Source organism: Streptomyces sp. NPDC056479 (genome assembly GCF_042795335.1).
Taxonomy (GTDB): domain Bacteria; phylum Actinomycetota; class Actinomycetes; order Streptomycetales; family Streptomycetaceae; genus Streptomyces.
The window spans coordinates 342,474-397,121 of record NZ_JBHTRZ010000011.1 but is presented as its reverse complement, the minus strand read 5'-3'; the positions used below and the strand labels follow the sequence as shown (position 1 = coordinate 397,121).

Below are 54,648 nucleotides of genomic sequence, written 5' to 3'. Positions count from 1 at the left end.
GGTGTACGGCTGCCAGGTCCGTCTCCAGTGGGGACGGGGGTATCGCCAGCACCGGGCAGCCGGCGTGGGTGAGGCAGTAGCGGGTCACCGAGCGGTGGCAGGCTCGGTGCCAGGGGCTGCGGCGGCCGGCGCCGACGACCAGGATGTCGTCGGCGCGGTCGGCGACCTCGACCAGGGCCAGTCCGGGGGTGCCGTGCGCCACCAGGGCGTACATCCACACCCCGGGGCCGGTCTCGCCGAACACGTCCTGCAGGACACCGACGAGCCGCTCACGCGCCATGCGCTGCCACTCGTCGGCCGGCAGGCCCGCCGCCGGACCCCGCCGCACGGCGAGGTCCCCGCCCGGCGGCTGCCAGGCCAGTACCGGCCACAGCTCGGCGTTGCGGCGCCGGGCCTCTTCAGCGGCTCGGGACAGGGCGGTGAGGCTGCCGAGGGAGCCGCTCACGCCCACCACGACCCGTGCGGTCGCATGGCCGTCGGAACCAGACATGAGTCCACCGTTCGTCGTGCTGTGCGGTCCGTGACGCGCAGCGCCCACCGCGCGCGGTTCTCGCGGGAAGCCCTCGAAGGGCCGCTTCCATGACACCCCCGCCACAGGCCCGGGGCCAGCCTCAACGGCTCTTCTTGGCGCACCTCTGACGGCGTCTTCGGGGAGCTGCCGGGCCCTGTGTCAGCATCCCGTCAGCGTCCGGCCGATCGCCGTCAGCATCGCGTCATGAGCTGTCCGGAAACAGGGGTCACCGGGCATAGCGTCAGTTGCAAGCCCCGGTCCGCCTCCCCGCGTCCGGGGCGTCGAGCAACCCGTCCGACGCAACGTCGGATCCACCGGAGGCACCCCATGGCAGACATCCTGTACGACGAAGACCCGGAGCCCTCTGAACGGTTCCCGGCCGGTCCTCTGTACGTTCCGGTCCGGTCGGGACACGCCGCCTGTGCGGCCCGGCTCTTTCGTACACCGATCGGTGACCGTACGGCCGTAGGGTTCACCTCCCAGCGGAAACTGACCGCGACCCTCGGTTCCGACCAGCCCTGGATCCGGCTCGCCGAGCCCGCCCTGCGCTCGCTGACCGCACCGCTCGGCGTCACCACCGTCACGGTGGACCCCCAGTTCTGTGCCCCGGCGCCGACCGCCACCACCGCGTCCGCCCGGGAGAACGTCCGGCACTCCGGTCCCCGATTCCGTGAGAGTGCCTGGGATCCCCAGGCCGTCGGAGCCCTGCGCGTGACCGGCGCCGCCGCGCTGATCTCCGCGCTCACCATGTGGATCGGCTGAGGGGGAAGACACGATGACCACCATTCACGAACCCGCTGTCACCACCGCGTCCGACGCCCTCTCGGTGTGGCCGGCCTCGGCCGTCGAGCCCCGTGAAGGCGAGATCACCGTCGCTGGAGTGCCGCTCGCCGAGGTCGCCGACCGTTTCGGCACACCCGTCTACGTCATCGACGAGGACGAGGTACGCGAGCGCTGCCGCACCTACAAGCACGCCTTCCCCGAGGCCGAAGTCCTGTACGCGGCCAAGGCGTTCCTGTGCCGGGCGATGGTCCACTGGGTGGACGAGGAGGGCCTGGGCCTGGACGTCTGCTCGGCAGGCGAGCTGGAGCTCGCGGTCATCACCGGCTTCCCGCCGGAGAAGATCGTGCTGCACGGCAACGCCAAGTCGCCGCGTGACCTGGAGACCGCGCTGCGCCTCGGGGTCGGCCGTATCGTCATCGACAGCCCCTCCGAGATCGCCCGGCTGGCCGCGGCGGTCGGGCCGGACGGTCACCAGAAGGTGATGGTCCGCGTCGTGCCCGGCATCAGCGCCGGCGGCCACGAGAAGATCCGCACCGGCACCGAGGACCAGAAGTTCGGCCTGTCCATCTCCAACGGCTACGCCCAGCACGCCATCGCCCGGATACTGGACCAGCCGCAGCTCGAACTGACCGGCCTGCACTGCCACTTGGGTTCGCAGATCACCAGCGTCAAGCCCTACCTGGCCGCCGTACGCCGTATGGTCGGCCTCATGGCCCGGCTGCACGAGCAGCACGGCCTGGTCCTGCGCGAGCTCGACCTGGGCGGCGGCCACGGGATCGCCTACCGCCCGGGTGAACCCGCCCTGGACCTGACCACGCTGGCCCGCAAGGTGCGTACCGAACTGGTCGAGGCGTGCACGGCCGCCGGGCTCACCGTGCCCCGGCTCATCATCGAGCCGGGACGGGCCATCGCGGGCCCGGCCGGGATCGCGCTCTATCACGTCCTCGCGGTCAAGCACACCGGCGCGCACACCTACGTCGCGGTGGACGGCGGCATGAGCGACAACCCGCGGCCCGCGCTGTACGGAGTGCGCTACGCACCCCGTCTGGTGGGGCGGCACAGCACCGCCGCCCCGGCCCCGGTGACCGTCGTGGGCCGGCACTGCGAGGCGGGCGACATCCTCGCCGCCGACGTCGAACTCCCCGACGACATCCGTCCCGGAGACGTCCTCGCCATTCCGGCGGCCGGCGCCTACCACCTGTCCATGGCCTCCGGCTACAACATGGTCGGCCGCCCGCCGGTGGTCGCCCTGGACGACGGCCAGGCCCGGCTCCTGATCCGCCGCGAGTCCCTCGAGGACATCCGCAGCCGCGACGTGGGCCTGTAGCCGACCTCCTAGGCTGCTTTCGTAAAGTTCGCCGCTCAGTCCGAATGTTTCGCTCAATCCAACCCTCGGGAACCATGCAGGCTGTGATGCCTGACGGCACATTCACCGCGTTCAAGGGGTTGCCACCGTTTAGTAGCTGTCTCTAGGGTGCGGCAGCAACGCAGCTTTCTGGATCTGTTCCGAAACTTTCGATCCAGCGGACGGTGGCCGTGGGTGCGCCGTCCCGTACCCAAGGAGCGCATGATGGGCGACCCGGGACTGTCCCGCCGCGGATTCCTGGCGGCCTCCGCCGCGGCCGGTGTGGGCATGACGGCACTGAGCGGATGCGGCGGCGACTCGGACGGAGGGTCGTCGGACGGTACGACCACCATCGAGTGGTGGAACATCTCCACCACCGAGCCGACCAAGGGCGTCTGGGCGGCGCTGGCCAAGAAGTTCGAGGCCCAGAACCCCAAGGTCAAGGTGAAGATCGTCCAGTTGGAGAACGACGCCTACAAGTCGAAGATGACGGCGCTCATCGCCTCCGGGAAGCTTCCCGACATCTTCCACACCTGGGGCGGCGGCGTCCTCAAGCAGCAGGTCGACGCCGGACTCGTCGAGGACCTCACCGACCGCACCAAGGACTTCGCCGACGGCCTGCTGCCGGTCGCGAAGGAGCCGTATCTCCTCGACGAGAAAGTGTACGGCATCCCGTTCGACATCGGCATGATCGGCTTCTGGTACAACAAGGCGCTCTTCAAGGACGCGGGTGTCACCGAGCCGCCGGTCACCTGGAGCGGTTTCCTCGACGCCGTACGGAAGTTGAAGGCGAAGGGCACCACCCCGCTCGCCCTCGCGGGCAAGGAGAAGTGGCCCGGCATGTACTACTGGGCCTACCTCGCCATGCGCACCGCGGGTGCCTCCGCACTGCAGAAGGCCTACGACGACAAGGACTTCACCGGCGACGCCTTCGTCCAGGCCGGTCAGCACCTCCAGGAGCTGGTCGACCTCCAGCCGTTCCAGAAGGGCTACCTCGGCGCCGCCTACTCCAGCCCGACCGGCCAGGCCGCGGCCGTCGGCAACGGCAAGGCGGCGATGGAACTCATGGGGCAGTGGGCCCCGGTCGTCCAGGCCGACGCAGGCAAGGGCCTCGGCGACGACCTCGGCTTCTTCCCGTTCCCCGCGGTCGAGGGCGGCAAGGGCACGATCACCGAGGTGTTCGGCGGGGGCGGCGGACACGCCCTGCGCAGCGGGGCTCCACAGGCCGCCGTCGACTTCCTGAAGTTCTTCGCCTCCGAGGCCACAGACCTGGAGCTGGTCAAGAAGACCAGCGCCCTCCCGGTGGTCCCGGCGGCCGAGAGCGCCATCACGGACCCCAACATCAAGGCCGTGCAGGCACAGTTGAAGGCCGCGACCGGCTTCCAGCTCTATCTCGACCAGGCCTACGCGCCCGCCGTCGGCCAGGAGGTCAACGACAGCGTCGGCGCGCTCATCGCCGGGTCCAAGTCCCCGCAACAGGTCGCCGAGTCGATCACGAAGACCGCGAAGGAAGAGCAGTAGCCGGCGATGACCTCCACGTTCCTGCCGGACAAGCGGACCGGCCCCGGCGTCGAACTCCCGCCCCCGCCCGCCGGCACGGCCCGGGGGCGGGCCCGGCGGCGCGTGCTGAACTGGCTCACCGCGGTCGGCTTCCAGGTGCCCGCCCTGGTGCTCTTCCTCGTACTGGTGCTGCTGCCGATGCTGTTCGCGCTGTACGCGGCCTTCTTCCGCTGGGGCGGCTTCGGCATGCCGTCCGACTACATCGGCGCCGACAACTTCACCCGGCTCTTCGACGACCCCGTCTTCCTCGGGGACCTGTGGCGGTGCCTGGTCCTCGTCGTGCTGTCGCTCGCGGTCCAGCTGCCGTTCGCCCTCGCCATGGCCGTACTGCTCAACCAGAAGGTTCGCGGCCGGGCCTTCTACCGGATGCTGTTCTTCGGGCCGTACGTCCTGTCCGAGGCCATCACCGGTGTCCTGTTCGGCATGATCTTCGCCCCCGACGACGGCCTCGCCGACCAGATCCTCGGCGGCATCGGCCTCGACGGGCTCGGCGGCGAGTGGTTCGCCGACCCGTCCACCGTGATGGCCACCCTGTTCCTGGTCATGACATGGAAGTACTTCGGCTTCCACATGATGCTCTACCTGGCCGGACTCCAGTCCATTCCCCGGGAGTTGACCGAGGCCGCGCTGATCGACGGCGCGAACGCCTGGCAGCGCTTCCGCAGTGTCACCCTGCCGCTGCTCGCGCCCACCCTCAGGATCAGTGTGTTCCTGTCCGTCATCGGGGCCATCCAGCTCTTCGACCTGGTCTGGGTGACCACGGCGGGCGGCCCCGACCATCACTCCGAGACCATGGCCGTGACCATGTTCCAGTACGGCTTCAAGCGCTACCAGGTCGGCTACGCCAGCGCGATCAGCGTGGTCATGTTCGGCATCAGTCTCGTCTTCGCCCTCGCCTACCAGCGGTTCGTGCTCCGCCGCGACCTCGAAGGAGCCGCCACGACGATGCGGGGAGGCGCCAAGTGACGGCCAGGTCCGGCACGAAGACCGGCGGGAAGACCAACAGGAAGAGTCTGCCGCTGCATGTGATCCTCCTGGTGGTCGGCGCGGTCATGGTCGTGCCGCTGCTCTACGCCGTGCTGTCCGGCTTCAAGTCCACCGACGAGCTCTCCCGCAACCCGGTCGGGCTGCCGGAGTCATGGGTGACCGGCAACTACACGGACATCCTCGGCTCGGAGGACTTCTGGCGCCTGATCGGCAACAGCACACTGATCGCGGTGGGTACGACCGTGCTCGTCGTGGCGGTCTCCGCGCTCTCGGCATTCTCCTTCGCGCGGTTCGCCTTCCGGGGGCGGGAAGCGCTGTTCACCCTCTTCACGATGGGCCTGATGTTCCCCTTCGCGGTGGCGGCGCTGCCCCTGTTCCTGCTGCTGCGCTCCATGGGCCTGCTGGACAACCCGCTCGGCGTGATCCTTCCGCAGGCCGCCTTCGGACTGCCGATGACCATCATCATCCTGCGCGGCTTCTTCCGGGAGATCCCGGGCGAGTTGGAGGAGGCGGCCACGCTCGACGGATGCAGCTCCTTCGGGTTCTTCTGGCGGGTGCTGCTGCCCATGGCGCGGCCCGCGCTGGGCACGGTCGCGGTCCTCGCCGTCGTCACCAGCTGGAACAACTTCTTCCTGCCGCTGCTGGTGTTCACCGACTCCACCTGGTGGACCATCCCCATCGGCGTCCAGCAGTTCCAGGGCCAGTACTCCGCGGACTACGCCCGCGTCTTCGCCTACCTGGTGCTGGCCATGGTCCCCGCGCTCGCCTTCTACTCGGTCGCCGAGCGCCAGCTCGTCGGCGGCCTCACCGCCGGCGCCACCAAGGGATGACGCGCGCGGGCGGACGTACGGCTACCCACACATCCGCAACGTGAGGAGTCGCACCATGCGCAAGAACCGTCTCAGACTCGTCGGCGCCGTCGCCGTCGCCGCCGCCCTGGTCGCGGTCACCGTCCCGGCCGCTCAGGTCCAGGCCCAGGGCAAGCAGCCCACCCTCGCCGACCTCGCCCAGCGCCACGGGCGCTACTTCGGCAGCGCGACGGACAATCCCGAACTCGTCGACGAGCCGTACAAGAAGCTCCTCGGCAGCGAGTTCGACCAGATCACGCCCGGCAACGGCATGAAGTGGTACGCCACCGAACCCCAGCAGGGCGTCTTCGACTTCTCCAAGGGCGACGAGATCGTGGACCTCGCGCGCGCCCACCACCAGAAGGTGCGCGGCCACACGCTCGTCTGGCACAGCCAGTTGCCCGGCTGGCTCACCGCCCGCGAGTGGACGGCGACCGAACTGCGGGCCGTCCTGAAGAAGCACATCCAGACCGAGGTACGGCACTACCGCGGCAAGATCTACGCCTGGGACGTCGTCAACGAGGCGTTCAACGAGGACGGCACGTACCGCGAGACGGTCTTCTACAGGACGCTCGGCCCCGGCTACATCGCCGACGCCCTGCGCTGGGCCCACCAGGCCGACCCGCGCGCCAAGCTGTACCTCAACGACTACAACGTCGAGGCGACCGGCCCGAAGAGCGACGCCTACTACCAGCTGGCCAAGGAGCTGAAGGCTCAGGGCGTCCCGCTGCACGGCTTCGGCCTCCAGACCCATCTGGCGCTCCAGTACGGCTATCCGACCACGCTCGAGGACAACCTCCGCCGCTTCGCCCGCCTCGGCCTCGACACGGCGCTCACCGAGGTCGACGTACGGATGCAACTGCCCGCGACCGAGGAGAAGCTGGCCCTGCAGGCGGACTGGTACCGGGACATGACCGAGGCGTGCCTGGCGGTGCGCCGATGTGTGGGGATCACGGTCTGGGACTACACGGACAAGTACAGCTGGATCCCGGCGTTCTTCCCGGGGGAGGGCGCGGCACTGCCGTGGGACGAGGAACTGCGGCCCAAGCCGGCGTACTTCGCGCTGCGGGAGGCGCTGAGGTAGGCCGCCGTCGGCCGTGTGTCCCGGGCGTCGGTACGAGGGTCGCCCGGGACGCACGGCGCATTACGGTGCGTGAGCGACCCCGGACACACGTCGGGGCCGGCTCGCAGTGAGAGTCTGCGACCGGCCCCTGGAGTACTCCGGGCGTCCGTCGTGCCGCCCGGTGGTGCAGGGCCTTCCGGCGTGGTCCGCCGGCCGGCACTACGCGGCGGTCATCACCTTGCCGGTGCCCACCGGTCGGTGCGGGGCGATGATCTGGCCGTCGGGCAGGAGCTCACCGGTGTCCTCGAACAGCAGAACGCCGTTGCACAGCAGGCTCCATCCCTGCTCCGGGTGGTGCGCCACGAGACGGGCGGATTCCCGGTCGGCGGAGTCGGCTGACGGGCACGGTGACTGGTGCTGGCACATGGATGGGATCTTTCGCTCTGTTGTGATCTGTGAGATGGCTGTTTTGTCTGTCTCGCGGCGTGAAGCCTCGTTCATGGCCGCTCCCCCGTTGTGATAAGTCGGTCGGAACCCAGTGTTGCCCCACAGGCGTCAATCCGCAGGGATTTCGACGCACCGCTTTCTCACAGGTTGATGACGCATCGCCCGCGCGGACGGTTCATCCCAACTCCACTGTCACTTTGGATGGTTCGCGGTGGTCGGATGGGGCTAGTCCTTGCGGGTCAAGGGCTCCTGAGGGCTCGTTCGAGCGCATTGTCGCTCGGGCGAGCGATATTTCTATTCGGCCCGTTCGAGCGGCCTTCTTGTTGTCCGGTTCGAGCCTAATCCCATTCCCCGAACACGGACGTACCCCGCCACCCGGAATTGGGCGGCGGGGTACGTGGGTACTCGCGTGGGTCGTGCCGTCAGGCGTGTGCTGTCAGGCGTGTGCTGTCAGGCGGGGGAGCCGAGAAGCGGGGGCATCGGTGGCAGCGGGGCAGGGGTCGCCCGATGGGTGAGCACCGGGAGCAGATCGGCGACCCGGTGCGGCACATGGGGTGCGATGCCGGGCGGGGCCGGGGCCAGCGGCACGAGAATGTCGGCCGGCTCCGGGTGTCCGGTGGCGCCGTCCGCGGTGGGGTCGCCGTGCAGCCAGAGGGCGAGCATGTAGAGGCCGGGGAACGACAGCAGGCGCGGCTGGCAGGGCTGCGGGAGTGTCTCCGCCTGGCGCAGCGCGCGCTCGGTGGAGGCGATGTAGGGACCCTCGAAGAAGTGCGAGAAGGTCCAGCCGTCGGGGGTCAGCCGGGTCTCGGCCGCCGCCACCGCGCGGTCGCCGCACCGGATCAGAAAGCGCCAGCCTGCCAGGCGGGTCGCGGACACACCCGCCGGGGTGAACTCGTCCAGGACGTGGACGGGCAGCGGGAGTTCGGGAGTGGCGGGCCCCTGGGCGGCGCGCAGGGAAGGCGTTCGGGCCTCGCTGACCGCGGTGGGTGAGCCGAGTGCGGTCAGGACGGAGCGAAGTGCGGGCGCGGGAGCCGGGGGGACATGCAGCGGCATGGTGGGTCGCCTCTCATTCGACAGGCACGGTGGCGCGAGGGCGGGGCGGGGGCGGACGGCGCTGTCAGCTCACGGAGGTCAGAGAGGCGGGAGGCCGGGTCCGGGTGCAAGGGGGATGAGTGAGCCTGCCGCACGTCACCTGGACGGCAGGTCTGGGACCGCGGGTGCCAACCCTCTGCCTTGATTGCGAAGTTTATACGACGAGTGTTCAGACGATGTTTCGTCTAACCGATTTCGGTGCACTCGGCAAGGAGTCAATCGGCCGCGGAAATGCGGGAATCATCCCGATTCCCGGCCGGTGTGGTGGCGATGACCTCGAAAAACACCTCGCGTGCGGTCGGCCAATTCTCGTCGGCGTTTTTCACGAGAGCCTCTGAGCCGCCCGAAACTGCAGACTGCCTCATGCCCGCTGAATGTGCCACCGGTCACATCCGACAGAGTAGCGGGCCCCGGCTTCGCGCGGGACGTTATCGATCGCTTCGGCTGGGCATCATCCAACCTGACCCGGGAGACCGGGCGGCCGGAGCTCCGGCCGCCCACCCATCCGAGGAGGGAAGCTTCGATGGGGGAGAAGGTCGTGGCAGGTCGCTTCGATCTGTCCGATCGGCAGCGCTACCGCGAGAAGCTGCGGCAGTGCCTGACGGGCCTGGAGCGACTACTGGCGGAGAAGCGGTTCGATCGTCCCAAGAACCTCATGGGGCTGGAGATCGAATTGAATCTCACCGGCTCCGACGGCATGCCGAAAATGTTGAACGGACAGGTGCTGGAGCGCATCGCGAGCCGCGATTTCCAAACAGAACTCGCCATGTTCAATCTGGAAGTAAACATCGCCCCACATCGATTGCAGGGGCGGGTATTCGACCGGCTGGCCGAGGAACTCCGTACGTCGCTGGCATATGCCGACCGAAAAGCCGGCGAGCTCGACGCGGGAATCGTGATGATCGGTATTCTGCCGACGCTCGACCGCGACGACCTGGTCTCCTCCAACCTCTCCGACGTGGATCGCTACGTCCTCCTCAACGACCAGATCGTGGCCGCCCGGGGCGAGGACTTCACGCTCGACATCGACGGCGTGGAGCGCCTGACCTGTACGTCGAAGTCCATCGCCCCCGAAGCCGCCTGCACCTCCGTGCAGCTGCACCTCCAGGTCACGCCGGGCCGTTTCGCCGACGTGTGGAACGCGGCCCAGGCGGTCGCCGCGGTGCAGGTTGCCATCGGCGCCAACTCGCCCTTCCTCTTCGGGCGTGAGCTGTGGCGCGAGTCCCGCCCGCCGCTGTTCCAGCAGTCCACCGACACCCGCCCGCCCGAGCTCCAGGCGCAGGGCGTGCGGCCGCGCACCTGGTTCGGGGAGCGGTGGGTCTCCTCGGCGTACGACCTCTTCGAGGAGAACCTGCGGTACTTCCCGGCCCTGCTGCCGATCTGCGACGACGAGAACCCGCTCGAGGTCCTCGACGCCGGCGGCGTACCGACGCTCGCCGAACTCGTCCTGCACAACGGCACCGTGTACCGCTGGAACCGTCCCGTCTACGGCATCGCCGACGGCGTCCCGCACCTGCGGGTGGAGAACCGTGTCCTGCCCGCCGGGCCGACCATCACGGACGTCATCGCCAACGCGGCCTTCTACTACGGTGTCGTCCGTGCCCTCGCCGAGGAGTCGCGGCCCGTGTGGACCCGGATGCCCTTCGAAGCGGCGGCCGCCAACTTCGACGCGGCGTGCAGGCACGGCATCGACGCCCGGCTGAGCTGGCCCCGGCGCGGGCGGTACGGCGGGACCGCCGAGGTCGACGCGGTGAGCCTGGTCCGCGACGAACTGCTGCCGCTGGCCGAGGCCGGCCTCGACGCGTGGGGCGTGGAGCCGGCCGACCGGGACCTGTATCTCGGTGTCATCGAGGAGCGTTGCCGCAGGCGGATGAACGGCGCGTCCTGGCAGGCGGCCACCTTCCACCGGGCACTGGAGTCGGGGCTGTCCCGTGAAGCCGCGCTGGCGGCCACGACGCGGCGGTACCGCGAGCTGATGCATCGGGGCGATCCGGTGCACATGTGGCCGGTGGGGCTGCTGGAGCCGGTGCCGCTGGGGTGACGCCGGGAGGCGGACCGCGAACCCTCGTCAGCCCCGTACGCCGGGTGAGGCGGCCGCCACGATCGCCTTCAGGATCACCGATTGGATCTGGGCCGGATCCGTCACCTCATGGCCCGAGCCGCCCGTGGCCTCGGCGATGCGGTTCGCCTCCTCGCGGTCGGCGTCGGGGCCGACGGCGATCATGATGAGCGGGACCGGGCGTTCGGGGTCGGTGAGGCGCTCGAGTCGGGTGATGAGGCCGGCGCGCGAGACGCTGCCGGGGTCCTCGTTCACCCCGTCGGTGAGGACGACCAGCGCGTTGAACCTGCCCTCGGCGTAGCCGCCGGTCGCCGCCCGGTACGCGGCCAGCGTGGTGTCGTACAGGCCCGTCGCGCCGTTCGGCACCGGCGCCAGATCGGTGAACGCCGCCGACAGCCGGTCGCGCTGTGTGCCCGTGCCCTTCCGGTCGCCGAGCCGCTCGGTCGGCACCAGGACGCGGTAGTCCTTGTCGCCGTCCAGCTTGGTGGAGAAGTCCCAGAGACCGACCTCGTCCTCGGCCGTGAACGTGGCGAGCGCCTGCGACAGCGACGCCTTCGTCACGTCCATACGTGACCGGCCGCTGCCCGGCACCGGTTCGGACATGGAGGCGGACGCGTCGACGACCGTGGTGATCCGCGCGCTCTGCACGGTGATCGTCCACACCCCGAGGGTCTCCTGGAGCGCGACCGCCGAGGCCGGCCGGCCCGCGGGCTCCGCGTACGGCTGCGGACCGCTGCCGCCGGCCCGGGTCACCAGCGCGTCCGGCACCTCGTCGTCGGAGGTGCGGAAGCCGTACCGCTCCAGCAGCCGCAGCTGCCGGGGATCACGCAGGTAGCTCATGAAGCGGATCGCGGCCCGGCTCTCGTCGGTGGTCAGACCGGTCTGGTCGAGCAGGGCGTACGGGTAGTCGAGCCGGGGCGAACCGTCCTTCGGATAGAAGAAGTCCAGGCTGCCCCCGCCGTCCGCACCGGAGTTGTACGTGTACGCCGCCTGCTCGCTGACCATCAGCGCCTGGTTGCGCTTCGGATTGCCCTGCTCGGTGCCCGAGGAATCGCGAGGCAGCGATTCCAGGACCTGGCCGTCGCTGTCGGAGACCCGCTGCGACAGCGCCTTCATCATCGCCGCGGCCTGTGTACCGCCGCTCTCGACCCCGCCGGCGGCCGTGCTCAGCCGGGCGAGGGCGAGCAGCCCGGTCGCGCTGCGCGCCGGATCGGCCGCGCCGAGCCGGACGGAGTCGTCACGCAGTGCGGCACCGGCCAGCCCCAGCCAGTCGTACGTCTTCTTCGGCCACCCGAGCGCCTTCGCGGCCGTCGGCACCATCGCCACCCCGACCGGTGAGGAGGCGACATGTCCCACCGTGGAGACGTCGGCCGTGCCGCCGTCCGCGGTCGGCCGCTGGAGCCACAGTTCCGAGTCGGGCACCCACACCTCGGCGCCGGGGTCCTGGCCCGCCTGGAGTGTGTCGGCGACCTCGTACGACTCGCGCGCGCTCACCGTCACGGCGACGCACCGCCCGTCGGAGGTGAGGTCGGCCTGCCGTGCCCGCTTCGCGGCGGTTTCGAGGGCGGGGGCCAGGTCGGGCGAGGCGGCCAAGGTCAGTCGTACCGCGTCGTCCTGGCAGGAGGAGCCGAAGGAGAGCAGCCCGCCGCGGACCGCGGCCGCGGTGCCGCCGGCGACGGTCAGGACGAGGACGGTCGCGATGGCCATCGGACGGCGGCGTGCGCGGCGACGGGGATCGCGGCGACGGGGGCCGCTGCCGCCCGCCGCATACTGATCGGGCAAGCTGTGACGTCCCATGTCGGTCGTGCCCCTCCCTGTTGCCTGCTGAACCACGTGCCGGAATCCGGCCGTATGGCAGGCAGAGGGGGCGGTACGCCCCGTACGGCGCCCGTCCCCCCAACGGCCTGTCGCGCACGGTCTTCGTCAATGCTTTCGAGACCCTAGCGGGGCGACGATGAGGATGAGACGGGATTACTCAACTGGAGGCAGGAGTGCAGGGCGAGGCAGGGGCCGTGGCCGATTCTTTTCCGCATGAGCGGCCCTCACGACGGATCTTCCGGGATGAGACGCTGCTCGTTCTGGGGCTTTCACTCGGTGCGAGTGGTGTGTCCGCCCTGATCAGTTTTGTCGGGTCCGTCACCAAACCGGGAGGTCTGAAGGACCAGGCGGCGACCCTCAACGCCTCGGCCGCACCGGGCCGTCCCTGGCTGGATCTCGCCTGGCAGCTGTTCGGGATCACCACCGCGCTGGTGCCCGTGGCGCTGGTCGCGCACTTCCTCATGCGCGAGGGCTCCAGCCTGCGCACGCTCGGCTTCGACCGGACCCGGCCCTGGCCGGACCTCGGCCGCGGGGCCGCGATCGCGGCGGTGATCGGCAGCACCGGAATCGCCTTCTACCTGGCCGCCCGCGGCCTCGGCTTCAACCTCACGGTGGTGCCCGAGGCGTTGCCCGACGTGTGGTGGAAGTACCCGGTGCTGATCCTGTCGGCGATCCAGAACGCGGTCCTCGAAGAGGTCATCGTCGTCGGCTATCTGCTGCGCCGGCTGGGTCAGTTGGGCTGGACGCCCGGCACCGCGCTGGTGGCCAGTTCCGTACTGCGCGGCTCGTACCACCTCTACCAGGGCATCGGCGGCTTCCTCGGCAACATGGCGATGGGCGTGGTGTTCGTCTACCTGTACCGGCGGTGGGGCCGGGTGGGGCCGCTGGTCGTGGCGCATTCCCTGCTCGACATAGGGGCGTTCGTGGGCTATGCGCTGCTGGCCGGGAAAGTGGACTGGCTGCCGACGGCGTGACGTGAATCGAAGGGGGCGTACGACGATCTCGTACGCCCCCTTCGTCATGCTCGGGCCCGATGCGCGCTACGCGATCAACTCGCCCTCGATGACGGTCACCGCGCGGCCGGTCAGCAGGGTGCGGTCGCCGCGGAGCTCCGTGCGGACGTGGCCGGAGCGGGGGGAGGCCTGGAGGCCGGTGAGCTCGGCCCGGCCGAGGCGCTCGGACCAGAAGGGGGCGAGGGCCGTGTGGGCGCTGCCGGTGACCGGGTCCTCGTCGATGCCGACGTTCGGGAAGAAGCAGCGGGAGACGAAGTCGTAGCCGCGGGTGGGGTCCTCGGCGCGGGCCGTGGCGATGATGCCCCGCTCGGAATGGGCGCCGAGGGCCTTGAGGTCCGGGGCCAGGGCGTGGACCGTCTTCTCGTCGGCGAGTTCGAGGAGCAGGTCGCCGATGTTCGGGCCGGTGTCGAAGGCGACGAGCGGCTCTGCGCCCAGCGCCTGACCGACCCCGTCAGGGACCTCGACCGGGGTGAGCGGGGCGGTCGGGAAGTCGAGCGTGATCGACCCGTCCTCGCGGGGCGTGGCGACGAGCACACCACTGCGGGTGGCGAAGCGTACCGGCCCTTCGTGGGCGCCGGTGCTGTGCAGCACATGGGCCGTGGCGAGCGTGGCGTGCCCGCACATCGCCACCTCGGTGACCGGCGTGAACCACCGCAACGCCCAGTCGGCCTCCCCGCCCTCGCCCAGCGGGTGCGCGAACGCCGTCTCGGCGTGGTTGACCTCCAGGGCCACGTTCTGCAGCCAGTCGTCCTCGGGGAAGCCGTCGAGGAGCAGCACCCCGGCAGGGTTGCCGCCGAAGGGGCGATCGGAGAAGGCATCGACGATTCGAATCCGCATGCCGCCGACGGTAGGGGGCGCGGGGAGGGGGTGGCCAAGGCCAATTCGGGGGTGCTGGACCGATTTCGGGGCGCCGGGGCTGTGGGTCGATGACTGAGCGCCAGGTCGTTTCGGCAGGTCAGTCGCGACGAGCGAGCTTCATCGCGGAGACCAGCAGAATCATGGCCAGCAGGGGGATGAGGATCCGGTCGGGAAACACGCCGAGCAGCAGTCCGCCCAGCAGCGCGCCGGCGATCGAGCCCGCGGCCATGGTCGCGGTGAAGCGGAGATTCGCGTCGAGGACGGCGAAGCTGCCGTCGCGGCTGTAGCGGGCGAAGGCCACGAGCATGGTGGGCAGGGAGATGAGCAGGGAGAGGCTTCCCGCGGTTTTGATGTCCTCTCCGAACAGCAGCACGATCGTCGGGATCAACAGCTCGCCTCCCGCCACGCCCATGATCGCCGCGACCACACCGATGCCGAATCCGGCCACGACGCCGCACGGCACCTGGGCCCACAGCGGCAGCGCGAGCGTGCCAACGGTGGTGATGTGCGTGACCACCAGGGCGGCGGCCATGAGAACCATCAAGGCGGCCAGCACCTTGTAGAGGGTGGCGCTGCGCATGCGCACCGCCCAGGACGCCCCGGCCCACGCTCCGAGCAGGCTGCCGGCCAGCAGATTGACCGCGACCGGCCAGCGGGGGGCCACTTCGGCCGCCGGGACTGCTGCCAGCCGAGCGGGCAGCGCCGTCACGACCACGACCAGGCTCATGGCCTTGTTCAGGATGACCGCGGAGAGCGCGGCGAACCCGAACAGACCGATCAGCAGCGGCAGGCGGAACTCCGCACCGCCCAGCCCGATCATCCCGCCCAGCAGGCCGATGGACGCTCCCGCGCCGAACACCATGGGGATGGAGCGCGTGGAGCGGAGAGGAACGAGGGGCTCGGCGGTCATGACGGGCATCCTCGCTGCCGGCCACCCGTGTCTGCCACCGCGTGACCCCATCTTCGGCCAAAGGCACCTACGCCCTGCTCAGGATTCGTCCAGTCCTCCGAGCGCGGCAGAACGACATCTCGGTCTCGGAAGACTCTTGCCTAGCGAACTGTTCCGATATATCGTTGAGGCATCGCGACAGATCAACGATGGAATGGAGTGATTGCGATGCGTTCCCATGGATACGAGCGTGGGCATGGTGGACACGGTCAGCACGGCCGAGGTGGCTTCGAGGGGCTTCGCGGCGCCTTCGGGCCGTTCGGGCCCGGTGGTGGCCCCGGTTTCGGCGGACCTGGATTCGGGCCCGGACCTTGGGGGTCCAGGGGCCGAGGGGGGCCTCGAGGGAGGGCGCGGCGCGGAGACGTACGCGCGTCGATCCTCGCGCTGCTGAAGGACCGCCCCATGCACGGCTACGAGATGATCCAGGAGATCGCCGAGCGCAGCGGCGGGGCGTGGAAGCCCAGCCCCGGCTCGGTGTACCCCACCCTCCAGCTGCTGGAGGACGAGGGCCTGATCGCCAGCGAGAGCGAGGGCGGCAAGAAGCTCTTCTCGCTCACCGACGCGGGCCGCGAGGCCGCCGAGGCCGGCCCCGAGGCGCCCTGGGAGGAAGCCTCCCGTGGTGTCGACTGGGAAGCCCTCGGCGAGATCCGCCAGGCCGGCTTCGGTCTGATGGAGGCCTTCGGCCAGGTCTGGAAGACGGGCAGCAAGGAACAGCGCGAGAAGGCGCTGACCGTCATCAACGACGCCCGCAAGAGGCTGTACCTGATCCTCGCCGACGAGGACTGAACGGCACCGGCGGCCTCCCCGCCGTAAGTGAAGGCGCCCCGTGGAGCATTCCGCGGGGCGCCTTCGTCCGTGCCGCGAGGCCGGTCAGGTCACCAGGCCCGCCAGCTTGCGCAGCGACACGTTCAGCGCCGCCGTCGCCGAGTCCTTGAGCTTGCCCGCCATCAGCGACACCGCCGCGCCGGTGAACTCCCCGTCGATGCGCACGGTCGTGGAGGCGCCGTCGCCATCGGGGGTGAGCGTGTAGCGCGTGGCCACGGTCACGGCCATCGGGCCCTTGCCGCGGATCGCCAGCACCCGCGTCGGCTCCAGTTCCTCGATGGTCCACTCGACCTCGGCCGGGAACCCCATCAGCTTCATGTTCTCCTGGAAGGTCCCGTCCACTTCGAGGGCCGTGGGGCCGCCGCCGGGGAAGCTGGTGTGGGTCGCGTTCCACTGGCCGTACGCCGACCAGTCCGTCAGCTGTGCCCAGATCTTCTCGGCCGGTGCCTCGATGCGTTCCTCCGCGCTGACTTCGGCCATGCGACCACCCCTTCGACTCGCGCTACGGTGTCGCGGAACGTAGCTGCGGGGCCCGAAACATTCAATACTGATGAACCGTCAGAATATGTGGAGACGCGAGCCTTCAACCCGCTGGCTCGGTCCACCGGCCGGGACGCACCCGCAAGTCGGCGCGCGCCCCTCCGGGTGGTTCGGCGTGATCTCATCCGTAAGGAGGAGATTTCGGCCGACGGAGTCCACTCACCGTGGGACGCGAAAATGCTTCCCCTTGGCGATGCCTCGCCTTGACGGGACTGATGGGGTAGGGGATGTGCAACCCCGTATCCCCCGGCAGTCGGATCAGGACGAGGACTGCCGGCGCCCGGACGCCCCGGCGGACGATGCCAGGCTCAGCGACGAACTGGCAGCGGTGGTCTCCGGTGCCCGCCGTCGAGCGGTCAGAGACGGGGACCGGCAGATCGACACGGCCCATCTGCTGCACTCGCTCCTGGAACACGACCCGGGCGTCTACGCCGTCTTCGGTGAGGGACCGCAGATCGCCCGCCTGCTCGGCTACCTCGTGCAGCGCAGCATCGGCTACGGCCTGCGCTGGCAGGGCACCGTCGAGGACTCCGGCGCGGTCCCCGTGGTGATGCACGGCGAGGGCTTCTCCCCGCTGGCCGCGAGCGCGATGCAGCACGCCTGCCGACGCGCCGCCCAGCGCGGCGACGCCCAGGCCCGCGGCATCGACCTGCTCGCGGCGATCGTGCTGGACCCCCAGGCGCGTGCCGTCGAGGTGCTCGCCCGCGCGGGCATCGACGCGAACGCCGTACGCGCCCGCATCGACGAGCATCGAGACGAGTGCGTCGGCGGCGGCGAGACCGCCCGATAGCCGTCCGCTGTCGGCTTCCGCAGCCCGGCTGCTGATCCGGTGCTCGACACGCTCTGTCCCGCCGACCGGCACCAACTTCTCCGCCGATCCGGCGTGTTGGGGTGAACGCGCGCGCTGTCACACGGCCGCGACGTCACATCGTGCAGAGCCGGCATCTATAGGCGGACTGTCGGTCCGATGTCGGCGGCTTGTCGGCAGGGCCTGGCACGTTTTCAGGGATCCCGCCGGGTGTCCGCCCGGCAGGCGTGCCACACGTGCCACAGAGAAGGAATCACCATGACCCCTGACATCACGATCATCGGCGCCGGACTCGGCGGCCTCACCCTCGCCCGCGTCCTGCACGTCTACGGCATCGCTGCCACCGTGTACGAGGCGGAGCCCTCCCCGACAGCGCGCCACCAGGGCGGGATGCTCGACATCCACGACTACAACGGCCAACCGGCGCTGCGGGAGGCGGGCCTGATCGACGAGTTCCGCGACCTCATCCTGGAAGGCCGCGAGGCGACCCGGGTCCTCGCGACGGACGGGACCGTCCTGCTCGAGGTGCCCGACGACGGCACGGGCGGACGCCCCGAGGTGCAGCGCGGCGAGCTGCGGCAGCTCCTGCTCGACTCACTGCCGGCCGGCACCGTCCGATGGGGCCACAAGGTCAGCCGTACCCGTGCCCTGGGCGAGAGCCGCCACGAGGTGACCTTCGCCGACGGCACCATCGTCGCCACCGGTCTGCTGGTCGGCGCGGACGGCGCTTGGTCACGGGTCCGGCCGCTGCTCTCCGACGCGGCACCCGAGTACAGCGGCAGGTCGGTCGTCGAGACCTACCTCTTCGACGCCGATACCCGGCACCCGGCCGGCGCGAAAACGGTCGGCGGCGGGTCGCTGTTCACGCTCGCGCCGGGCAAGGCGATCATGGCTCACCGCGAGAGCGGCGGCACCCTCCACACCTATGTGACGCTCGCCAAGCCGCAGGACTGGTTCGCGCAGATCGACTTCACGGATTCCGCCGCGGCGATCGCGCGGACAGCGCAGGAGTTCGACGGCTGGGCACCGGAGATCACCGCACTGATCACCGACAGCGACACCGCACCGATTCTGCGCCCTCTCAACGCCCTGCCGATCGAGCACCGGTGGGACCGGGTTCCGGGGGTGACCCTGCTCGGCGACGCCGCACATCTCTCGATCCCGAACGGCGAAGGCGCCAACCTGGCCATGTACGACGGCGCCGAGCTCGGCAAGGCCATAGCCGCGCACCTCGGCGACGTCGAGACCGCGCTCGGCGAATACGAGCAGGCCATGTTCCCCCGCAGCGCCGAAGCCGCGGCCGACGGCGCGGAGCTCTACGAGCTCATGTTCGGCGACAGCGCACCCCACGGCCTGATCGACATGTTCACCGGAGACAAGACCATGGCCGGTGATGTGCCGCGCGGTGAATCACGCGCTGTGTGAGGGCCGGAGCGTCCACGGATCGAGACAGGTGTCATTGGGGATGACGCTCCTGTCGTCGCCTGTCATCATGTGTCGGTGCGCAGGTCTGAGAGCGGTCACGTCGGCCGAGGCAAAGGTGTCGGGCTCGGTCTGGCGATCGGGTCCGCGGTCGCCTTCGGAGGTTCCGGTGTCGCGGCCAAGCCGCTGATCGAGGCAGGACTCGACCCGCTCCACGTGGTGTGGCTGCGGGTGGCCGGCGCCGCCCTCGTGATGCTGCCGCTCGCCGTGCGCCACCGTGCGCTGGTGCGCAGCCGACCCGCACTGCTCGCCGGGTTCGGGCTGCTCGGGGTCGCGGGTGTGCAGGCGTTCTACTTCGCCTCGATCTCCCGCATCCCGGTCGGGGTCGCGCTGCTCGTCGAGTATCTGGCGCCGGCGCTCGTCCTCGGCTGGGTGCGGTTCGTGCAGCGGCGGCCGGTGACCCGCGCCGCCGCCGTCGGCGTGGTCCTCGCGGTCGGTGGCCTCGCCTGTGTCGTCGAGGTCTGGTCGGGTCTGAGCTTCGACGCCCTCGGGCTGCTCCTCGCGCTCGGCGCCGCCTGCTGTCAGGTCGGCTACTTCGTCCTGTCCGACCAGGGCAGCGACTCCGGCGAGGAGGCCCCCGACCCGCTCGGCGTCATCGCGTACGGCCTGCTGGTCGGCACCGCCGTACTGACCGTCGTGGCCCGGCCCTGGCGCATGGACTGGTCGGTCCTCGCGGACACCGCCGACATGAACGGCACCCCGGTCGCGGCCGGCCTGCTGCTGGCCTGGATCGTGCTCCTCGCCACGGTGATCGCCTATGTCACCGGAGTGGTCTCCGTGCGGCGGCTGTCACCGCAGGTCGCGGGAGTCGTGGCGTGTCTGGAGGCGGTCATCGCGACCGTCCTCGCCTGGTTCCTCCTCGGCGAGCACCTCTCGGCGCCGCAGATCATCGGCGGCGCGGTCGTCCTGGCCGGTGCGTTCATCGCGCAGTCGTCCGCGCCGGCCAAGGTCTCGGCCGAACCGGTGGCGAGCGGTGGCCCCGAGCGCGAGTTGTCCGCCCGCGGAAACGTCGCCTAGGCTGCGCAATCATGCCTTCGACACTCGTTCTTCCGCCTCCGGCCGCCTGAGGCGGGCCCTCCGGTACAACCGACCCGGCGCCACGCCGGGCGGAACGGTGCTGCCCGCAGACGAAGTCCACGGACCCCGCTGAGCCGGGCTCCTCCCAGAACTTCTGCATGTCTGCGGAGAAACAACTCGTGTCGAACACCTCTGTCTCCGGCCTGCCCATCGGGCGAGGCCTCATCTATCTGATCATCGCCGGTGCCGCCTGGGGCACCGCCGGCGCGGCCGCCTCACTCGTATACCGGACCAGTGACATGGGACCGATCGCCCTCTCCTTCTGGCGCTGCGCGGTCGGCTTCGTACTGCTGGTCGCCGTACGGCTGCTGCGTCCACGTCCTCGGCGCACCACGTCCGAGCCGCTCGCCCGCAAGGCGCTGCGCGCCGGGGCCACCGGGGTCGGGCTCGCCGTGTTCCAGACCGCCTACTTCGCGGCGGTGGACGCCACCGGACTCGCCGTGGGCACGGTCGTCACCCTCGGCGCCGGTCCCGTGTTCATCGCGCTCGGCGCCCGGCTGACGCTGGGGGAGCGGCTCGGACGCGGGGGCGCGGCCGCGGTGGCCGGCGCGCTCACCGGGCTCGCGGTACTCGCGCTCGGCGGCGACGGCGCGACCGTACGGCCCTGGGGCGTGCTGCTCGCGCTCGTGTCCGCGGCCGCGTACTCCGTGATGACCCTGCTGACCCGCAAGTGGGGCCGCGACGGCGAGGCCGACGCCGGCGACACGTCCGTGTGGGCCTTCGCGGTCACCAGCCTGTGCCTGCTGCCGCTCGCCCTCGCGGAGGGACTCGTGCCGCACACGGTCGATCCGCTCCGCCTCGGCTGGCTGCTGATGTACATCGCGGCGATCCCCACGGCCCTCGCCTACGCCCTCTACTTCGCGGGCGCGGCCGCCGTGCGGTCGGCCACCGTGTCCGTGATCATGCTGCTGGAGCCGGTCAGCGCGGCGGTGCTCGCCGTCGTGCTGCTCGGGGAGCACCTGACGACGCCGACCCTCGCCGGCACCCTGCTGATGCTCGGCTCGGTCGCGGGCCTGGCGGTGGCGGAGACGCGCGGGGCACGACGGGAGCGGGAACGGGAGCGGGAACCCGTGCCGGCGTGACGTCGAGGGGTCCGGCACCGCGCGGTGCCGGACCCCTGGTCCGTCCGGCAGTTGGGCATCGGCTCCTCGCTCAGGCCGGGCGGCGTCGCAGCATGTGCTCGCGCGCCGCCCCGTCCCGCGGTCCGGCCCGCCCCGCCAGCTTCTCCGCGATCCGGCCCTGAACCTCCTCCGACCGTCTGCCCCCGAACTTGAACTTCGCGCGCACGCCGGTCACTTCGAGCCGCAGCCCGCGGATACCCGACAGCAGCCTGCCGTACGGCACCTCCCCGACCGCCACCTTCGCCGAGCCGCCCTCCGGCTGGAAGTGGCCGACCTGGCGGTTCAGCAGCTCGGCGTTCTCGGCGGGGTCGTCCACGACATGGGCCCGGCACCGGAGTTGGACCGCAGCGTAGAAGCTGGTCGGTTCGCCGTGCTCGGACGGCTGGTCCGGTGCCGCCTGCCAGGGGCCGGGCACGTACACGTAGTCGTCGAGCACGCTCAGTACGACCTCGGGGTTGGCCAGCAGGGCCGGCCATATCGGGTTGGGGCGGGCCAGATGTGCCAGGGCCTCGCCGCGCCCGGCGTCGTACGTGAAGTGCAGCGGCTGGACGTGCGGTGGTTCGCCGTCCAGCCCGTTGACCACGAGCTGCCCGAAGTCGTGGACCTTCAGCCACTGCTGCCACTCGGCGTCTTCGTGGGGCGCGTCCCAGGGGTGGATCAGCATCACAGGGCCTTGAGGTAGTCGGGGAGGTCGGTGCCGGGGGCCAGGTCGGGGTCGTCGAGCGGTGTGTCGTAGCCCTTGCGCAGCGGGACGACGCCGGCCCAGTGGGGGAGGGCCAGGTCCTCGGGCTCGTCGTTGACGCCGCCGGTGCGGAGCTTGGCCGAGACCTCGTTCAGGTCGAGGCGGATCACGGCGGTCGCGGCCAGTTCCTTCTTGTTCGCCGGCCGGGAGTCACCGGAGCGGCCCGCCACCACATGCTCGACGAGCGCGTCCAGGGCGATGCGCTTCTCCTCCGGGTCCGTCACGTCGTAAGCGGTGCCGTGCACGACCACCGAGCGGTAGTTGATCGAGTGGTGGAAGGCCGAGCGGGCCAGGATCAGCGCGTCGACATGGGTGACGGTCAGGCACACCGGCAGCCCCGGGTCGGCCTTGCCGGTCATCCGCAGCGGGCGCGAGCCCGTCGACCCGTGCACGTAGAGCGTCTCGCCGACCCGGCCGAACAGCGTCGGCAGCACCACCGGCGCGCCGTCGCGGACGAAGCCGAGGTGGCAGACGTAGGCCTCGTCGAGGATCGCGTGGACCAGTTCCTTGTCGTACACCGCGCGCTCCGCGGAGCGGGTGGGGACGGTGCGGTCGGTCGGCGTGTAGGTGCCGGGCTGCGACGTCGGTTGCGGGGTCCCCTGCATTGCCTTCTCCATTGCACTAGTACATAATGTTGTTTGTGCTAGGAGAATATCGGATCGAAGGGCGGCGTGCAGCCGAGATCTCGGCGAGCATCGAGCGCGCGGTCGGCTCGGGAGAGCTGGAGCCGGGCCAACTGCTGCCGCCCATGCGGGAGTTGGCGACCGACCTGGGAGTGAACCCCAACACGGTCGCCGCCGCGTATCGCATCCTGCGGGAGCGGGGAGTGATCGAGACCTCGGGGCGCCGGGGGAGCCGGGTGCGGCCCAGGCCCGCGACGACCGGGCGCGAGTCGGTCCGGGTGCATGTGCCGCAGGGCGTCCGCGACGTGGCGAGCGGCAATCCCGACCCGGCGCTGTTGCCGTCGCTGGCGAAGGCCTTCGCGGCCGCGGGCGAGCATGCCGACCGGGAACCGGTGCTGTACGGGGACGACGCCGTGGAACCGGAGCTGGCGCGGATGGCGCGGGCCCGGCTGGACGCCGACGGCGTGCCGGACGGTCCCCTCGCCGTCGCCTCGGGGTCGCTCGACGCCATCGAGCGCGTCCTCGTATCCCGACTCAAGCCCGGCGACACCGTCGCCGTGGAGGATCCCGGGTGGGGGAGCCTGCTGGATCTGATCCCGGCGCTCGGACTGCGTATCGTCCCCGTGGGGGTCGACGACGAGGGACCGCTGCCCGAGGACGTGCGCCGAGCCCTCGACTCCGGTGCCCGCGCCCTGATCGTGACCGACCGCGTGCAGAACCCCACCGGAGCCGTGGTGAGTGCCACACGCGCGCGTGCCCTGCGCTCCGAGCTGCGACGGCATCCGGAGATCCTGCTGATCGAGGACGACCACGGTCATGGCATCGTCGACCTGCCCGTCCACCCCCTGGCCGGCACCACCCACCAATGGGCCTTCGTCCGCTCGGTCGCCAAGGCCTACGGCCCCGACCTGCGGCTCGCCGTCCTCACCGGCGACCGGGTCACCCTGGACCGGGTGCGTGGACGGCAACGGCTCGGCGCCGGCTGGGTGAGCCGGCTGGTGCAGCGGGCCGTGGTGCGGCTCTGGGCCGACGGCGCGGTGGACCCGGCGGCGGTGGCGCAGACGTACGGCCGACGCCGTGCCCTGCTCATCGAGGCGCTGGCCGAGCGAGGGGTCGCGGCACAGGGTCGCAGCGGCCTCAATGTCTGGATCCCGGTACCCGACGAGACCGGCGCGGTGGCCCGGCTGCTGCACGCGGGCTGGGCGGTCGCGCCGGGAGCGCGCTTCCGCACCAGCGCGCCACCCGGGATCAGGGTCACCACCTCGACGCTCGGCGAGGCCGAGGCCGGTCCGCTGGCGGACGCGGTGGCGGCGGCGGTGGGCCCCGGACCGGCGGGAAGCTACGTGTAGCCCACCCTTCTCAGGAGCGGCGCTTCACCTGAGTGAGTGCCGCCCCCACAAGGACGATGACCGCCCCCACCGGCGTGGTCCAGCGCAGAGACTCGCCGAGGACGGCGACCCCCGCGGCCGTCGCGATCACCGGGATGAAATAGGTGACCATCTGTGCCGTGGTGGGTCCGACCTCGGCGACCAGCCCGTACTGGATCAACACGGCGAGCCCGGTCCCGAGCGCGCCCAGGGCCACGATCGCCAGCACCGGCACGAGCGAGAACCGGGTCGGTATGGAGGTGAACAGGGGCGTGACGACGGCCAGTTGCCCGGTCGCCAGCAACAGCTGCGCTCCGGTCAGCGACAGATGTGTTTCACCGGACCCCGCCAGCGTCCGGCGGATGTATATCCAGCCGATCGGGTAACTCAACGAGGCCAGCAGCGCCATCGCCGTGCCCGTGGCGTCCAGTCCGTGAAAGCCCTGCCATGCCCCGAGCACCGTCAGCACACCCAGGAAGCCGATCCCCAGCCCGGCGACCCGGACCCGCGTCGGCCGGTCCTCCGACAGTGCGACCAGCGAGAGGACCATGCCCCACAGCGGCGAGGTCGCGTTGCAGATGCCCGCGAGTGTGGACGGGATCGTCAGCTCGGAGTACGCGAAGAGGGAGAACGGCAGTGCGTTCAGCAGGAACGCGGCGACCGTCAGATGCCCCCAGGTCCGCGCCCCGCGCGGCAGCCGCTCCCGCTTCACCGCCATCGCGGCCGCCAGCACCGCCGTACCGAACACCAGCCGCCCCAGCGTGACCTGGAAGGGGGCGTAGCCGTCGGTGCCCACCTTGATGAGCAGGAAGCTGAAGCCCCAGATCAGCGAGAGGGCGGCGAAGCGCAGCCGCCAGTCCAGGCGGGCGCGGGGGCGAGGGGGCGCAGGAGTCGTGGCTGCGGCCGCGTCGCGCGAGGCGGTGGCGGTGGTCATGGCAGCAACGATGCGACAGAAAACCTCGTAGCACAATCGAGTTTTTGCGGCCGATATCTCGTAGCATTGCTTACATGTTGAACCTGGAGCGCCTGCGCACCCTCGACGCCCTCGCCCGGCACGGCTCGGTCAGCGGCGCAGCCGAGGGGCTGCACATCACGACGTCGGCCGTCTCGCAGCAGATGTCCAAGCTGGAGCGGGAGATCGGCCAGCAGCTTCTCGCCAAGAACGGCCGGGGCGTGCGGCTGACGGACGCGGGCCGGCTGCTCGCCGACCACGCCGCCCGCATTCTGTCGCAGGTCGAACTCGCCCAGTCCGACCTGGAGGCGCAGCGCGGGCAGGTGGTCGGTGAGCTGCGGCTGGTCGCGTTCCCCACGGCGCTGCGCGGACTGTTCCCCGCCGCACTCACCGCCCTGCGCGCCGACCATCCGGCGTTGCGTCTGAGCTCGCGCGAGCTGGAGCCCGAGGACGGGGTGGCCGCGGTGATCAGGGGCGACGCCGACCTGGCCGTCGTCCTCGACTGGTACAACAAGCCGCTGCCCATGCCGGACGGGCTCGCCAAGGCCGCGATCCTCGACGACCGGGTGGAGATCGCCATGCCCGAGGGGCATCCGCTCGCGGATCGGCCCGGGGTCGACCTGGAGGACTTCGCGGACGACGAATGGGTCGCCTGGCCCGAGGGCGCGTTCTGCCACGAGTGGCTGCTCTACACGCTGCGCAGCAAGGGCATCGAGCCCCGGATCGCCCACCGCGCCGAAGAGCACCACACCCAACTGGCGCTGGTCGCCGCCGGGTTGGGTGTCTGTGTCGCGCCCCGGCTGGGACGCGACCCGATGCCGTCCGGAGTGCGGGCCGTGCCCGTGCGCAACCGGGTCCACCGGTACGTCTACGCGGTGTGGCGCGCGGACGGGGACCGCCGCCCGTCGATCCGGGCGGCGGTTCAGGCCTTGCAGGCGGCGGCCGAGGAGGTCGGCTGACGGCCCGCAACCAACGGGACGGTCACCGCGACCCCAGCTTCCGGAAGTCCCACGACACGATCTTCTCGGGCGTCAGCCGTATCCACGCGTGGCGGCCGTCGTGCGGCATCTCGTCGATGGCGAAGTTCTTGCGGGCGAACAGCGTCTCGGGGACGTCGAGTTCGGCGCGCAGCTCGCCGACGCGCGGGATCTCGCCCACGAACTCCACGGTGCCGGACAGCTCGACGCCGCGCAGCTGCTCGTAGTCCTCACCCGTGTCGATCACGATCGCGACCCGCGGGTCGCGCCGCAGATCGGTCCACCGCTTGCTGCGGACCACCGAGTACAGCCACAACGAGTTGCCGTCCCAGGCGAACCACAGGGCGCTGACATGCGGAAACCCATCCGTGGACACCGTGGCCACCCGGCAGGTGCGCTGCGTGGTGAGGAATTCGTCCAGCTCACCGGGCGTCATCATGATCTTCCGGCCCCGGCGCTGAGTGACGGTCATACGGCCCCCTCTTCTCTCACGTCGTGCCAGAGGAGAGATCCTCTGACATCACGTCAGAAAAGGATGAGTCGTCTTGCGTCCACACGCAATGGTGGCTCCGTTCCTACGTGTTGGTGGTTCCGTCCGCACGCGATCGTGGCTACGCTCGCCCGCCCACGCCGCCGTCGGGCACAGGGGGATCCATGCCGTCGTACGACCGACTCAGCGCACTCCTCGACCCCGCCACCACCGTCCTGCTCACCGTCGAATGCCAGCAGGGCGTCGTCGGCCCGGACAGCGCATTGCCCGAACTCGCCAAGGAGGCAAGGGATTCAGGCGCCCTCGCCAACGTGACCCGGCTGGTGGCCGCGGCCCACGAGAGCGGCGTCCAGGTGATCCACGCGATCGCCGAACGTCGTCCCGACGGCCGCGGCGCCAACCACAACGCCCGCCTGTTCCGCGCCACCGAACGGCTTCCCGTCCAGCAGCTCTCCGGTACCGAGGCGGTACGCGTCGCGGCGCCGATCGAGGTCGCCGAGCAGGACTTCGTCGTACGGCGTCTGCACGGCCTGTCCCCGATCCAGGGCACCGACGTCGACGCCCTGCTGCGCAACCTCGGCTGCCGGGCGCTGATCGTCACCGGGGTATCGGCCAACGTCGCGATCCCCAACGCCGTCTTCGATGCGGTGAACCGGGGTTACGTCGTGGTCGTGCCCCGGGACGCCATCGCCGGGGTGCCCTCCGACTACACCCCGGCGATGATCAGCCACACCCTCGCATTGGTCGCCACGGTCGCGACCACGGACGAGGTCCTGGGCTGCTTCGAGCGTCCGCGCCGGGTCAGGCCAGCGTGATCGAGTCGCCGGAGACGCTGATCTGCTTGGCGGCCAGCGGCTGGGTCGCGGGCCCCTTCTTCACGCTGCCGTCCAGGACGGAGAACTGGCTGCCGTGACAGGCACAGGAGAGGGTGTCCTCCTTGAGGTCCGTCATCGGGCAGTTCTGGTGGGTGCAGATCGTCGAGAAGGCCTTGAAGTCGCCGGCCGCGGGCTGCGAGACGACCACCTTCTCGTCGCTGAAGACCTTGCCGCTGCCCTCGGGGATGTCGGCCGTCTTCGCGAGCGCGGCCCCGCCGGCGCCGGCATCCGCGGACGAACCGCCGTTCGCTTCGGTGGTCGCGCCGCCTCCGGCGGCACCCTGCTCGGTGGACGAGCCCGACGCCTCGTCGTCCGATCCGCACGCGGTCAGCGCGACGGCGAGCCCCGCCGCGCCGACCGCCGCCACGACGGCACGGCGGCTGGGTTTCGACACCGGCTGAACTGATTCGCTGGTCATGCTGACGTTCCTTCCGGTTATTCGTGATCTGCCGAGAGGTACGGTCCTTTCGGACCGGCTGTTCAGACGATGTCGAAATCCTGACCCGGTCCGGCCAGGAGGTGGGTAAAGCGGAGCTGTCGGTTCACTGTCCGCGGCTGTCGGTTTGCTGTCGGCGCCGACGCAACGCCGCCCGCCCGGGCCGCCCCCGGCGACCTCCCCGCGCCAGTAACCTGGGGCGATGCTCAAGGAAGTCATCGCGACCCGCTACATCACGCCCCTGCGTGAGGGCGGCTCGCTGCCGGGGCTCGTCGAGGCCGACGACTTCGGGACGTACGTCATGAAGTTCACCGGTGCCGGCCAGGGCCGCAAGACGCTGGTCGCCGAGGTCGTCTGCGGTGAACTCGCCCGCAGGCTGGGATTCCGGGTGCCCCGGCTGGTGACGATGCGGCTCGACCCCGTGCTGGGGCTCGGCGAACCCGACCAGCAGGTGCAGGAGTTGCTCAGGTCCAGCGGCGGCGCCAACCTCGGCATGGACTTCCTGTCCGGGGCGCTCGGTTTCGACCCCCTCGCCTTCGAGGTGAGCCCCGAGGAGGCCGGCCGGGTGCTCTGGTTCGACGCCCTGGTCAACAACGTCGACCGGTCCTGGCGCAACCCCAACCTGCTCAGGTGGCAGCGCGAGCTGTGGCTCATCGACCACGGCGCGACCATGATCTGGCACCACAACTGGCCCGGAGCCGAGGCCTCCGCCGCCCGCCCCTACGACGCCTCGGACCACGCCCTGTCCGGCTTCGCCCCCGACATCGCGGGCGCCGCCGCCGATCTCGCGCCACGCGTCACCGAGGACCTGCTGACCGAGGTCACCGTCGAGATCCCGGACGCCTGGCTGGTCGGTGAACCCGGCTTCGACACACCCGACGAGCTTCGGCGAGCCTATGCGCGGCCCCTGCTCGCCCGAGCCGCCTTCATCCACGAGCGCGTCACCGGAATCGAGGAGGGCAAGTGAGCGAGCGCCACATTCACATGGCCGGCCATGTGGTCGAACGCCACATCATCCGGGGCAGCGAGGCAAATGACCGGGACGTCTTCGAGTACGCCCTATTGCGCGTCGTACCTCGTATCGAGCGCGGCGAGTGCATCAACGCGGGCGTGCTGGTGTACTGCCGGGCGAAGGGCTACGTAGGTGCCCGCACCCACCTCGACGAGGCGCGGCTGCGCGCCCTCGACCCCGACGCGGACATGGCCGGCGTCCGGGCCGCCCTCGGGGCCGTCGAGAATGTCTGCGGCGGCAGCGAGGCGGCGGGGCAGGCCGGGGGCGACGACGCCGGGCGGCGCTTTCGCTGGCTGATCGCGCCCCGCTCGACGGTCGTCCAGCCGGGGCCCGTGCACACCGGACTCACCTCCGATCCGACGGCCGAGACGAAGCGGCTGCTCGAGCTGTTGGTGAAGTGACGGATCAGGTAATGGATCACATGCACGTGGTGAGCGTTGACACCGCGTGCCAGGACTTCTAGCGTCACGTCCATCGAAGGTACTAAGCGGTCGCTCACCGAGGAGAGTCTGATGTCCACCACTGATCAGCGGGTCGCCGTAGTCACCGGCGGAGCGCGCGGGATCGGCGCCGCCACCGCCGTACGGCTGGCCGCCGAGGGCCGCGCGGTCGCCGTGATCGACCTCGACGAGGCCGCCTGCAAGGAGACCGTGGAGAAGATCACCGCGGCCGGCGGCAAGGCCCTCGCGGTCGGGTGCGACGTCTCCGACGAGGCGCAGGTCGAGGCGGCCATCGCGCGGATCGCCGAGGAGCTCGGCGCCCCGACGATCCTGGTCAACAACGCGGGCGTGCTGCGGGACAACCTGCTGTTCAAGATGAGCGTCGCCGACTGGGACACGGTCATGAACGTCCACCTGCGCGGCGCCTTCCTGATGTCCAAGGCCTGTCAGAAGCACATGGTGGACGCGGGCTTCGGCCGCATCGTCAACCTCTCCTCGTCCTCCGCGCTGGGCAACCGCGGCCAGGTCAACTACTCCGCCGCCAAGGCCGGCCTGCAGGGCTTCACCAAGACCCTCGCCAAGGAGCTCGGCAAGTTCGGCGTCACCGCCAACTCCGTCGCCCCCGGCTTCATCGCCACCGAGATGACCAAGGCCACCGCCGACCGCGTCGGCATGGGCTTCGAGGACTTCAAGGCCGCCGCCGCCACCCAGATCCCGGTGGCCCGGGTCGGTGAGCCGGAGGACATCGCCAACGCCATCGCCTTCTTCACGGGCGAGGCGGCCGGCTTCGTCTCCGGCCAGGTGCTGTACGTCGCCGGCGGACCGCTCGACTAGGGCTGAGGGAGACACGGACATGACTGCACTGCCTGAACTCTCCGGCAAGGTCGCCCTCGTCACGGGCGCCAGCCGCGGCATCGGCTACGGCGTCGCCGAGGCGCTCGTCGCGCGCGGTGACCGCGTCGTCATCACCGGCCGCACCGAGGACTCCCTCAAGGAGGCCGTCGAGCAGCTCGGCGCCGAGCGCGCCGTCTACGTGGCCGGCAAGGCGCACGACGAGGCCCACCAGGCCGTCGCCGTCGAGCGCGCCATGGAGGCCTTCGGCCGGGTCGACTTCCTGGTCAACAACGCCGGCACCAACCCGGTGTTCGGGCCGATCGCCGACCTCGACCTGGGTGTCGCGCGCAAGGTCTTCGAGACCAACGTGATCTCCGCGCTGGGCTTCGCGCAGAAGACCTGGCACGCCTGGCAGAAGGACAACGGCGGCGCGATCGTCAACATCGCGTCCGTCGCGGGCATCGCGCCCTCGCCCTTCATCGCCGCCTACGGCGTCAGCAAGGCCGCGCTGATCAACCTCACCCAGCAGCTCGCGCACGAGTTCGCGCCCAAGGTGCGGGTCAACGCGATCGCGCCGGCCGTGGTGAAGACGAAGTTCGCGCAGGCCCTGTACGAGGGCCGGGAGGAGGAGGCCGCCGCGGCCTATCCGCTGGCCCGGCTCGGGGTGCCCTCCGACATCGGCGGCGCCGCCGCGTTCCTCACCTCGGACCAGTCCGACTGGGTCACCGGGCAGACGCTCGTCGTCGACGGCGGCATCTTCCTGAACGCGGGCGTCAGCTGACGCAGGGGATACCCGATACCGCCGTCGACACGGGCGCCGCTGGACATCAGCGGCGCCCGTGTCGACGTATCAGAAGATCACTAAACGTTGACAACGTAGTCACCCGAAGAACGAACAAGTGCTCTATGAGACAGGAGGTCCAACGGCCGGAACACTGCGGTATCGTCTGCCGACCCTTGGTATGGCAGATCGAGGAGCGTGCGCGTGTTCAACCGGATCCGACGCCTGCGGCAGGTGGCGGCCATCGCGTCCATATCGTCCCTGGTGGCAGGGTGCGGTGTCCTCTCGTCCGATTCGACGGAAGAGGAAGGGCCGATCGTCGTGGGAACGACCGCGGCCCCCAGCACCCTTGATCCCGCCGCGTCCTGGGACAGCTCCTGGGAACTGTTCCGCAACATTTATCAGACACTCCTCAGTTATCCCTCGGGCGCGACCGCCCCCGAGCCGGACGCCGCCGAGAGCTGCAGGTTCACCGACACCTCGAACCTGAAGTACGAGTGCGAGCTGCGCGAGGGCCTCACGTTCTCCGACGGGCACGCCCTCGACGCGAAGGCGGTCAAGTACTCGATCGACCGGATCCGGAAGATCAACGTCAACGGCGGCCCCGCCGGTCTGCTGGGCAGCCTCGAACGGGTCCAGGTGCTGGGCGACCGCCAGGTCGTCTTCCACCTCAACAAGGCCGACGCGACCTTCCCCTTCGTGCTCGCCACGCCGGCGATGTCGATCGTCGACCCCGAGGACTATCCGGCGGACAAACTCCGCGAGGAGGGCTCGATCGTCGGGTCCGGGCCCTACACCCTGTCGTCGTACGACGAGGGCAGCAAGGCCGAGCTCGTCAAGAACGACAGCTACGAGGGCCTCGCCGAGCGCAAGAACAGCGCGGTGACCATCCGCTACTACCAGGACTCACCCACCATGGTCTCCGCGCTGCGCGACAAGAAGCTCGACGTCGCCTTCCGAGGCCTCGCCGCGGACGACATCGTCGACATCCAGGCCGACGACGACGATGAACTCCAGCTGATCGAGGGCTCCGGCACCGAGATCAACTACCTGGTCTTCAACCCCAAGGACCCCATGGCGGGCAAGACCGCCGTGCGCAAGGCCATCGCCCAGGTCGTCGACCGTCCGGCCATCGCGCACAAGGTCTACAAGGACACCGTCGAGCCGCTGTACTCCATGGTCCCCAAGGGCCTGACCGGACACACCACGGGCTTCTTCGACGACTACGGCGAGCCCAGCACCGGCAAGGCCCGCGAGCTCCTCACCGACGCGGGCATCACCACGCCCGTCCCGCTCAACCTCTGGTACACCAGCGACCGCTACGGCTCCGCCACCAAGGCCGAGTTCGAGGAGCTGAAGAGCCAGCTCGAGGACTCCGGGCTCTTCAAGATCACCCTCAAGAGCCGCCCCTGGAAGACGTACGTCACCGGCTACCAGAAGGGCGAGTACCCGGTCTTCGGGCGTGGCTGGTTCCCCGACTTCCCGGACGCGGACAACTTCATCGCACCGTTCGTCGGCGAGCAGAACGCGCTCGGTACGCCGTACCTGGTGCCGAAGATCACCGAGACCCTGCTGCCCAACTCCCGCGCCCAGAGCGACCGGGCCAACGTCGTCAAGGACTTCGAGGACGCCCAGCGCATCCTCGTCGACGACGTACGGCTGCTGCCGCTGTGGCAGGGGCGGCAGTACGTGGCCGCGAGCGCGGAGGTCTCGGGTGCGGAGCGGGCGCTGGACCCGTCGACGATCATGATGGTGGGCGAGTTGTCCCGCAAGACCAGCTGGTAGGAAGCCCCACCGGCGGGGCGGCTGTCGGGATGTGCGGTCCGCGGGGTGATTGTCAGTGGTCGCCTGTAGGTTCTGAGACCTGGAAGCGACCGCTGGTCGTGGACCGCACATCGTCTGCCGTACAGCGTAAGGAAGTTGACGTGACCGACACCGCCATGCTGCCCGAGTCCTGGCGCGGGGTTCTGGGCGACGAACTGCAGCAGCCCTATTTCAAGGAGCTGACGGAGTTCGTCGAGGAGGAGCGGGCGAAGGGTGCCGTGTATCCGCCGCGCGAGGAGGTCTTCGCCGCGCTGGACGCCACGCCGTACGAGAAGGTGAAGGTCCTGATCCTCGGCCAGGACCCGTATCACGGCGAGGGACAGGGGCACGGCCTGTGCTTCTCGGTCCGTCCCGGAGTGAAGACGCCGCCCTCGCTGCGCAACATCTACAAGGAGATGAAGGAGGAGCTCGGCCACCCCGTCCCGGACAACGGCTATCTGATGCCGTGGGCCGAGCAGGGCGTCCTGCTGCTCAACGCGGTGCTGACGGTGCGCGCCGGCGAGGCGAACTCGCACAAGGGCAAGGGCTGGGAGAAGTTCACCGACGCCGTGATCCGGGCGGTGGCCGACCGGCCCGACCCCGCGGTGTTCGTGCTGTGGGGCAACTACGCGCAGAAGAAGCTCCCGCTCATCGACGAGACACGGCATGTGGTCGTGAAGGGCGCGCATCCTTCGCCGCTGTCGGCTAAGAAGTTCTTCGGCTCGCGTCCGTTCACGCAGATCAACGAGGCGGTGGCCCAGCAGGGACACGAGCCGATCGACTGGCGGATCGCGGATCTGGGGTGAGCGGTCGCCGGGGCTGATCGCCGGGCTGGTCCGGGCGGGTGCTTCGGCGGGCTCTCGGGCGACCCGGTCCACCCCCGTGTCGGCCTGTCCTCGGCCCGGACCGGCCTTCACCTGGGCCGGTCCCTCGCCGGACCGGCCCGGTGGTCGTACGGAGCCGCCTGACCGGGAATGCCGGTGAGGGCGGTTAGCGTCGTGGGGCACCAGCCGACGAGGGCCCGGAGGACGCGGTGGCGGAGCGACAGGAGCAGACGGCGCCGGACGCCGTGCTGACGCGGATCGGGCAGGTCGTGATGCTCCATCACGCCGGGGACCGCGAGGAGGCCCGGCACCGGCTGCTCGACCTGTGGACGGAGCTGGGCGAGGACGGCGATCCGCTGCACCGATGCACGCTGGCCCACTACCTGGCCGACACCCAGGACGATCCCTCGGACGAACTGGCATGGGATCTACGGGCGTTGACCGAGGCTCAGGGGGCGGGCGGCGCGGTCGGCGTGCTCGCTCTGTTTCCCTCGCTGCACCTGAATCTCGCCGCCGACTACGTCAAGCTCGACCGCACGGAGGCCGCCCGTGTGCATCTTCGGCGAGCTCGGGGTGCGGCGGGGGTGTTGAGGGACGACAGCTACGGGGACGGGGTGCGGGCCGAGATTCGGCGGCTGGAGGGGTGGTTGGGGGACGAGGTGTAGGGCACGCCTTTCCAGTACCGGCGCACTGTCTGCCCCCTCACCGCCCGTACGTCTGGTCGCAGATCCTCGACTCGGGGCTGCCCGCCGGCCAACCGCCGTACTTCCGGCCGAGCGCACAGACGTCCGGGTTCCCCTGGACCTCCTTGGGGAGCGACTTCGACACATCGGGGACGGGCATGCTCGGCCGTTCCGGGGTATCGGGGGCGGGCTCGGAGTGCGGGCGCCGGGGGTGTTCGTGGTGGCCGTGAGGGCCAGAGGACCGGCGCGTGGGCGGCGCCTGTGGTGGGGTGGTCGGCGACGCGGAGTGTGCGGCGGACGGCGTGGGTTCCGGGCTGGGGGACGGGCCGATGAGGGCCAGCGCCTCGCGGGCCGGCGCCTGCACGACCTCCGGGGCCGTATGCCCGCTGGGCCGGGGGACCGACGGCTGGGACGGTGCCGTCGGGGCCCCGGGGGCCGACGGGCGCTGGACCGTCGTACAGCCGGACAGGGCCGAGACGGTCACGGTGACCAGGAGCGTTGCGGTGGTCGTCGTTCGATGCACCCGCGCAACTCTGCTGGGTCGGGCGGCCGTTGGGACAGCGGACGAGCAGAGGTTGATCCACACGGGTGATCTCCGTCCCCGTACGGGCGGTGCGGGCCCGCCCCCGCTGACGTCAGTCGCCCGTGGTGCCGTCGACGCGCTCGCGGATCAGGTCGGCGTGGCCGTTGTGGCGGGCGTACTCCTCGATCATGTGGGTGATGATCCAGCGCAGGTTGAAGGTCTCGCCGGACCGGCTTCTGCCCTTGGAGCGGTCGTCCAGGCCGTGGCCCGCCGCGTTACGACGAGCGTTGTCCACCTCGGCCTGCCAAGTGGTGTACGCCTCCTGCCAGGTGTCGGCATCGGTGAAGTGGAAGTCGCCGTCGGGGTCCTCCTCGCTGGAGTAGAGCACCCCGAGGTCCTCGTCCAGGAGAACCTCGTGGAACCACCAGCGCTCCACCTCCGCCATGTGCCGCACCAGCCCCATCAGGGTCAGCTCGGACGGCTCCACGGACGCGATCCTGAGCTGGGCGTCGGTCAGGCCTTCGCACTTCCACGCCAGGGTCTGCCGGTGGTAGTCCAGCCAGCCCTCCAGCATGGTGCGCTCGTCGGCGGTGGTGGCGGGCTCATGGCGTTCGATCGTCATGCCGGCATCCTCGCTCAACTTCCCTGCCTTCACCAGCAGTTTTACGACTGCCGGAGCCCCGGGCTCACCGCTCGAACATCCCGTCAAGGAGCTCGCGCAGCCCCGCCCGTACCTCCTCCAGGCTCGGCACCTCCGCGTTGAAGGACCCGGCCACGCAGCTGAACATCAGCCCGTCCGCCCACGCGACCAGGGACAGCACGTGCCGGGCCGGGGCCGTCGAGCCCATCGCGGTCATCAGGGCGGTGAGCTGGTCACGGAAGCGGGCGCCCGTCGCGTCGAAATAGGCGCGCAATTCGGGGCGGCGGGTGGCCTCCAGCGCCAGTTCGTAGCGGGCGAGGGTGAGTTCGCGATTGCGGGTCAGGGCGCGGTGCGTCGCCAGCGCCAGGCCGTCGACCAGTGAGTCGAGGCCGCCCCGTGGGTCCGGCATCTCCTCCAGCGCCAGGACCCGCGCCTCACGCTCGGCGAGCCGCCGCACCGCCACTTCGAGCAGCGCCTGCCGGGTGCGCGCCAGGTTCGACGTGGAGCCCTGGGGCAGCCCGGCCGCCTCGTCGACCGCCCGGTGCGTGAGCCCCCGCATCCCTCGCTCCGCGAGCAGCGCGAGGGCGGTGTCGGCGACGAGATCGGCGCGCGCGGCGCCTGCGGAGCGTACGGACATGGAGATCAACCTACCTCCTGCACTACGCCTGTAGTACAGTCGAGACGCAGTGGTACTACATCTGTAGTCACCTCTCTGCTCAGCTCAGGAGGAGCCATGGCACAGTCGAGGCGGGCCGTCGTCATCGGCGGCGGCATCGGAGGCCTGACCGCGGCGGTCGCACTGCGTCAGGGCGGCTGGGACGTCACCGTCCTGGAACGCGCCCCGTCCCTGGAGCCGGTCGGCGCGGGGATCTCCCTAGCGCCCAACTCCCTGCGCGCGCTGGACGTCATCGGGCTCGGTGACGAGATCCGCGACCTCGCGGCCTGGCAGGGCGACGGGGGACTGCGCACCCCGTCCGGGCGCTGGCTCTCACGCACGGACGCCGCCGCCGTGGCCGAACGCTTCGGCGGCCCCCTCGTACTGCTGCACCGGGCCACCCTCGTCAACAGCCTCGCCGCCCGGCTCCCGGCCGAGACCGTCCGTACCGGGGTCGCCGCGAGTCTGGCCGACCCGGGCGACGCCGAGCGACCGGCACGGGTGAGCACGCCGGACGGCGATCTGGAGGCCGACCTCGTGGTGGCCGCCGACGGCATCCAGTCCGCCGTACGCCCTGCGCTGTTCCCGCGTCACCCCGGAACCGAGTACTCCGGGTTCACCACCTGGCGGGTCGTCATCCCGGTGCCCGGCGTGGAGTTCGCCTCGCACGAGACCTGGGGCCGGGGTCGCATCTGGGGCTCGCACCCGCTCAAGGACGGCCGTGTCTACGCGTACGCCGCTGCGATCACGCCCGCCGGGGAGCGCGCCCCCGACGACGAGAAGGCCGAACTGCTGCGCCGCTACGGCGACTGGCACGACCCGATTCCCGCGATCCTCGCCGCCGCCCGCCCCGAGGACGTCCTGCGCCACGACGTCCATCACATCACCGAGCCGTTGCCCGCCTACCACCGCGGCCGGGTCGCCCTGGTCGGCGACGCCGCGCACGCCATGCCACCGATGCTGGGGCAGGGCGGCAACCAGGCCATCGAGGACGCGATCGTCCTCGCCGCCCACTGCGACGACCTCGCCGCCTACACGGCGGCCCGCCTCCCGCGTACGACTGCCATCGCCCGCCAGGCCGCCCGGGTCGGCCGCCTCAACCTGATGACCGGCCGTGCCGGGATCGTCGTACGGAACTCGGCGCTGGCCGCGCTGTCCAAGGCGGCTCCGCTGCTGTTTCTGCGGGGCTTCGAGGGCATCGCCGACTGGCGGCCGCCGCAGGCGCCGTATGCTGCCGGGAAGAGGACGGCAGGCAACCGCTGGAGGAGATCACCCCGTGAAGGTCGGCTGTATCGGACTCGGTGACATCGCGCAGAAGGCATACCTGCCGGTGCTCGGCGTACAGCCCGGGGTCGAACTGCATCTCCAGACGCGTACGCCCGCGACGCTCGACCGGGTCGCCGACGGCCTCCACCTCCCGGCCGGGCAGCGGCACACGGATCTCGACTCGCTCCTCGCCCAGGATCTCGACGCGGCCTTCGTGCACGCGCCCACGGTCGCGCACCCGGAGATCGTGACCCGGCTGCTGGAGGCGGACGTGCCGACCTATGTCGACAAGCCGCTCGCCTACCGACTCGCCGACTCCGAGCGGCTCGTGGCGCTCGCCGAGCAGCGGAACCTCAGCCTCGCCGTCGGCTTCAACCGGCGCTACGCCCCCGGGTACGCGCAGTGCGCCGACCATCCGCGCGAGCTGATCCTGCTGCAGAAGAACCGGATCGGGCTCCCCGAGGAGCCGCGCGCGATGATCCTCGACGACTTCATCCACATCGTGGACACGCTGCGCTTCCTGGTGCCCGGCCCGATCGACGACGTGACCGTGCGTGCCCGGGTCGAGGGCGGGCTGCTGCACCACATCGTGCTCCAGCTCGCCGGGGACGGCTTCACCGCGCTCGGCGTCATGAACCGGCTCAGCGGCTCCGCCGAGGAGATCCTGGAGGTGTCCGGGCAGGACACCAAGCGGCAGGTCCTCAACCTCGCCGAGGTCGTCGACCACAAGGGCCAGCCGACCGTGCGCCGGCGCGGCGACTGGGTCCCGGTGGCCCGGCAGCGCGGCATCGAGCAGGTGGTGCTCGCCTTCCTCGACGCCGTGCGCGCGGGCAAGGTGCTCAGCGCCCGGGACGCGCTGGCGACTCATGAGTTGTGCGAGCAGGTGGTACGCGCGGTTCAGGAGCGGGCCGCCTGAGCCGGGGCCGCAGGGTCCGGATGCCCTCGCCCGCGCACCAGGCGGCGACGATCAGCAGCGCCGCCTGCGCCACCCAGTCGCCGAAGCGGACGTACGGCGTGACGCCGCCGGCCAGCGGAACCTCGTAGACCGCGCTGGTGCTCTCGCTCGTACCCAGCCAGGAACCCACACGCTGCCCGCTCGGCCCGTACACCGCGGAGACACCGGTCAGCGTCGCGTGCACCATCGGGCGGCCGGTCTCGGCGGCGCGCAGCGCGGCGAGCGAGGCGTGCTGCTCCGGGGCCCAGCTCTGCTGGAACGTCGACGTCGCCGACTGGGCGATCAGCACCTCGGCGCCGTGGTCGGCGAGGTTGCGGCTCATGTCGGAGAACGCGGACTCGAAGCAGACCATCGGGCCGATGCGCAGCCCGTGCCCGGCGTCCATCACCACCTGCTCGGTGCCGCGCCTGCGGTCCTCGGCGGCCGCCTTGCCCACGGAGGTCGCCCAGCCCAGCATCGAGCGCAGCGGTATGTACTCCCCGAAGGGGACCAGCCGCATCTTGTCGTAGCGGGCGCCGGTCGGGCCGTCCGGGCCGACCAGGATCGAGCTCTTGTAGATGCCGGGCTTGTCCGAGCGCTGCGCATCCACGTTGACCAGGATGTTCGCCCCCGTCTCGCGCGAGAGGGCCGCGAGCCGGCGCGCGAAGTCGGGCCGGTCGTCGAGGTCGAAGCCGACGCTGCTCTCGCCCCAGACGATCAGGTCGACATCCTGACCGGCCAGCTCCCGGGTGAGCTGCGCCTCCCGGTCGAAACGCCGGTCGGCCGTACCCCCGCCCTCGATGACCCCGGGCTGTACGACGGCGATCCGGACCCGCTCCTCGACATCCGGGCGCGGGGACCAGACCCAGGCGGCCGAGGTGGCGACAGCCGTCGCGGCGATACCGGCCACGGCAGGGACGCGGGACGCGCGCACCGTCACCAGCACGGCGACCGCGACATTGACGGTCACCACCAGGAAGCTGATCAGCCACACCCCGCCCACCGAGGCGAGCCGCAGCGCCGGCTCCACCTGCCACTGGCTGGATCCCAGCACGCCCCACGGGCCGCCGAGCCCCTGCCAGGAGCGGACGAGCTCGACCATCAGCCAGCCGGACGGCAGGACGGCGAGCGCCGCCGCGACCCGGCGCGGGGACGGGCTCGACGAGGCCAGGAACCGCCGCACCAGCCAGCCCCACGGGGCCCACAGCGCGCCGAGCAGGGCGGCGATGATGAACGTAAAGACATGCAGGTTCGGCAGCAGCCAGTGGTGCATCGCCAGCATGAAGCCGAAGCCGCCCCACCAGCCCTCGCGCAACGCCCGCCGTCCGGTCGGCGCGGTGCGCAGCAGCGCGATCCACGGGACCAGGGCGACGTAGGCGAACCACCACAGCGCGGGCTGGGGAAAGGCGAGCACCGGCAGCGCACCGGCCAGAGTGGCGGCAATCGCGCGCCGCCAAGGCGAGGCGAGCCAGCGGCTGATCGTCTTCATGCGGCGCCTCCTACCCCGTGGTCCTTCCAGTGTGCTCACAGGCACTGACAGTGGGACAGTGGGCGTCCGCTCAGTCGATCATCGCAGGCGCGGTCCGCTCGGGCAGGCGGCGCCATTTCTCCTGTACGACCACCTCGCGCAGCCGCCAGCCGTCGTCGGTGCGCAGCAGTCCGAAGGCGTAACGCCCGCCGCACACGAAATCGGGCGCCGGGGCGCCTTCGCCGTCCCCGGCGAACCTCATCGGATTGACGTAGTCCGCCTGCACCCTGGCCGTGTCCCCGGTGTCCTGCTCCAAGATCCCGAAACGCACCCGCCGGTTGACGATGAGGTGCTGGCGCATCGAGAACACCCGCAAACTCTCCGCAAGCCACGCGGCGATACTGCCCGCGTCCCCCTCGATACCGCCGGCCGATCGGTAGTCCGCCCGTCCGTCGGACGTGAACAGGCTCCGGTACGCCGCCCAGTCGCCGTCGTCCACGGCGACCGCATAGTCGGTGATCACTCCATCGACCGCCAACCGATCCCTCAGGGTGGCGAGTTCCGCACGCTGCGTCATCGGCTCAGTGTTGGGCATGCGGTGGGCGGAGCCAAGAGGGCGGACGGGGGTATTCGGGGGGTGCGGGTGGGGTTTGAGAGCGGTATGCGCCGGGCTTGGTGCTGTTTGCTCGCTGCGCGGTTGTCCCGTGACGGGTGCGGCACCGTGTGTGGACAGCGTTGACCATGCCCGCGAAGTCATCGTGCGAGCAGACGGGTAGCGGACGGGCGCCGATCTGCCGTTTCGCTTGGCTACTTGAACATGCACTGGAAACGGCCCAAGCCCGTGTAATGCCAAGGACCCAAGGACGGTCGGCCCGATGGCGGATACCCGTGGAAAGGCTACGGAGTGGCCTACTTGGCGTAAGGGTAGGGCACTATCCGGACGTGCCGTACCGTCGGCCGGGAGTGGTGGTACGTGAACGCGGAACTGTGGCTCGGCCTGTCGGGCACACTGACAGCCACCGGTGGGTTGTACTACGCGTGGCGCGCACTGGACCCCGCCGCCGTCGAACAGTCTCGGGCGTCCTTCGTCAAGGAACGGGACGACCTTCGCGCACGGTTCGTTCCGCTGTGCGAGATGGCTGCCGACATGCACGTTCTCGCCCGCCCTTCGTTGGAGCGGATCGACGGTACCTCTTTGTTGTGGGAGAGGGCCATGCGTCCGCCGACTCCCGTCCCGCTGTCGGCAGTGGAGGTGGAATGGCAGGATGCTTCGCCACCGGACATGCCGTCCTTGCTGCACGCGGCACGGCGCGGTTTGCCGAGGCAATCGAAGTCACATCGCTACGAGACCTATTCCTCGGCCATGGGGGCACTGGCTCGTCCCACCCTCTTTGAGGACCGGCCGTCCTTTCGCCTTGTACGTGCCGACTGGTCTGATCTGCGAGGACCCCGACTGCTCTTCGGCAGCGGCCAGTACTTCGACCTCATCGACCAGAACGAGGCTGTCGCGCACGAATTGGCTCTGGCTACGCGGCGGAAACCGGAAGACAGACCGCCCTGGCGAGCGGTGCCCATGCGCAGGCTCCTGGCTGACGATCCGCTCTTGCTTGCGGAACGTGTGGTTCTGCCATCTGTCGCCACACTGACCCTGCGCCGTACCCAAGATGGAGAGGGCTCGTTCTTCCTCCTCTACAGAGAACCAGGGCGCGTTGCCACAGGAGAGGGCACATACGGGCCGATCCCGGCCGGCATGGTCCAGCCCGCCTCGTTCTCGCCGCTCGCACACCGCCAGGACCTGAACCTCTGGCGCACCATCATGCGCGAGTACAACGAGGAATTGCTCGGGGCGCCAGAGGCCCGGGGAGACGCGGGTACCGAAGTGGACTACGGTCAGCCCCCTTACAGCCTGCTCAATGCTGCCCTGGCCGACGGCTCGTTGCATGTGTGGTGTCTGGGCATGGCTTTAGAGCCACTGAATCTTGCTGTTTGCCTTCTCACCATCGCCGTTTTCGAAGCGGACACCTTCGACAGGATCTTCGCTGAGGCCGTCGAACGCAACGAAGAAGGGGTGGTGATAAGCGGGTCACGTTCCAACGGCACCATCGTGGGTCTGCCGCTCAACGCCGCCAGTGTCAATGATCTCCCGACGAACCGTATGTCGCCGCCTGCCGCTGGATTGCTGCAACTGGCGTTGCGACACCGGGACTTTCTACTGTCCGATCCCGGCGGCTTCCAAGGTTGACGTGGATGGGTGCGGCAAGGCCGCGGGCGAACACCGCCCTCGCGCATGGATCTTAGGTACGCGGCCCCGGGCCTCAGGCCGCCTTGATGACCTCACTGCGGATGGCGGCCGCCCACTCGACCACCAACAGCTCGTACTCCGCGCGCTCTTGAGCCGACAACGAGCCGCCCGCGCGCAGCCACAGGGCGCGAATATCCTCGTTCACCTCGGCAGCAGACCGCACGGAACCAGGGCCTAAGGAATGGGGGGACATGCGGACAAGCCTAGGGGCAAGGACTGACAGCGCGCTACCGGACGGCTACGCAGAACGTATGTGATTGGTCACGGATTTCGGGGTGGGTGTCACCAAGGGCCTCACTGGGGCCTTGTTACTGACTCGTTGGTCAGTGGGGCAAGGATCTTCAGTCGGTCCAGACGACCACGCACTGACCTCGGCTCGCAGCCCCGCCGTAGAACTCCCGCATCGCTTCGAAGTGCTGGACGAGGTACTCCCGTACGTCGCCGTTGAATCCTCGGCCGAATCCGCACGCGGCTGCCGCCTCGTCGTTGGTGGTCGGCAGGTTCCACAAAACGTCGTCGAGGTCGATCGCGTCGAGGGCTCGGGCGATGTCCCTGACGGCGGTGGGGGCGAGGAGCTGAGGTGGGCCGTCGAAGCCGTCGTACACCTCGGGGTGGTCGAGGAAGCCGATGTCTCCGCCGGGGTCCCCGGAGATCGCCCGGCCGAGCAGAGTCATCAGGGCGGTGGCGGTTCGCGTCGCGCGGCAGTAGCGGATGAGGCCCCAGGTCGCCCAGTCCGTGTCGAGGAGATCCTCGGCCGGTGGGTTCCACCCGGGCGCCGACCCAGGTGAGTCGAGCGCCGAGGCGCGGCACCGCTCCAGGTACTCCCGGGTGACGCGGGCGAATTGCTGGGTGAGGGCCATGCTCCGATCGGATCGGGGGTGCTAACCCGCCGACTCCGCCGCGTGCGGGCTCAGGACACCCGCTGCCACCAGGACGATGATGACGATGCCGAGTGCGATGCGATACCAGACGAACGGCATGAAGCTCTTCGTGGAGATGAACTTCATGAACCACGCGATGACCGCGTAACCGGACACGAAGGCGATCACCGTCGCGAAGATCGTCGGACCCCAGGAGACATGGTCGCTCTCCATCGCGTCCTTGAGTTCGAAGAGACCCGAGGCGAGGACGGCCGGGATCGCGAGGAGAAAGGAGTAACGGGCCGCTGCCTCGCGGTTGTAGCCCATGAAGAGGCCGCCGCTGATGGTCGCGCCGGAGCGCGAGACGCCGGGGATGAGCGCCGCGGACTGGCACAGACCGAAGATCAGGCCGTCCTTCACGTTCAGGTCCTCGAGCGACTTGCGCTGCTTCGGCGCGCGGTGCCGGCCGCCCGACTCGTCGCGGGCCGCCAGCCGGTCGGCGATGCCGATGACGATGCCGACGACGATCAGCATCGTCGCCGTGATCCGCAGATCGCGGAAGGGGCCCTCGATCTGGTCCTTGAGCGTCAGGCCGAGCACACCGATCGGGATCGAGCCGACGATCACCAGCCAGCCCATCTGGGCGTCGTGGTCGCGTCGCATCTCCTTGTTCGTCAGCGACTTCAGCCACGCCGTGATGATCCGCCCGATGTCCTTGCGGAAGTAGATCAGTACGGCGGTCTCCGTACCGATCTGCGTGATCGCCGTGAAGGCCGCACCGGGGTCCTCCCAGCCCGAGAACGCCGCGGTCAGCCGCAGATGCGCGCTGGAGGACACGGGGAGGAACTCGGTCAGCCCCTGGACGAGTCCGAGGATGAGCGATTCAAACCAAGACATGAAGTTACGGAGTCCAAGTGCTGATCGTGGCAAGGGGTGACGGGGGACACCTCGTCGGCGGCGCAGTGATCGCGAGTGTCGAGGGCAGCGTAGCGTCCCCCGATTACAGGTCCGGCACAGGGGGCTCGGCAGGCATTCACCGACCCCGGCCATATCGGTGTTGACCTGCGGCAGGGCGCCGCTTACGTTGCTGCGAGCGGAAAGCGCTTGCTGTCCGGACGGCCGGCCAGCCGTCTGTCGGTTGCTCGTGTCCCGTGTCCCGTGCCCCATGTCCCGTGTCTGTGTCCGTGTCCGTGTCCCGGAGGAGTCTGATCACGTCCATGGCTTCATCCGAGTCCGCCCCGCTCGTCGGCCGTCCCGTCAGGGTCGCCGTGATCGGCACCGGCGCCATCGCACGTGACTCCCATCTGCCCGCGCTGGCGAGGCTCGCCGCGGAGGGCGAGACGGAAATCGTCGCCGCCGTCGACCTCGACCCGGCGTCCGTCCAGTCCTTCCGAGAGGCCGCCGGCGGAGCTGTGCACGGCTGCACCGATCTCGACCGGATGCTTCAGAAGCAGCGGCCCGACCTGGTCATCATCTGCACGCCGCCCACGCTGCACCGCGAGCAGACCGTCGCGGCACTGCGCTCCGGTGCCTGGGTGTGGTGCGAGAAGCCGCCCGTGCCGAGCCTCGCCGACTTCGACGCCATCGAGGCGGAGGAGGGCAAGGACGGCGGCCCCTACGCCTCTATCGTCTTCCAGCATCGCTTCGGCTCGGGCACCCGGCACGTACGGCGCCTGCTCACCGACCGGGCCATGGGCCGCCCGCTCGTCGCGCACTGCCAGACCACCTGGTACCGCGACACCGCCTATTACGCCGTGCCCTGGCGCGGCCGCTGGGGGACCGAGGGCGGCGGTCCGGCGATGGGGCACGGGATCCATCAGATGGATCTGCTGCTCGACCTGCTCGGACCGTGGAGCGAGGTGCGCGCCATGGCCGGGCGGCTGGTGCACGACGTCGAGACCGAGGACGTCTCGACCGCCCTCGTACGCTTCGCGAACGGTGCGATGGCGACGGTCGTGAACAGCGTGCTGAGCCCCGACGAGGTCAGCCGAATCCGCATCGACTGCGAGCGCGCGACCGTCGAACTCACCCACCTGTACGGGCACCGCAACGACAGCTGGCGCATCACGCCGGCCCGGGGTGTGCCGGCCACCGAGGCCGCGGCCTGGCAGGACTTCGGCGAGGACGTGCCGAGTTCCCATCTCGAGCAGTTGCGGGAGCTGGTCGCGAGCATGCGCGCGGGGGAGCGGCCGCGTAGCAGCGGCTGGGACGGGCGTACGAGCCTGGAGCTGATCGCTGCCCTGTACAAGTCGGCGTTCACGGATGCGACGGTGCGGGCGGGGGAGATCGGCCCCGGTGATCCGTTCTACTCGGCGATGCACGGAGGCACACCGGGCTGGGCACCCGCCGCCGGGGAGGCCGCCGCGTGACCGGGCTGCGCATCGTCCACGCATACGGCGACCGCATCGCTGTGACCGATCCGGTCACCGGCGTCGAGCTGCTCGCCTATGTCTACCGGCCGGAGGCCGCCTGGGAGGCCCCGAAGCCGTACGTCCACCCGATGCGGACCCTCGCGGGCGATGTCGTCACCGACCACCGGCCCCACGACCACCGCTGGCACAAGGGCCTGTCGCTCACGGCCTCGCATCTGTCCGGGGCGAATCTGTGGGGCGGCAATTCCTACGTCCATGGACAGGGGTACCTCGAACTCCCCGAGCGGGTCGGGTCGATGGCGCACGTCGCCTTCGACGAGGTCTCCTCGGACCGTGACCGGGTCGTCATCGCCGAACGGCTGACCTGGCATCCGCGCAGCGGTGAGCTCTGGGCCGAGGAGCGGCGCCGGATCGAGGTGCACGACGTCGAGCCCGAGTCCGGCTCCTGGGCCCTGACCTGGACGAGCGCCGTGACGAACCGCCGTGATGAGCCGCTGCGGTTCGGCAGCCCCAGTACCGCAGGACGTGAAATGGCCGGCTACACCGGTCTGTTCTGGCGGGGCCCACGCGCCTTTCAGGGCGGCCGGATCACCACCCCCGACGCCGAGGGCCCCGGCCTCATGGGCGAACAGGCGCCCTGGCTGGCCTACTCCGGCGAGCACGACGGGGCCGACGGCCACGCGACCCTCGTCTTCGCGCACGCCCCCGAGAACGACCACGCCGGCGCCCGGGGCACCCACCCCGCCCACTGGTTCGTACGCAACGAACCCTTCGCGGGCGTCGCTCCCTCCTGGGCCTTCCACGCCGAACTGGAACTCCCGCCCGGCGACACCCTCACCCGCCGCTACCGGGTCGTCGTGGCCGACGGGGCCTGGGAGCGGGAGGCGATCGTGAAGTACCTGGAGACGCATCCCTGGTAGACGCCGGGTGGTGGGCACGTGCGGTGATCGGCCGCCCTCCGCTCGACCCAGCTCGCCCGCCTCAGGTCCGCCGACGCACACCGCAGCCCGGGATCACGCCGCCGTCGGCCCCGACACCGACCATCCGGACGCCTGAGGGTGTGCCCTGAGGTCCTCGTGGCGTACCGGGTCGCCGCAGGCCCGGCAGGTGACGATCGCGAGCAGTTCGTTGCCGCAGCTGTGCTCGATCACCATGGGGCGGTCGTCGTCCTGGCGCAGGTGCCGGTCGCCCCAGGTCATGAGGGTCATCAGGACCGGTTCCAGCTCCAGCCCGGCCGGGGTGGGCCGGTACTCGAAGCGCTGTGGGCGCTCGCTGTAGGCGCGCTTGGTCAGGATGCCGGCGTCGACGAGGCGGCGCAGCCGGGTGGCGAGGATGTCGCGGGGGGCGCCGATGTTGCGGACGAGCTGGTCGAAGCGGCCGTTGCCGAGGCACACCTCGCGCAGGACGAGCAGGGAGTACTTCTCGCCCACGAGCGCCAGGGCGTCGGCGATGGAGCAGGGGCGCGGGTCTTTGGGGGCGGCCATGGCGCTCAGTCTAGGGGGCCGGTTCGACTTTCCAACCTTGTGGGTTTGTTTTTCCAACTCGCCGGGCTAGAGTGAGTTCGAATTTCCTACTCACCGGTAATCGTGCCGGTCCCGGCACGAGCCCGTCTGCCGGTCATCGCCCGGCGGCCAAGGAGGCCCGCACCATGCGTGACGCAGTGATCGTCGAAGCCGTTCGCACCCCTATAGGCAAGGGCAAGCCCAATGGCTCCCTGGCACACGTCCACCCCGTCGAGCTCCTCGCCCACACCCTGCGCACTCTCGTCGAGCGCTCCGGTGTCGACCCGGCGCTGATCGACGATGTCATCGGCGGCACCGTCGACCAGGTCGGCGAGCAGGCCATGAACACCACCCGCTACGCTGCCCTGTCGGCGGGCTTCCCGGAGTCCGTCCCGGCGACCACCGTGGACCGCCAGTGCGGCTCGTCCCAGCAGGCCGTGCACTTCGCGGCCCAGGGCGTGATCTCGGGCGCGTACGACCTGGTCGTCGCCTGTGGCGTGGAGTCGATGAGCCGGGTGCCGATGTGGTCGAACGTGCCGCCCGGCAAGGACCCCTTCGGCCCCGGCATCGCCGAGCGCTACCCCGAGGGCCTGATCCCGCAGGGCGTCAGCGCCGAGCTGATCGCCGCCAAGTGGTCGATCACCCGCGAGCAGATGGACGCGTTCGCCGTCTCCTCGCACCGGAAGGCGGCCGCCGCCTGGGAGCAGGGCCTGTTCGACGCCGAGGTCGCGCCCCTGGAGGGCGTCTCGCGCGACGAGTGCGTACGACCGGGCAGCACCCCCGAGATCCTCGCCGGCCTCAAGCCCGCGTACTACGACCCGGCCTTCGCCGAGCGCTTCCCGCAGATCGAGTGGAGCGTCACCGCGGGCAACGCCAGCCCCATCAACGACGGCGCCTCCGCCGTGCTCATCACCTCCAGCGAGACGGCCGCCCGGCTGGGCCTGCGCCCGCTGGCCCGGCTGCACAGCTTCGCCGTCACCGGCTCCGACCCGATCCTGATGCTCACCGGCGTGATCCCGGCGACGGAGAAGGTGCTGCGCCGGGCCGGCCTGACCCTCGACGACATCGACCTGTTCGAGGTCAACGAGGCGTTCTCCAGCGTCGTACTGGCCTGGCAGCAGGAGACCGGCGCCGACCTCGGCAAGGTCAATGTGCACGGCGGCGCGATCGCGATCGGGCATCCGCTGGGCGCGAGCGGCACGAGGCTGACGACGACGCTGGTGCATGCCATGCGTGAGCGCGGCGCCCGTTACGCCCTGCAGACCATGTGCGAGGCGGGCGGACTGGCGAACGCGATGATCGTCGAGTCGGTCTGAACAGTCCGGTCTGAAAAGCCCGGTCTGAAAAGCCCGGTCTGAAAAGTTCGGTCCGAGAGTGAGCCTGACCGGGCCGGATCAGCGGCGGCGCAGGTGGTGGCGCTTGCGCCAGGCCACCACCGCGCCCGCGAGTGCCGGCAGTGCGATGGCGGCCACCGCGATCAGGAACACCGGGGACGTCGGCTGCGAGGCCCGGGCGCCCGCGACGACGTACGCGGCGATGTTCGGGATCGACCCCAGTGCCGTCGCGAGGAGGAAGGGGAAGTAGCCCATGCGGGAGACCGCGGCGGCGTAGTTCGCGGCCCAGAACGGCACCCCGGGGAACAGCCGCACCGCCAGCATCGACCGGAAGCCGTGCTTGCTGAACTGACGGTCGACCGCCTTGAGCAGCCGGCCGCGCAGCAGCGGACGCAGGGCGTCCTGGCCGAGCATCCGGCCGAGCGCGAACGAGATCGCCGCCCCGAGCACGGTGCCGGCCATGGCGGCGCCCATGCCCAGCGCCGAACCGAAGAGCGCCCCCGCGGCGAGGTTCAGCAGCGGCCGTGGCACGAACGCCACCGTGATCAGCCCGTAGGCCACGGCGAACAGCACCACCGCGACGGGGCCGCCGACCTGGGGCGGCCAGCCGTGCGCCAGGAGCTTGTGCGGCTCGAAGAGCAGCACGGACGTCGCGGCCGCCGCGAGCAGGACCAGGAGCAGGGACAGCCGTGACCACGGCGAGAGCAGCGCTCTCGAGCAGCGCGTGGCGAAGCCTGCGGGGGCGGGCACCGGTACGCGCGTGGAAACGGCGAGTTCCTTGGCGGCGGCCTGTGCTGCGGCCGTGGCGGTGCCCCCAGAGCGGGTGGTGGCATCGTCGAGCATGCCGCGACAGTAACCGACGAAGATGTGTGATCGCCGTATGGTTCGTCTCATGGGCGTCACAGGAACGGGAACACTGGAAGTACCGCGCAGTGTCCTGGCCGACACGGTGCTGGAGCGGCTCGTCGCCGCCTACGGCGCGGCGGCCGACCCCGAACGCGCCGTGTCCATGGGGGCGTACATGAAGGACGTGACCCCCTTCCTCGGCCTCACCACCCCCGCGCGCCGCGCCCTGTCCCGCACCGTCCTCCAGGGGACACCGCGCCCCGACGAAGCCGACTGCACGGCCATCGCCCTGCGTTGCTGGGAGCTGCCGGAGCGCGAGTACCACTACTTCGCCGTCGACTATCTCCGCCGCCATGTGGGGCGCTGCTCCTCCGGTTTCCTGCCGGTGGCCCGGCATCTGATCACGACGGTCTCCTGGTGGGACACCGTCGACCTGCTCGCCGCCCATGTCGTGGGCGGGCTCGTCGCAGCCGACCCGAAGCTCACGGCGGACATGGACGCCTGGATCGCGGACGACGACCTGTGGGTGGCCCGCACCGCCCTGCTGCACCAGCTGCGCTACAAGGATCGCACCGACACCGAGCGCCTCTTCGCCTACTGCCTGCGCCAGTCCGGCCACCCCGACTTCTTCATCCGCAAGGCCATCGGCTGGTGCCTGCGCGAGTACGCCAAGACCGACCCGGACGCCGTGCGGGACTTCCTGGCACGCGAACGGGGGCGGTTCGCGCCGCTGTCGGTGCGGGAGGCGCTGAAGAACATCGGCGCCTGACTCCGATACCGCCCCTGAAGTCCCGTACCGCTGAAAACCATTCGACGTCGGGCAAAGCGTCGGCAATGATCGACGTCATGTTCCGGCACGCCTTCGTCCTCGCAGCATCCGCAGTCGCGGATGCTCCGAAGGCTGCCGTTCCGGTCCTCCTGGCCGCAGCCGACGGCGCCCGAAGCTGACCCTCTCCGGACAGTCCGGCGGACCCCGCAGGGGGAGGGTCGGCAAGTCCTTGGGGTCCCCATCTCCTTCGCAGAGACTTCTGTAGAGACTTCGAGGTACAGCCATGTCCAAGACGGCATACGTGCGCACCAAACCGCATCTCAACATCGGCACGATGGGCCATGTCGACCACGGCAAGACCACGTTGACGGCCGCCATCACCAAGGTCCTCGCCGAGCGGGGCTCGGGCACGTTCGTCCCCTTCGACCGCATCGACCGCGCGCCGGAGGAGGCCGCACGCGGCATCACCATCAACATCGCGCACGTCGAGTACGAGACCGACACCCGCCACTACGCGCACGTCGACATGCCGGGCCACGCCGACTACGTCAAGAACATGGTCACCGGCGCCGCGCAGCTGGACGGGGCGATCCTCGTCGTCTCCGCGCTCGACGGGATCATGCCGCAGACCGCCGAGCATGTGCTGCTCGCCCGGCAGGTGGGCGTCGACCACATCGTCGTCGCCCTCAACAAGGCCGACGCGGGCGACGAGGAGCTCATCGACCTCGTCGAGCTGGAGGTCCGCGACCTGCTCACCGAGCACGGCTACGGGGGCGACGCCGCGCCCGTCGTACGGGTGTCGGGGCTGAAAGCGCTGGAGGGCGACCCGAAGTGGACGGCGTCCGTCGAGGCGTTGCTCGACGCGGTGGACACCTACGTTCCGATGCCGGAGCGCTATGTGGACGCGCCGTTCCTGCTGTCCGTGGAGAACGTGCTCACGATCACCGGTCGGGGGACGGTGGTGACCGGGGCCGTCGAGCGGGGGACGGTGCATGTCTCGGACCGGGTCGAAGTGCTCGGGGCCGGGCTGGAGACCGTGGTCACCGGCCTGGAGACCTTCGGCAAGCCGATGGACGAGGCACAGGCCGGCGACAACGTGGCGCTGTTGCTGCGCGGGGTCCCGCGGGACGCCGTCCGGCGGGGGCATGTGGTCGCGGCGCCGGGGAGCGTGACGCCTCGAAGTCGGTTCTCCGCGCAGGTGTATGTGCTCTCGGCCCGCGAGGGCGGGCGCGCGACAGCTGTCACCACCGGCTACCGGCCGCAGTTCTACATCCGTACGGCGGATGTGGTCGGGGACATCGACCTCGGTGAGGTGGGTGTCGCACGGCCCGGGGAGACGGTCGCGATGACCGTCCAGCTGGGGCGTGAGGTGCCGCTTGAGCCGGGGCTCGGATTCGCCATCCGTGAGGGTGGCAGGACCGTGGGGGCGGGGACCGTGACCGCCGTCGTGTGAGGCGGTGCGGTCCGTGGGGGACCGCGGGTCCGGTCGTGGCCGGCCGCGCGGTCCCCCACGCCCCTGGTCAGGCGGGCCCCCGGCACAATGGGAAGGTGAGCGAACCCATACCCGTCACCCGGTCCGTCGACTACGGCATCGCCAAGCTGATGCCCGATGTCGATCGCGAGAGGGCGTGGTTGCTCACCGTCGACGGGGCCCCTCAGTCCTACGTCGATCTCGACGAGCCGACCCATCTGGAGTTCGAGTACGCGCGCCGCCTCGGCCATGTGCTGGACACCGTCGCCGAGGCGGGACGCGCGCTGGACGTGCTGCATCTCGGGGGCGGCGCGCTCACGCTGCCGCGCTATCTGGCCGCGACCCGGCCCGGCTCGCGGCAGGACGTCGTCGAGGCCGACCGCGGGCTGCTGGAGCTGGTGGCCGAGCAGCTGCCGGTGCCGGACGGAAACGGCATCCGGCTGCACGCCGGGGACGCGCGTGCCTGGCTGGAGACCGCCCCGGACGACTCGGCCGACGTGCTCGTCGCCGATGTCTTCGGCGGCTCAAGGGTGCCGGCGCATCTGACGTCCGTCGCGTACGCCCGTGAGGCCGAGCGGGTGCTGCGGGGGAGCGGCGTCTATCTTGCCAACCTCGCCGATGCCGCGCCCTTCGCCTTCCTGCGCTCCCAACTCGCCACATACGCCACGCAGTTCGAGGAGCTCGCGCTGATCGCCGAGCCGGGTGTGCTGCGCGGGCGGCGGTTCGGGAACGCGGTGCTGATCGCCGCGCACCGGCCCGTCGACACAGCGGCCCTGGCCCGGCTCACCGCCTCCGACGTCTTCCCGGCCCGGGTCGAACACGGCGCCGGCCTGCGGGAGTTCATCGGCGGGGCGCGGCCGGTGCGGGACGAGGACGCCGTGCCGTCACCCGAGCCCCCCGACGGGGCTTTCGGCATCGGTTGAGGCGGGTTTGCCGCCGGCGGTCACCTGCTTCGTACGACGCCGTAGATTCCGTACGTCCGGGACGCACAGGACCGCCGCCGTGACGACCACGACCAGCGCGGCGCATCCCCACAGGGCCGACGTGCGTCCGAACGCCGTCTCCGCCGGGCCGGCGAGAGCCGTCGCCAGCGGGACCAGGGCGACCGAGCCGAACCAGTCGTACGCGGCGACCCTGGACAGCTTCTCCTCGGGTATCTCCTGATGGAGCGCGCAACACCTCGCTGAACGTATCCTCTCTGCCCGTGCCCTGAACGGTCTCTCCCGACCCGGCAAGCAAGCAGGCTACTGCTGCTAGACAGCCGTTTGGTCATGGCCCGGAGAGTCGTATAGAGCCGTTAGGTCTGGCCACAGAGCCCGCGGCGCAGATCTCTTGGCACCACGCCGGACCGTGTGTGCCGCGCTCATGAACGGTACGTATGGCTGCCCGCCAGCCAACCGACACCGCGTCAGGAAGTTGATTCGTGTCACACGGCACATACCACTTCGCCGTATGGTGCGAGACCCGCCCGCATAAGGTTCGTGCCAGAGCCTGTGATCAGGGGAGGGTGCAGGTGCAAGTCCGAGACCGAATGCTCCGGTGGTTTGTTGGCGTTGAAGTACTTCTGGCCGTGTTGTTGGCACTGTCAGGGAACGCCGCCACCGCCGAAGATCGCTGGCCCGGACCGCTGGACAACCTGCGGCAGGACGCATGGTGGTGGGTTGGCGGATTGGTCACGACCGCGATGGTGCTGGCAGTTACTTCGAACTGGTTGCAACGGCGCACGCCAGTCCTGGATGATCCTCCACCTCCGCCGCCGACGCCCGTTCCGGACTGGTTCGTCGACCGATCCCAGACCGGTGAGACGGCGGCAGCCGTGCGCCAAGATGGCCACGCGGTGGGAATCACCACATCCTTGTACGGAGCGGGCGGCTTCGGCAAAACAACTCTGGCCACCGCCGTGTGCGCAAATAGGCATGTGCGGCGCCGATTCCGGTCCCGGATCTATCCCATCACCATCGGCCGCGATGTGCGCGGTCGGGCGGCAATCGCGGCCAAAGTTGCCGAAGTCACACGGTTCATCACCGGTGACACCACCGAATTCCAAGACCCAGACATGGCCGGTGCTCATCTCGGTCGGCTTCTCGATCAGCGTCCGCGTACCCTGCTGGTGCTCGATGACGTGTGGGAGGCGGAACAGCTCGCGCCCTTCCTCTTTGGCGGCCGCCAGTGTGTACGCCTGGTCACCACACGCAGCCCTGACCTGCTGCCTGCCAATACGCGGCGCATCCAGGTTGACCAAATGTCACTTGCCCAGGCACGGACCATGCTCACATGGGGCTTGCCGCAACTTCCTGAGTCTCTTGTCACGGGGCTGCTCCAGGCCACTGGTCGCTGGGCCTTGCTGCTACGCCTGACAAACCGTCTTATCGCTGAACAGTGCGCTTCCGGGGCCGACCTGATTGCCTGCGCTGAGCGCACTTTGTCACGGCTACACGCACACGGGCCTACGGCTGTGGACGATCCAGCTGCCGTTTGGGACTTGGACGACCCTCGGCTGCGGAGTCAGGCTGTCAACGCCTCTATCCAAGCTGCTGTCACGCTGCTACCACCCGGAGGTGAAGACCGCTTTGCTGAGCTTGGCATCTTTGCCGAGGACGAGCAGATACCGATGTCAATCGTCATTCTGCTCTGGCAGGCGACGGCAGGGCTGACAGAAGACCAGACGCGTGTCTTGAGTCGTGATCTCGAGCGCTTATCCCTACTCACAGTCGACCCGCATGACGGCGGCAGAGTCAGCCTGCACGACGTCATCCGCGACTTTCTTCGGAACCGCCTCGGATCGTCCGGCCTGAACCGTACTAATGGACTTCTGATCGACGCGGTCGCTGCCACGCTAGCTCCTGCCCAGCCGCTGACAACCGGTCGCGCGTTAAACCCCGAGCAGGCTTGGTGGCAGAACGCGGATGGATATCTCCTCGACCACCTCATTGACCACATGATCGCTGCTGGCCGCACCTCACTCGCCGAAGCTGTGGCAGGTGACGTGCGGTGGGTCGAGACCCGCTTGACCCATCGCGGGCCCAATGCACCATTAACTGACCTCGCCAGCATCGGTACCCCCTACGCCAGACCACTCGCCCAGAGCCTCGTCCATGTTTCCCATCTACTCCCTCCCATCGATCCCCCCTCAGTTCTCACTGGCGTCCTTCACACCCGCCTCGACAGGCACCATTGCTGGCGTGACCAGATCGCCGCTCGCCGGCGGGACACCACACTGCATCCCTGCCTCGTGAGTCAGTGGCCCCTACCTGACAGCTCCCACGGTGCCCTTGAGCAAACGTTCGCCGGTCACGTGGGTCGAGTGTGGTCAGTGGGGGTTTGTCCTGCTGGGGCCTGGCTGGCTACCGCTGGCGATGACGAGACGGTGCGGATCTGGGACCGCAACACGGGAGCATGCACGGCCACCCTCACCGGCCACGCGGGCCGAGTCTGGTCCGTCGCGTTTTCTCCGGACGGCGCCTGGCTGGCTACCGCTGGCGATGACAAGACGGTGCGGATCTGGGACCGCAACACGGGAGCATGCACGGCCACCCTCACCGGCCACACAAGGGCGGTCAACTTCGTGGCCATTTCACAGGCTGGCGCCTGGCTGGCTACCGCTGGCGATGACGAGACGGTGCGGATCTGGGACCGCAACACGGGAGCATGCACGGCCACCCTCACCGGCCACGCGGGCCG

At 70.1% G+C, this 54,648-nt stretch carries 55 protein-coding genes and 1 pseudogene (1 of these 56 cut by a window edge); 33 read left to right on the top strand and 23 right to left on the bottom strand.

The window, feature by feature from the left end:
- Positions 1–490, bottom strand: partial view of a universal stress protein gene (locus ACFQ6S_RS37625; RefSeq protein ID WP_383419686.1) — the 5' portion only. 101 nt of this gene lie to the left of the window's left edge; 490 of the gene's 591 nt are visible here — the first part of the coding sequence; the start codon lies at positions 488–490; the stop codon falls past the left edge of the window.
- Between the two features lie 348 nt (positions 491–838).
- On the opposite strand from ACFQ6S_RS37625, the gene ACFQ6S_RS37620 reads away from it, so the two are divergent.
- The 6 genes from ACFQ6S_RS37620 (at position 839) to ACFQ6S_RS37595 (ending at position 7,118) form a co-directional block, all read left to right on the top strand.
- A complete protein-coding gene (locus ACFQ6S_RS37620; protein WP_383419684.1) occupies positions 839–1,273 on the top strand; it encodes an SAV_915 family protein in 435 nt (144 codons plus the stop codon).
- Between the two features lie 13 nt (positions 1,274–1,286).
- Positions 1,287–2,621, top strand: a complete 1,335-nt coding sequence (gene lysA / locus ACFQ6S_RS37615; protein ID WP_383419682.1) for a diaminopimelate decarboxylase — start codon at positions 1,287–1,289, stop codon at positions 2,619–2,621.
- A gap of 243 nt (positions 2,622–2,864) precedes the next feature.
- Positions 2,865–4,160 (top strand): extracellular solute-binding protein, encoded by a 1,296-nt coding sequence (locus ACFQ6S_RS37610; protein WP_383419752.1) that lies wholly within the window; start codon positions 2,865–2,867, stop codon positions 4,158–4,160.
- 6 nt (positions 4,161–4,166) lie between these two features.
- On the top strand, positions 4,167–5,165 hold the full coding sequence (locus ACFQ6S_RS37605) for a carbohydrate ABC transporter permease (RefSeq protein WP_383419680.1): 999 nt from the start codon (positions 4,167–4,169) through the stop codon (positions 5,163–5,165).
- Between the two features lie 86 nt (positions 5,166–5,251).
- On the top strand, positions 5,252–6,016 hold the full coding sequence (locus ACFQ6S_RS37600; protein ID WP_383419750.1) for a carbohydrate ABC transporter permease: 765 nt from the start codon (positions 5,252–5,254) through the stop codon (positions 6,014–6,016).
- Between the two features lie 55 nt (positions 6,017–6,071).
- Positions 6,072–7,118 (top strand): endo-1,4-beta-xylanase, encoded by a 1,047-nt coding sequence (locus ACFQ6S_RS37595; RefSeq protein ID WP_383419678.1) that lies wholly within the window; start codon positions 6,072–6,074, stop codon positions 7,116–7,118.
- A gap of 198 nt (positions 7,119–7,316) precedes the next feature.
- Here ACFQ6S_RS37595 and ACFQ6S_RS37590 read toward each other — a convergent pair whose 3' ends face one another.
- Together ACFQ6S_RS37590 and ACFQ6S_RS37585 are read right to left on the bottom strand one after the other, a co-directional pair.
- Entirely contained in the window at positions 7,317–7,523 is a 207-nt protein-coding gene (locus ACFQ6S_RS37590; RefSeq protein WP_383419676.1) for a DUF5999 family protein, read from the bottom strand.
- 471 nt (positions 7,524–7,994) lie between these two features.
- Positions 7,995–8,597 (bottom strand): hypothetical protein, encoded by a 603-nt coding sequence (locus ACFQ6S_RS37585; RefSeq protein WP_383419674.1) that lies wholly within the window; start codon positions 8,595–8,597, stop codon positions 7,995–7,997.
- Positions 8,598–9,159: 562 nt separating this feature from the next.
- Between ACFQ6S_RS37585 and ACFQ6S_RS37580 the strand changes: the two genes are divergently transcribed.
- The gene (locus tag ACFQ6S_RS37580) at positions 9,160–10,677 is read left to right on the top strand and encodes a glutamate-cysteine ligase family protein (RefSeq protein ID WP_383419672.1); all 1,518 of its coding nucleotides are present in this window, start codon (positions 9,160–9,162) and stop codon (positions 10,675–10,677) included.
- A gap of 27 nt (positions 10,678–10,704) precedes the next feature.
- On the opposite strand, the gene ACFQ6S_RS37575 is transcribed toward ACFQ6S_RS37580, so the two are convergent.
- Positions 10,705–12,492: a substrate-binding and VWA domain-containing protein gene (locus ACFQ6S_RS37575; RefSeq protein WP_383419670.1), complete on the bottom strand. Its 1,788-nt coding sequence runs from the start codon at positions 12,490–12,492 to the stop codon at positions 10,705–10,707.
- A 194-nt stretch (positions 12,493–12,686) separates the two neighbouring features.
- Here ACFQ6S_RS37575 and ACFQ6S_RS37570 point away from each other — a divergent pair, with 194 nt between their 5' ends.
- On the top strand, positions 12,687–13,487 hold the full coding sequence (locus ACFQ6S_RS37570) for a CPBP family intramembrane glutamic endopeptidase (protein ID WP_383419668.1): 801 nt from the start codon (positions 12,687–12,689) through the stop codon (positions 13,485–13,487).
- A 66-nt stretch (positions 13,488–13,553) separates the two neighbouring features.
- Here the strand turns inward: ACFQ6S_RS37570 and ACFQ6S_RS37565 are convergent, their stop codons facing one another.
- Both ACFQ6S_RS37565 and ACFQ6S_RS37560 read right to left on the bottom strand, forming a co-directional pair.
- Positions 13,554–14,363: a PhzF family phenazine biosynthesis protein gene (locus ACFQ6S_RS37565; RefSeq protein WP_383419666.1), complete on the bottom strand. Its 810-nt coding sequence runs from the start codon at positions 14,361–14,363 to the stop codon at positions 13,554–13,556.
- Positions 14,364–14,481: 118 nt separating this feature from the next.
- The gene (locus ACFQ6S_RS37560) at positions 14,482–15,294 is read right to left on the bottom strand and encodes a TSUP family transporter (protein ID WP_383419664.1); all 813 of its coding nucleotides are present in this window, start codon (positions 15,292–15,294) and stop codon (positions 14,482–14,484) included.
- A gap of 207 nt (positions 15,295–15,501) precedes the next feature.
- On the opposite strand from ACFQ6S_RS37560, the gene ACFQ6S_RS37555 reads away from it, so the two are divergent.
- On the top strand, positions 15,502–16,119 hold the full coding sequence (locus ACFQ6S_RS37555) for a PadR family transcriptional regulator (RefSeq protein ID WP_383419662.1): 618 nt from the start codon (positions 15,502–15,504) through the stop codon (positions 16,117–16,119).
- 84 nt (positions 16,120–16,203) lie between these two features.
- On the opposite strand, the gene ACFQ6S_RS37550 is transcribed toward ACFQ6S_RS37555, so the two are convergent.
- Positions 16,204–16,638, bottom strand: coding sequence for an SRPBCC family protein (locus ACFQ6S_RS37550; protein ID WP_383419660.1), 435 nt, complete (start codon positions 16,636–16,638; stop codon positions 16,204–16,206).
- A 289-nt stretch (positions 16,639–16,927) separates the two neighbouring features.
- On the opposite strand from ACFQ6S_RS37550, the gene ACFQ6S_RS37545 reads away from it, so the two are divergent.
- The 4 genes from ACFQ6S_RS37545 to ACFQ6S_RS37530 all read left to right on the top strand — a co-directional run bounded on the left by ACFQ6S_RS37545 (position 16,928) and on the right by ACFQ6S_RS37530 (position 21,147).
- Positions 16,928–17,488 (top strand): Clp protease N-terminal domain-containing protein, encoded by a 561-nt coding sequence (locus ACFQ6S_RS37545; protein ID WP_383419658.1) that lies wholly within the window; start codon positions 16,928–16,930, stop codon positions 17,486–17,488.
- Positions 17,489–17,764: 276 nt separating this feature from the next.
- Positions 17,765–18,931: an FAD-dependent oxidoreductase gene (locus tag ACFQ6S_RS37540; RefSeq protein WP_383419656.1), complete on the top strand. Its 1,167-nt coding sequence runs from the start codon at positions 17,765–17,767 to the stop codon at positions 18,929–18,931.
- A gap of 75 nt (positions 18,932–19,006) precedes the next feature.
- A complete protein-coding gene (locus ACFQ6S_RS37535; RefSeq protein WP_383419654.1) occupies positions 19,007–20,005 on the top strand; it encodes a DMT family transporter in 999 nt (332 codons plus the stop codon).
- A 158-nt stretch (positions 20,006–20,163) separates the two neighbouring features.
- A complete protein-coding gene (locus tag ACFQ6S_RS37530) occupies positions 20,164–21,147 on the top strand; it encodes a DMT family transporter (RefSeq protein ID WP_383419652.1) in 984 nt (327 codons plus the stop codon).
- Between the two features lie 70 nt (positions 21,148–21,217).
- Here ACFQ6S_RS37530 and ACFQ6S_RS37525 read toward each other — a convergent pair whose 3' ends face one another.
- Positions 21,218–21,850 (bottom strand): FMN-binding negative transcriptional regulator, encoded by a 633-nt coding sequence (locus ACFQ6S_RS37525; protein ID WP_383419650.1) that lies wholly within the window; start codon positions 21,848–21,850, stop codon positions 21,218–21,220.
- Positions 21,850–22,533, bottom strand: a complete 684-nt coding sequence (locus ACFQ6S_RS37520; RefSeq protein WP_383419748.1) for a pyridoxamine 5'-phosphate oxidase family protein — start codon at positions 22,531–22,533, stop codon at positions 21,850–21,852. The genes ACFQ6S_RS37525 and ACFQ6S_RS37520 overlap by 1 nt, the downstream gene beginning before the upstream one ends.
- A gap of 35 nt (positions 22,534–22,568) precedes the next feature.
- Between ACFQ6S_RS37520 and ACFQ6S_RS37515 the strand changes: the two genes are divergently transcribed.
- Entirely contained in the window at positions 22,569–23,900 is a 1,332-nt protein-coding gene (locus ACFQ6S_RS37515; protein ID WP_383419648.1) for an aminotransferase class I/II-fold pyridoxal phosphate-dependent enzyme, read from the top strand.
- A 10-nt stretch (positions 23,901–23,910) separates the two neighbouring features.
- On the opposite strand, the gene ACFQ6S_RS37510 is transcribed toward ACFQ6S_RS37515, so the two are convergent.
- The gene (locus tag ACFQ6S_RS37510) at positions 23,911–24,852 is read right to left on the bottom strand and encodes a DMT family transporter (RefSeq protein WP_383419646.1); all 942 of its coding nucleotides are present in this window, start codon (positions 24,850–24,852) and stop codon (positions 23,911–23,913) included.
- 74 nt (positions 24,853–24,926) lie between these two features.
- Here ACFQ6S_RS37510 and ACFQ6S_RS37505 point away from each other — a divergent pair, with 74 nt between their 5' ends.
- On the top strand, positions 24,927–25,829 hold the full coding sequence (locus ACFQ6S_RS37505) for a LysR family transcriptional regulator (protein WP_383419645.1): 903 nt from the start codon (positions 24,927–24,929) through the stop codon (positions 25,827–25,829).
- A 22-nt stretch (positions 25,830–25,851) separates the two neighbouring features.
- Here the strand turns inward: ACFQ6S_RS37505 and ACFQ6S_RS37500 are convergent, their stop codons facing one another.
- Entirely contained in the window at positions 25,852–26,319 is a 468-nt protein-coding gene (locus ACFQ6S_RS37500; protein WP_383419643.1) for a pyridoxamine 5'-phosphate oxidase family protein, read from the bottom strand.
- Positions 26,320–26,501: 182 nt separating this feature from the next.
- On the opposite strand from ACFQ6S_RS37500, the gene ACFQ6S_RS37495 reads away from it, so the two are divergent.
- Positions 26,502–27,152 (top strand): cysteine hydrolase, encoded by a 651-nt coding sequence (locus ACFQ6S_RS37495; protein WP_383419641.1) that lies wholly within the window; start codon positions 26,502–26,504, stop codon positions 27,150–27,152.
- Here the strand turns inward: ACFQ6S_RS37495 and ACFQ6S_RS37490 are convergent.
- Positions 27,139–27,630: a Rieske (2Fe-2S) protein gene (locus tag ACFQ6S_RS37490; protein ID WP_383419639.1), complete on the bottom strand. Its 492-nt coding sequence runs from the start codon at positions 27,628–27,630 to the stop codon at positions 27,139–27,141. The genes ACFQ6S_RS37495 and ACFQ6S_RS37490 overlap by 14 nt on opposite strands.
- Before the next feature lie 220 nt (positions 27,631–27,850).
- On the opposite strand from ACFQ6S_RS37490, the gene ACFQ6S_RS37485 reads away from it, so the two are divergent.
- From ACFQ6S_RS37485 to ACFQ6S_RS37455, 7 genes are all read left to right on the top strand, one after another.
- Positions 27,851–28,615, top strand: a complete 765-nt coding sequence (locus ACFQ6S_RS37485) for a HipA family kinase (RefSeq protein ID WP_383419637.1) — start codon at positions 27,851–27,853, stop codon at positions 28,613–28,615.
- Positions 28,612–29,061 (top strand): DUF3037 domain-containing protein, encoded by a 450-nt coding sequence (locus ACFQ6S_RS37480; protein ID WP_383419635.1) that lies wholly within the window; start codon positions 28,612–28,614, stop codon positions 29,059–29,061. Before ACFQ6S_RS37485 ends, ACFQ6S_RS37480 begins: the two co-directional genes overlap by 4 nt.
- Positions 29,062–29,172: 111 nt before the next feature.
- Entirely contained in the window at positions 29,173–29,934 is a 762-nt protein-coding gene (gene fabG / locus ACFQ6S_RS37475; RefSeq protein ID WP_383419633.1) for a 3-oxoacyl-ACP reductase FabG, read from the top strand.
- 19 nt (positions 29,935–29,953) lie between these two features.
- Positions 29,954–30,715 (top strand): SDR family oxidoreductase, encoded by a 762-nt coding sequence (locus ACFQ6S_RS37470; protein WP_383419631.1) that lies wholly within the window; start codon positions 29,954–29,956, stop codon positions 30,713–30,715.
- Positions 30,716–30,919: 204 nt separating this feature from the next.
- Complete coding sequence (locus ACFQ6S_RS37465; protein WP_383419629.1) at positions 30,920–32,500, top strand: ABC transporter substrate-binding protein; 1,581 nt, start codon at positions 30,920–30,922, stop codon at positions 32,498–32,500.
- A 140-nt stretch (positions 32,501–32,640) separates the two neighbouring features.
- Complete coding sequence (gene ung / locus ACFQ6S_RS37460) at positions 32,641–33,324, top strand: uracil-DNA glycosylase (protein ID WP_383419628.1); 684 nt, start codon at positions 32,641–32,643, stop codon at positions 33,322–33,324.
- A gap of 227 nt (positions 33,325–33,551) precedes the next feature.
- A complete protein-coding gene (locus ACFQ6S_RS37455) occupies positions 33,552–34,007 on the top strand; it encodes a hypothetical protein (RefSeq protein ID WP_383419626.1) in 456 nt (151 codons plus the stop codon).
- Between the two features lie 37 nt (positions 34,008–34,044).
- On the opposite strand, the gene ACFQ6S_RS37450 is transcribed toward ACFQ6S_RS37455, so the two are convergent.
- The 3 genes from ACFQ6S_RS37450 to ACFQ6S_RS37440 all read right to left on the bottom strand — a co-directional run bounded on the left by ACFQ6S_RS37450 (position 34,045) and on the right by ACFQ6S_RS37440 (position 35,825).
- Positions 34,045–34,548 carry a hypothetical protein gene (locus ACFQ6S_RS37450; protein WP_383419624.1) on the bottom strand — a complete coding sequence of 168 codons (504 nt, stop codon included), beginning with the start codon at positions 34,546–34,548 and terminating at the stop codon, positions 34,045–34,047.
- Positions 34,549–34,660: 112 nt separating this feature from the next.
- Positions 34,661–35,170, bottom strand: a complete 510-nt coding sequence (locus tag ACFQ6S_RS37445; protein WP_383419622.1) for a DinB family protein — start codon at positions 35,168–35,170, stop codon at positions 34,661–34,663.
- Positions 35,171–35,234: 64 nt separating this feature from the next.
- Positions 35,235–35,825, bottom strand: a complete 591-nt coding sequence (locus ACFQ6S_RS37440; RefSeq protein WP_383419620.1) for a TetR/AcrR family transcriptional regulator — start codon at positions 35,823–35,825, stop codon at positions 35,235–35,237.
- 96 nt (positions 35,826–35,921) lie between these two features.
- Between ACFQ6S_RS37440 and ACFQ6S_RS37435 the strand changes: the two genes are divergently transcribed.
- Positions 35,922–37,148, top strand: a complete 1,227-nt coding sequence (locus ACFQ6S_RS37435; RefSeq protein WP_383419618.1) for an FAD-dependent monooxygenase — start codon at positions 35,922–35,924, stop codon at positions 37,146–37,148.
- The gene (locus ACFQ6S_RS37430; RefSeq protein ID WP_383419616.1) at positions 37,120–38,025 is read left to right on the top strand and encodes a Gfo/Idh/MocA family protein; all 906 of its coding nucleotides are present in this window, start codon (positions 37,120–37,122) and stop codon (positions 38,023–38,025) included. The genes ACFQ6S_RS37435 and ACFQ6S_RS37430 overlap by 29 nt, the downstream gene beginning before the upstream one ends.
- Here ACFQ6S_RS37430 and lnt read toward each other — a convergent pair.
- Positions 37,949–39,532: an apolipoprotein N-acyltransferase gene (lnt, locus tag ACFQ6S_RS37425; protein WP_383419614.1), complete on the bottom strand. Its 1,584-nt coding sequence runs from the start codon at positions 39,530–39,532 to the stop codon at positions 37,949–37,951. The two genes, ACFQ6S_RS37430 and lnt, sit on opposite strands and share 77 nt — an antisense overlap.
- 70 nt (positions 39,533–39,602) lie before the next feature.
- Positions 39,603–40,088, bottom strand: a complete 486-nt coding sequence (locus ACFQ6S_RS37420; protein WP_383419612.1) for a nuclear transport factor 2 family protein — start codon at positions 40,086–40,088, stop codon at positions 39,603–39,605.
- 396 nt (positions 40,089–40,484) lie between these two features.
- Between ACFQ6S_RS37420 and ACFQ6S_RS37415 the strand changes: the two genes are divergently transcribed.
- On the top strand, positions 40,485–41,753 hold the full coding sequence (locus tag ACFQ6S_RS37415) for a transcriptional regulator (RefSeq protein ID WP_383419610.1): 1,269 nt from the start codon (positions 40,485–40,487) through the stop codon (positions 41,751–41,753).
- Between the two features lie 73 nt (positions 41,754–41,826).
- Here ACFQ6S_RS37415 and ACFQ6S_RS37410 read toward each other — a convergent pair whose 3' ends face one another.
- The 3 genes from ACFQ6S_RS37410 to ACFQ6S_RS37400 form a co-directional block, all read right to left on the bottom strand.
- Positions 41,827–42,006, bottom strand: coding sequence for a hypothetical protein (locus ACFQ6S_RS37410; protein ID WP_383419608.1), 180 nt, complete (start codon positions 42,004–42,006; stop codon positions 41,827–41,829).
- A 148-nt stretch (positions 42,007–42,154) separates the two neighbouring features.
- Positions 42,155–42,673, bottom strand: coding sequence for a DUF1877 family protein (locus tag ACFQ6S_RS37405; RefSeq protein ID WP_383419606.1), 519 nt, complete (start codon positions 42,671–42,673; stop codon positions 42,155–42,157).
- 21 nt (positions 42,674–42,694) lie between these two features.
- On the bottom strand, positions 42,695–43,570 hold the full coding sequence (locus ACFQ6S_RS37400; RefSeq protein WP_383419604.1) for an undecaprenyl-diphosphate phosphatase: 876 nt from the start codon (positions 43,568–43,570) through the stop codon (positions 42,695–42,697).
- 320 nt (positions 43,571–43,890) lie between these two features.
- Between ACFQ6S_RS37400 and ACFQ6S_RS37395 the strand changes: the two genes are divergently transcribed.
- Complete coding sequence (locus ACFQ6S_RS37395; RefSeq protein WP_383419602.1) at positions 43,891–45,042, top strand: Gfo/Idh/MocA family protein; 1,152 nt, start codon at positions 43,891–43,893, stop codon at positions 45,040–45,042.
- Complete coding sequence (locus ACFQ6S_RS37390) at positions 45,039–45,965, top strand: PmoA family protein (protein ID WP_383419600.1); 927 nt, start codon at positions 45,039–45,041, stop codon at positions 45,963–45,965. Before ACFQ6S_RS37395 ends, ACFQ6S_RS37390 begins: the two co-directional genes overlap by 4 nt.
- A gap of 93 nt (positions 45,966–46,058) precedes the next feature.
- Here ACFQ6S_RS37390 and ACFQ6S_RS37385 read toward each other — a convergent pair whose 3' ends face one another.
- Positions 46,059–46,529 (bottom strand): winged helix-turn-helix transcriptional regulator, encoded by a 471-nt coding sequence (locus ACFQ6S_RS37385; protein WP_383419598.1) that lies wholly within the window; start codon positions 46,527–46,529, stop codon positions 46,059–46,061.
- Positions 46,530–46,693: 164 nt separating this feature from the next.
- On the opposite strand from ACFQ6S_RS37385, the gene ACFQ6S_RS37380 reads away from it, so the two are divergent.
- A complete protein-coding gene (locus ACFQ6S_RS37380) occupies positions 46,694–47,863 on the top strand; it encodes a thiolase family protein (RefSeq protein WP_383419596.1) in 1,170 nt (389 codons plus the stop codon).
- 78 nt (positions 47,864–47,941) lie between these two features.
- Here ACFQ6S_RS37380 and ACFQ6S_RS37375 read toward each other — a convergent pair whose 3' ends face one another.
- Complete coding sequence (locus ACFQ6S_RS37375; RefSeq protein ID WP_383419594.1) at positions 47,942–48,724, bottom strand: TVP38/TMEM64 family protein; 783 nt, start codon at positions 48,722–48,724, stop codon at positions 47,942–47,944.
- 49 nt (positions 48,725–48,773) lie between these two features.
- Between ACFQ6S_RS37375 and ACFQ6S_RS37370 the strand changes: the two genes are divergently transcribed.
- The 3 genes from ACFQ6S_RS37370 (at position 48,774) to ACFQ6S_RS37360 (ending at position 51,890) form a co-directional block, all read left to right on the top strand.
- Positions 48,774–49,496 (top strand): DNA alkylation repair protein, encoded by a 723-nt coding sequence (locus ACFQ6S_RS37370; RefSeq protein ID WP_383419592.1) that lies wholly within the window; start codon positions 48,774–48,776, stop codon positions 49,494–49,496.
- A 283-nt stretch (positions 49,497–49,779) separates the two neighbouring features.
- Positions 49,780–50,949: an elongation factor Tu gene (gene tuf, locus ACFQ6S_RS37365; protein ID WP_383419590.1), complete on the top strand. Its 1,170-nt coding sequence runs from the start codon at positions 49,780–49,782 to the stop codon at positions 50,947–50,949.
- Positions 50,950–51,044: 95 nt separating this feature from the next.
- Entirely contained in the window at positions 51,045–51,890 is an 846-nt protein-coding gene (locus ACFQ6S_RS37360) for a spermidine synthase (protein WP_383419588.1), read from the top strand.
- On the opposite strand, the pseudogene ACFQ6S_RS37355 reads toward ACFQ6S_RS37360, so the two are convergent.
- Positions 51,852–52,139 (bottom strand): annotated as a pseudogene (locus tag ACFQ6S_RS37355) (MFS transporter); the annotation flags it as partial. The gene ACFQ6S_RS37360 and the pseudogene ACFQ6S_RS37355 sit on opposite strands and share 39 nt — an antisense overlap.
- Positions 52,140–52,537: 398 nt before the next feature.
- On the opposite strand from ACFQ6S_RS37355, the gene ACFQ6S_RS37350 reads away from it, so the two are divergent.
- Positions 52,538–54,648, top strand: a 2,111-nt coding sequence (locus tag ACFQ6S_RS37350) for an NB-ARC domain-containing protein (protein ID WP_383419586.1), incomplete at its 3' end; no start/stop codon positions are given.

What these genes read in the sequence shown, in the direction of transcription:
- ACFQ6S_RS37620 (WP_383419684.1), top strand. Translation starts at nt 839, where the DNA reads ATGGCAGACATCCTGTACGACGAAGACCCGGAGCCCTCTGAACGGTTC.
- lysA (WP_383419682.1), top strand. Translation starts at nt 1,287, where the DNA reads ATGACCACCATTCACGAACCCGCTGTCACCACCGCGTCCGACGCCCTC.
- ACFQ6S_RS37610 (WP_383419752.1), top strand. Translation starts at nt 2,865, where the DNA reads ATGGGCGACCCGGGACTGTCCCGCCGCGGATTCCTGGCGGCCTCCGCC.
- ACFQ6S_RS37605 (WP_383419680.1), top strand. Translation starts at nt 4,167, where the DNA reads ATGACCTCCACGTTCCTGCCGGACAAGCGGACCGGCCCCGGCGTCGAA.
- ACFQ6S_RS37600 (WP_383419750.1), top strand. Translation starts at nt 5,252, where the DNA reads ATGGTCGTGCCGCTGCTCTACGCCGTGCTGTCCGGCTTCAAGTCCACC.
- ACFQ6S_RS37595 (WP_383419678.1), top strand. Translation starts at nt 6,072, where the DNA reads ATGCGCAAGAACCGTCTCAGACTCGTCGGCGCCGTCGCCGTCGCCGCC.
- ACFQ6S_RS37590 (WP_383419676.1), bottom strand. Translation starts at nt 7,523, where the DNA reads ATGTGCCAGCACCAGTCACCGTGCCCGTCAGCCGACTCCGCCGACCGG.
- ACFQ6S_RS37585 (WP_383419674.1), bottom strand. Translation starts at nt 8,597, where the DNA reads ATGCCGCTGCATGTCCCCCCGGCTCCCGCGCCCGCACTTCGCTCCGTC.
- ACFQ6S_RS37580 (WP_383419672.1), top strand. Translation starts at nt 9,160, where the DNA reads ATGGGGGAGAAGGTCGTGGCAGGTCGCTTCGATCTGTCCGATCGGCAG.
- ACFQ6S_RS37575 (WP_383419670.1), bottom strand. Translation starts at nt 12,492, where the DNA reads ATGGGACGTCACAGCTTGCCCGATCAGTATGCGGCGGGCGGCAGCGGC.
- ACFQ6S_RS37565 (WP_383419666.1), bottom strand. Translation starts at nt 14,363, where the DNA reads ATGCGGATTCGAATCGTCGATGCCTTCTCCGATCGCCCCTTCGGCGGC.
- ACFQ6S_RS37560 (WP_383419664.1), bottom strand. Translation starts at nt 15,294, where the DNA reads ATGACCGCCGAGCCCCTCGTTCCTCTCCGCTCCACGCGCTCCATCCCC.
- ACFQ6S_RS37555 (WP_383419662.1), top strand. Translation starts at nt 15,502, where the DNA reads ATGCGTTCCCATGGATACGAGCGTGGGCATGGTGGACACGGTCAGCAC.
- ACFQ6S_RS37550 (WP_383419660.1), bottom strand. Translation starts at nt 16,638, where the DNA reads ATGGCCGAAGTCAGCGCGGAGGAACGCATCGAGGCACCGGCCGAGAAG.
- ACFQ6S_RS37540 (WP_383419656.1), top strand. Translation starts at nt 17,765, where the DNA reads ATGACCCCTGACATCACGATCATCGGCGCCGGACTCGGCGGCCTCACC.
- ACFQ6S_RS37530 (WP_383419652.1), top strand. Translation starts at nt 20,164, where the DNA reads ATGTCTGCGGAGAAACAACTCGTGTCGAACACCTCTGTCTCCGGCCTG.
- ACFQ6S_RS37525 (WP_383419650.1), bottom strand. Translation starts at nt 21,850, where the DNA reads ATGCTGATCCACCCCTGGGACGCGCCCCACGAAGACGCCGAGTGGCAG.
- ACFQ6S_RS37520 (WP_383419748.1), bottom strand. Translation starts at nt 22,533, where the DNA reads ATGCAGGGGACCCCGCAACCGACGTCGCAGCCCGGCACCTACACGCCG.
- ACFQ6S_RS37510 (WP_383419646.1), bottom strand. Translation starts at nt 24,852, where the DNA reads ATGACCACCGCCACCGCCTCGCGCGACGCGGCCGCAGCCACGACTCCT.
- ACFQ6S_RS37505 (WP_383419645.1), top strand. Translation starts at nt 24,927, where the DNA reads ATGTTGAACCTGGAGCGCCTGCGCACCCTCGACGCCCTCGCCCGGCAC.
- ACFQ6S_RS37500 (WP_383419643.1), bottom strand. Translation starts at nt 26,319, where the DNA reads ATGACCGTCACTCAGCGCCGGGGCCGGAAGATCATGATGACGCCCGGT.
- ACFQ6S_RS37495 (WP_383419641.1), top strand. Translation starts at nt 26,502, where the DNA reads ATGCCGTCGTACGACCGACTCAGCGCACTCCTCGACCCCGCCACCACC.
- ACFQ6S_RS37490 (WP_383419639.1), bottom strand. Translation starts at nt 27,630, where the DNA reads ATGACCAGCGAATCAGTTCAGCCGGTGTCGAAACCCAGCCGCCGTGCC.
- ACFQ6S_RS37485 (WP_383419637.1), top strand. Translation starts at nt 27,851, where the DNA reads ATGCTCAAGGAAGTCATCGCGACCCGCTACATCACGCCCCTGCGTGAG.
- fabG (WP_383419633.1), top strand. Translation starts at nt 29,173, where the DNA reads ATGTCCACCACTGATCAGCGGGTCGCCGTAGTCACCGGCGGAGCGCGC.
- ACFQ6S_RS37470 (WP_383419631.1), top strand. Translation starts at nt 29,954, where the DNA reads ATGACTGCACTGCCTGAACTCTCCGGCAAGGTCGCCCTCGTCACGGGC.
- ACFQ6S_RS37445 (WP_383419622.1), bottom strand. Translation starts at nt 35,170, where the DNA reads ATGACGATCGAACGCCATGAGCCCGCCACCACCGCCGACGAGCGCACC.
- ACFQ6S_RS37440 (WP_383419620.1), bottom strand. Translation starts at nt 35,825, where the DNA reads ATGTCCGTACGCTCCGCAGGCGCCGCGCGCGCCGATCTCGTCGCCGAC.
- ACFQ6S_RS37435 (WP_383419618.1), top strand. Translation starts at nt 35,922, where the DNA reads ATGGCACAGTCGAGGCGGGCCGTCGTCATCGGCGGCGGCATCGGAGGC.
- lnt (WP_383419614.1), bottom strand. Translation starts at nt 39,532, where the DNA reads ATGAAGACGATCAGCCGCTGGCTCGCCTCGCCTTGGCGGCGCGCGATT.
- ACFQ6S_RS37420 (WP_383419612.1), bottom strand. Translation starts at nt 40,088, where the DNA reads ATGACGCAGCGTGCGGAACTCGCCACCCTGAGGGATCGGTTGGCGGTC.
- ACFQ6S_RS37410 (WP_383419608.1), bottom strand. Translation starts at nt 42,006, where the DNA reads ATGTCCCCCCATTCCTTAGGCCCTGGTTCCGTGCGGTCTGCTGCCGAG.
- ACFQ6S_RS37405 (WP_383419606.1), bottom strand. Translation starts at nt 42,673, where the DNA reads ATGGCCCTCACCCAGCAATTCGCCCGCGTCACCCGGGAGTACCTGGAG.
- ACFQ6S_RS37400 (WP_383419604.1), bottom strand. Translation starts at nt 43,570, where the DNA reads ATGTCTTGGTTTGAATCGCTCATCCTCGGACTCGTCCAGGGGCTGACC.
- ACFQ6S_RS37395 (WP_383419602.1), top strand. Translation starts at nt 43,891, where the DNA reads ATGGCTTCATCCGAGTCCGCCCCGCTCGTCGGCCGTCCCGTCAGGGTC.
- ACFQ6S_RS37385 (WP_383419598.1), bottom strand. Translation starts at nt 46,529, where the DNA reads ATGGCCGCCCCCAAAGACCCGCGCCCCTGCTCCATCGCCGACGCCCTG.
- ACFQ6S_RS37380 (WP_383419596.1), top strand. Translation starts at nt 46,694, where the DNA reads ATGCGTGACGCAGTGATCGTCGAAGCCGTTCGCACCCCTATAGGCAAG.
- ACFQ6S_RS37375 (WP_383419594.1), bottom strand. Translation starts at nt 48,724, where the DNA reads ATGCTCGACGATGCCACCACCCGCTCTGGGGGCACCGCCACGGCCGCA.
- ACFQ6S_RS37370 (WP_383419592.1), top strand. Translation starts at nt 48,774, where the DNA reads ATGGGCGTCACAGGAACGGGAACACTGGAAGTACCGCGCAGTGTCCTG.
- tuf (WP_383419590.1), top strand. Translation starts at nt 49,780, where the DNA reads ATGTCCAAGACGGCATACGTGCGCACCAAACCGCATCTCAACATCGGC.